The organism is Pseudomonas sp. P8_229 (assembly GCF_034008635.1).
GTDB lineage: Bacteria > Pseudomonadota > Gammaproteobacteria > Pseudomonadales > Pseudomonadaceae > Aquipseudomonas.
Genome location: NZ_CP125378.1, coordinates 3,212,844 through 3,270,514, shown reverse-complemented (window position 1 = coordinate 3,270,514; position 57,671 = coordinate 3,212,844). Strand labels below are relative to the sequence as shown.

51 protein-coding genes (2 of these 51 cut by a window edge) are annotated in these 57,671 nt (G+C 60.3%); 28 read left to right on the top strand and 23 right to left on the bottom strand.

Annotation, left to right across the window (positions count from 1 at the left end):
* Window positions 1-1,603 carry the 5' portion of an ATP-dependent DNA helicase RecQ gene (locus QMK55_RS14805; RefSeq protein WP_102354668.1) on the bottom strand. The gene continues 332 nt to the left of window position 1, outside the view, so the window shows 1,603 of its 1,935 coding nt (coding positions 1-1,603); it begins with the start codon at window positions 1,601-1,603; its stop codon lies beyond the left edge, outside the window.
* A 247-nt stretch (window positions 1,604-1,850) separates the two neighbouring features.
* Here QMK55_RS14805 and QMK55_RS14800 point away from each other — a divergent pair, with 247 nt between their 5' ends.
* Window positions 1,851-1,982 (top strand): hypothetical protein, encoded by a 132-nt coding sequence (locus QMK55_RS14800; protein ID WP_256588093.1) that lies wholly within the window; start codon window positions 1,851-1,853, stop codon window positions 1,980-1,982.
* 6 nt (window positions 1,983-1,988) lie between these two features.
* On the opposite strand, the gene QMK55_RS14795 is transcribed toward QMK55_RS14800, so the two are convergent.
* Complete coding sequence (locus QMK55_RS14795; protein WP_102354669.1) at window positions 1,989-2,492, bottom strand: polysaccharide deacetylase; 504 nt, start codon at window positions 2,490-2,492, stop codon at window positions 1,989-1,991.
* A 302-nt stretch (window positions 2,493-2,794) separates the two neighbouring features.
* Between QMK55_RS14795 and QMK55_RS14790 the strand changes: the two genes are divergently transcribed.
* Together QMK55_RS14790 and QMK55_RS14785 are read left to right on the top strand one after the other, a co-directional pair.
* Window positions 2,795-3,055, top strand: a complete 261-nt coding sequence (locus QMK55_RS14790; protein ID WP_102354670.1) for a hypothetical protein — start codon at window positions 2,795-2,797, stop codon at window positions 3,053-3,055.
* 104 nt (window positions 3,056-3,159) lie between these two features.
* Window positions 3,160-4,302, top strand: coding sequence for a hypothetical protein (locus QMK55_RS14785; RefSeq protein ID WP_102354671.1), 1,143 nt, complete (start codon window positions 3,160-3,162; stop codon window positions 4,300-4,302).
* A 573-nt stretch (window positions 4,303-4,875) separates the two neighbouring features.
* On the opposite strand, the gene QMK55_RS14780 is transcribed toward QMK55_RS14785, so the two are convergent.
* Entirely contained in the window at window positions 4,876-6,417 is a 1,542-nt protein-coding gene (locus QMK55_RS14780; protein WP_320329444.1) for a phosphoenolpyruvate carboxykinase, read from the bottom strand.
* Between the two features lie 181 nt (window positions 6,418-6,598).
* On the bottom strand, window positions 6,599-7,501 hold the full coding sequence (gene hslO, locus QMK55_RS14775; RefSeq protein ID WP_102354673.1) for an Hsp33 family molecular chaperone HslO: 903 nt from the start codon (window positions 7,499-7,501) through the stop codon (window positions 6,599-6,601).
* A 104-nt stretch (window positions 7,502-7,605) separates the two neighbouring features.
* Between hslO and QMK55_RS14770 the strand changes: the two genes are divergently transcribed.
* Window positions 7,606-8,406, top strand: a complete 801-nt coding sequence (locus tag QMK55_RS14770) for a phosphatase PAP2 family protein (RefSeq protein WP_320329443.1) — start codon at window positions 7,606-7,608, stop codon at window positions 8,404-8,406.
* Between the two features lie 151 nt (window positions 8,407-8,557).
* Here QMK55_RS14770 and QMK55_RS14765 read toward each other — a convergent pair whose 3' ends face one another.
* Window positions 8,558-8,965: an RNA-binding S4 domain-containing protein gene (locus QMK55_RS14765; protein WP_102354675.1), complete on the bottom strand. Its 408-nt coding sequence runs from the start codon at window positions 8,963-8,965 to the stop codon at window positions 8,558-8,560.
* 235 nt (window positions 8,966-9,200) lie between these two features.
* On the opposite strand from QMK55_RS14765, the gene QMK55_RS14760 reads away from it, so the two are divergent.
* Window positions 9,201-9,662: an ATP-dependent zinc protease gene (locus QMK55_RS14760; protein ID WP_178082088.1), complete on the top strand. Its 462-nt coding sequence runs from the start codon at window positions 9,201-9,203 to the stop codon at window positions 9,660-9,662.
* Window positions 9,659-10,564 carry a 30S ribosomal protein S6--L-glutamate ligase gene (gene rimK, locus QMK55_RS14755; RefSeq protein ID WP_007949201.1) on the top strand — a complete coding sequence of 302 codons (906 nt, stop codon included), beginning with the start codon at window positions 9,659-9,661 and terminating at the stop codon, window positions 10,562-10,564. Before QMK55_RS14760 ends, rimK begins: the two co-directional genes overlap by 4 nt.
* A gap of 129 nt (window positions 10,565-10,693) precedes the next feature.
* On the opposite strand, the gene QMK55_RS14750 is transcribed toward rimK, so the two are convergent.
* The gene (locus tag QMK55_RS14750) at window positions 10,694-12,007 is read right to left on the bottom strand and encodes an ATP-binding protein (RefSeq protein ID WP_003220639.1); all 1,314 of its coding nucleotides are present in this window, start codon (window positions 12,005-12,007) and stop codon (window positions 10,694-10,696) included.
* A gap of 111 nt (window positions 12,008-12,118) precedes the next feature.
* Window positions 12,119-12,859, bottom strand: coding sequence for a two-component system response regulator OmpR (ompR, locus tag QMK55_RS14745; RefSeq protein ID WP_102354677.1), 741 nt, complete (start codon window positions 12,857-12,859; stop codon window positions 12,119-12,121).
* Between the two features lie 358 nt (window positions 12,860-13,217).
* On the opposite strand from ompR, the gene QMK55_RS14740 reads away from it, so the two are divergent.
* From QMK55_RS14740 to tauD, 7 genes are all read left to right on the top strand, one after another.
* Entirely contained in the window at window positions 13,218-15,542 is a 2,325-nt protein-coding gene (locus QMK55_RS14740; RefSeq protein ID WP_320329442.1) for a Tex family protein, read from the top strand.
* Window positions 15,542-15,925 carry a PaaI family thioesterase gene (locus QMK55_RS14735; protein WP_007917925.1) on the top strand — a complete coding sequence of 128 codons (384 nt, stop codon included), beginning with the start codon at window positions 15,542-15,544 and terminating at the stop codon, window positions 15,923-15,925. Before QMK55_RS14740 ends, QMK55_RS14735 begins: the two co-directional genes overlap by 1 nt.
* A 318-nt stretch (window positions 15,926-16,243) precedes the next feature.
* Window positions 16,244-17,827 (top strand): glutamate--cysteine ligase, encoded by a 1,584-nt coding sequence (gene gshA / locus QMK55_RS14730; protein ID WP_102354680.1) that lies wholly within the window; start codon window positions 16,244-16,246, stop codon window positions 17,825-17,827.
* A 330-nt stretch (window positions 17,828-18,157) separates the two neighbouring features.
* Window positions 18,158-19,135, top strand: coding sequence for a taurine ABC transporter substrate-binding protein (tauA, locus tag QMK55_RS14725; RefSeq protein ID WP_320329441.1), 978 nt, complete (start codon window positions 18,158-18,160; stop codon window positions 19,133-19,135).
* A gap of 16 nt (window positions 19,136-19,151) precedes the next feature.
* Complete coding sequence (tauB, locus tag QMK55_RS14720) at window positions 19,152-19,946, top strand: taurine ABC transporter ATP-binding subunit (RefSeq protein ID WP_102354682.1); 795 nt, start codon at window positions 19,152-19,154, stop codon at window positions 19,944-19,946.
* Window positions 19,943-20,776 carry a taurine ABC transporter permease TauC gene (tauC, locus tag QMK55_RS14715; RefSeq protein ID WP_320329440.1) on the top strand — a complete coding sequence of 278 codons (834 nt, stop codon included), beginning with the start codon at window positions 19,943-19,945 and terminating at the stop codon, window positions 20,774-20,776. Before tauB ends, tauC begins: the two co-directional genes overlap by 4 nt.
* 142 nt (window positions 20,777-20,918) lie before the next feature.
* On the top strand, window positions 20,919-21,758 hold the full coding sequence (tauD, locus tag QMK55_RS14710; RefSeq protein WP_320329439.1) for a taurine dioxygenase: 840 nt from the start codon (window positions 20,919-20,921) through the stop codon (window positions 21,756-21,758).
* A 139-nt stretch (window positions 21,759-21,897) separates the two neighbouring features.
* On the opposite strand, the gene mgrA is transcribed toward tauD, so the two are convergent.
* The 3 genes from mgrA to QMK55_RS14695 all read right to left on the bottom strand — a co-directional run bounded on the left by mgrA (window position 21,898) and on the right by QMK55_RS14695 (window position 26,677).
* The gene (gene mgrA, locus QMK55_RS14705) at window positions 21,898-22,935 is read right to left on the bottom strand and encodes an L-glyceraldehyde 3-phosphate reductase (protein WP_115988448.1); all 1,038 of its coding nucleotides are present in this window, start codon (window positions 22,933-22,935) and stop codon (window positions 21,898-21,900) included.
* A 195-nt stretch (window positions 22,936-23,130) separates the two neighbouring features.
* On the bottom strand, window positions 23,131-24,450 hold the full coding sequence (locus QMK55_RS14700; RefSeq protein ID WP_320329438.1) for an LLM class flavin-dependent oxidoreductase: 1,320 nt from the start codon (window positions 24,448-24,450) through the stop codon (window positions 23,131-23,133).
* 1 nt (window position 24,451) lies between these two features.
* Entirely contained in the window at window positions 24,452-26,677 is a 2,226-nt protein-coding gene (locus QMK55_RS14695; protein WP_320330258.1) for a TonB-dependent receptor, read from the bottom strand.
* 206 nt (window positions 26,678-26,883) lie between these two features.
* Between QMK55_RS14695 and QMK55_RS14690 the strand changes: the two genes are divergently transcribed.
* A complete protein-coding gene (locus QMK55_RS14690; RefSeq protein ID WP_320329437.1) occupies window positions 26,884-27,924 on the top strand; it encodes a LacI family DNA-binding transcriptional regulator in 1,041 nt (346 codons plus the stop codon).
* 99 nt (window positions 27,925-28,023) lie between these two features.
* On the opposite strand, the gene QMK55_RS14685 is transcribed toward QMK55_RS14690, so the two are convergent.
* On the bottom strand, window positions 28,024-28,425 hold the full coding sequence (locus QMK55_RS14685; RefSeq protein WP_102354691.1) for a type II toxin-antitoxin system HicB family antitoxin: 402 nt from the start codon (window positions 28,423-28,425) through the stop codon (window positions 28,024-28,026).
* Between the two features lie 250 nt (window positions 28,426-28,675).
* On the opposite strand from QMK55_RS14685, the gene QMK55_RS14680 reads away from it, so the two are divergent.
* Window positions 28,676-28,936: a hypothetical protein gene (locus QMK55_RS14680; protein ID WP_025110994.1), complete on the top strand. Its 261-nt coding sequence runs from the start codon at window positions 28,676-28,678 to the stop codon at window positions 28,934-28,936.
* 24 nt (window positions 28,937-28,960) lie between these two features.
* Here QMK55_RS14680 and betT read toward each other — a convergent pair whose 3' ends face one another.
* Both betT and epsC read right to left on the bottom strand, forming a co-directional pair.
* On the bottom strand, window positions 28,961-30,922 hold the full coding sequence (gene betT / locus QMK55_RS14675) for a choline transporter BetT (protein WP_178082089.1): 1,962 nt from the start codon (window positions 30,920-30,922) through the stop codon (window positions 28,961-28,963).
* Window positions 30,923-31,331: 409 nt separating this feature from the next.
* Window positions 31,332-32,258, bottom strand: a complete 927-nt coding sequence (epsC, locus tag QMK55_RS14670) for a serine O-acetyltransferase EpsC (RefSeq protein WP_102354693.1) — start codon at window positions 32,256-32,258, stop codon at window positions 31,332-31,334.
* Window positions 32,259-32,448: 190 nt separating this feature from the next.
* Here epsC and QMK55_RS14665 point away from each other — a divergent pair, with 190 nt between their 5' ends.
* From QMK55_RS14665 to QMK55_RS14610, 12 genes are all read left to right on the top strand, one after another.
* On the top strand, window positions 32,449-33,447 hold the full coding sequence (locus QMK55_RS14665) for a D-cysteine desulfhydrase (RefSeq protein ID WP_320329436.1): 999 nt from the start codon (window positions 32,449-32,451) through the stop codon (window positions 33,445-33,447).
* A gap of 316 nt (window positions 33,448-33,763) precedes the next feature.
* The gene (gene tcyJ, locus QMK55_RS14660; RefSeq protein WP_320329435.1) at window positions 33,764-34,564 is read left to right on the top strand and encodes a cystine ABC transporter substrate-binding protein; all 801 of its coding nucleotides are present in this window, start codon (window positions 33,764-33,766) and stop codon (window positions 34,562-34,564) included.
* Entirely contained in the window at window positions 34,564-35,229 is a 666-nt protein-coding gene (gene tcyL, locus QMK55_RS14655; protein ID WP_320329434.1) for a cystine ABC transporter permease, read from the top strand. The genes tcyJ and tcyL overlap by 1 nt, the downstream gene beginning before the upstream one ends.
* Window positions 35,230-35,233: 4 nt before the next feature.
* Window positions 35,234-35,983 (top strand): L-cystine ABC transporter ATP-binding protein TcyN, encoded by a 750-nt coding sequence (tcyN, locus tag QMK55_RS14650; protein WP_102354696.1) that lies wholly within the window; start codon window positions 35,234-35,236, stop codon window positions 35,981-35,983.
* A 471-nt stretch (window positions 35,984-36,454) separates the two neighbouring features.
* Window positions 36,455-37,234: a hypothetical protein gene (locus QMK55_RS14645; RefSeq protein ID WP_102354697.1), complete on the top strand. Its 780-nt coding sequence runs from the start codon at window positions 36,455-36,457 to the stop codon at window positions 37,232-37,234.
* A 218-nt stretch (window positions 37,235-37,452) separates the two neighbouring features.
* On the top strand, window positions 37,453-38,694 hold the full coding sequence (locus QMK55_RS14640; protein ID WP_320329433.1) for an SfnB family sulfur acquisition oxidoreductase: 1,242 nt from the start codon (window positions 37,453-37,455) through the stop codon (window positions 38,692-38,694).
* A gap of 36 nt (window positions 38,695-38,730) precedes the next feature.
* Complete coding sequence (locus QMK55_RS14635) at window positions 38,731-39,924, top strand: SfnB family sulfur acquisition oxidoreductase (protein ID WP_320329432.1); 1,194 nt, start codon at window positions 38,731-38,733, stop codon at window positions 39,922-39,924.
* A complete protein-coding gene (locus QMK55_RS14630) occupies window positions 39,924-41,276 on the top strand; it encodes an LLM class flavin-dependent oxidoreductase (RefSeq protein WP_102354700.1) in 1,353 nt (450 codons plus the stop codon). The genes QMK55_RS14635 and QMK55_RS14630 overlap by 1 nt, the downstream gene beginning before the upstream one ends.
* Before the next feature lie 119 nt (window positions 41,277-41,395).
* Window positions 41,396-42,205: a MetQ/NlpA family ABC transporter substrate-binding protein gene (locus QMK55_RS14625; RefSeq protein WP_102354701.1), complete on the top strand. Its 810-nt coding sequence runs from the start codon at window positions 41,396-41,398 to the stop codon at window positions 42,203-42,205.
* A 2-nt stretch (window positions 42,206-42,207) separates the two neighbouring features.
* A complete protein-coding gene (locus tag QMK55_RS14620) occupies window positions 42,208-43,329 on the top strand; it encodes a methionine ABC transporter ATP-binding protein (protein WP_102354702.1) in 1,122 nt (373 codons plus the stop codon).
* Window positions 43,319-43,963, top strand: a complete 645-nt coding sequence (locus QMK55_RS14615; RefSeq protein WP_320329431.1) for a methionine ABC transporter permease — start codon at window positions 43,319-43,321, stop codon at window positions 43,961-43,963. The genes QMK55_RS14620 and QMK55_RS14615 overlap by 11 nt, the downstream gene beginning before the upstream one ends.
* A 166-nt stretch (window positions 43,964-44,129) precedes the next feature.
* Window positions 44,130-44,759: a class I SAM-dependent methyltransferase gene (locus QMK55_RS14610; RefSeq protein WP_102354769.1), complete on the top strand. Its 630-nt coding sequence runs from the start codon at window positions 44,130-44,132 to the stop codon at window positions 44,757-44,759.
* A 100-nt stretch (window positions 44,760-44,859) separates the two neighbouring features.
* Here the strand turns inward: QMK55_RS14610 and QMK55_RS14605 are convergent, their stop codons facing one another.
* The 3 genes from QMK55_RS14605 to QMK55_RS14595 are packed head-to-tail and all read right to left on the bottom strand — an operon-like array spanning window position 44,860 to window position 50,074.
* Window positions 44,860-47,913 (bottom strand): efflux RND transporter permease subunit, encoded by a 3,054-nt coding sequence (locus tag QMK55_RS14605; RefSeq protein ID WP_320329430.1) that lies wholly within the window; start codon window positions 47,911-47,913, stop codon window positions 44,860-44,862.
* Window positions 47,910-48,974 (bottom strand): efflux RND transporter periplasmic adaptor subunit, encoded by a 1,065-nt coding sequence (locus QMK55_RS14600; protein WP_102354705.1) that lies wholly within the window; start codon window positions 48,972-48,974, stop codon window positions 47,910-47,912. Before QMK55_RS14600 ends, QMK55_RS14605 begins: the two co-directional genes overlap by 4 nt.
* Entirely contained in the window at window positions 48,971-50,074 is a 1,104-nt protein-coding gene (locus QMK55_RS14595; RefSeq protein ID WP_102354706.1) for an efflux RND transporter periplasmic adaptor subunit, read from the bottom strand. Before QMK55_RS14595 ends, QMK55_RS14600 begins: the two co-directional genes overlap by 4 nt.
* 157 nt (window positions 50,075-50,231) lie before the next feature.
* Between QMK55_RS14595 and QMK55_RS14590 the strand changes: the two genes are divergently transcribed.
* Entirely contained in the window at window positions 50,232-51,428 is a 1,197-nt protein-coding gene (locus tag QMK55_RS14590; protein ID WP_102354707.1) for an AAA family ATPase, read from the top strand.
* A 132-nt stretch (window positions 51,429-51,560) separates the two neighbouring features.
* On the opposite strand, the gene QMK55_RS14585 is transcribed toward QMK55_RS14590, so the two are convergent.
* From QMK55_RS14585 to QMK55_RS14555, 7 genes are all read right to left on the bottom strand, one after another.
* Entirely contained in the window at window positions 51,561-52,442 is an 882-nt protein-coding gene (locus QMK55_RS14585; protein WP_320329429.1) for a transporter substrate-binding domain-containing protein, read from the bottom strand.
* Entirely contained in the window at window positions 52,439-53,221 is a 783-nt protein-coding gene (locus QMK55_RS14580; protein WP_102354709.1) for an amino acid ABC transporter ATP-binding protein, read from the bottom strand. The genes QMK55_RS14585 and QMK55_RS14580 overlap by 4 nt, the downstream gene beginning before the upstream one ends.
* A complete protein-coding gene (locus QMK55_RS14575) occupies window positions 53,218-53,877 on the bottom strand; it encodes an amino acid ABC transporter permease (RefSeq protein ID WP_047290785.1) in 660 nt (219 codons plus the stop codon). The genes QMK55_RS14580 and QMK55_RS14575 overlap by 4 nt, the downstream gene beginning before the upstream one ends.
* A complete protein-coding gene (locus QMK55_RS14570; protein ID WP_320329428.1) occupies window positions 53,858-54,523 on the bottom strand; it encodes an amino acid ABC transporter permease in 666 nt (221 codons plus the stop codon). Before QMK55_RS14570 ends, QMK55_RS14575 begins: the two co-directional genes overlap by 20 nt.
* Window positions 54,524-55,208: 685 nt before the next feature.
* On the bottom strand, window positions 55,209-56,006 hold the full coding sequence (locus QMK55_RS14565; protein WP_102354711.1) for a MetQ/NlpA family ABC transporter substrate-binding protein: 798 nt from the start codon (window positions 56,004-56,006) through the stop codon (window positions 55,209-55,211).
* 167 nt (window positions 56,007-56,173) lie between these two features.
* On the bottom strand, window positions 56,174-57,106 hold the full coding sequence (locus QMK55_RS14560; protein WP_102354712.1) for a sigma 54-interacting transcriptional regulator: 933 nt from the start codon (window positions 57,104-57,106) through the stop codon (window positions 56,174-56,176).
* 59 nt (window positions 57,107-57,165) lie between these two features.
* Window positions 57,166-57,671, bottom strand: partial view of an alpha/beta hydrolase gene (locus QMK55_RS14555; protein ID WP_320329427.1) — the 3' portion only. Its footprint extends 76 nt past the window's final position; only the last 506 of its 582 coding nucleotides appear in the window; its start codon lies off the right edge, out of view; it ends in the stop codon at window positions 57,166-57,168.

The following is a 57,671-nucleotide window of genomic DNA, read 5'->3' as shown; positions in this document are numbered from 1 at the left end:
GATAACCCAGGCAGCGCTCGGTGGCAAACAGCTCGAGCATCGCGTGAATCCGGGCGATTTCAGTCTGCTCATGCCCCGTGAAATACTCGTGTAACTCAGCGCTCAACACCGCGCTGTCGAAGTCACTGTGCAGCACGTTGTAGACCTCGGTCATCTGCTTGCTCTCAAGCTCGACCCAGCCTTTCTCCTGAAAGTAATCCAGCGCCGTCACCACCCGATTGCGCTCAGCCGAATACTGCGTGTACATCGCTTCGAAATTCACCGTGGCCCAGGTGCGTGCGCGGCTGGAGGTCTGGATGATCGCCGCGACAAAATTCCTGCGCTCACCTTCGAAACGCTCAAGCAACGCATCCGGTTCCAGCAGGTATTTGAAACGGTACTCGGCGTAATACGCATAGCGCGGCGCGATCAGGCCTCGCAGCTCCAGTTGCACCAGCAGTGTCTTGAGCGGCAACGAGCGAATGTTGCTTTGATCGGCCAGCGGCCCAAGCAGAAACTCCCACTGTCCTTCTGGCGCAGCAGCCTGCATTTCCTCCAGCACACCACGAATCCCTTCGCGCTCCGGGGTGTCGCCGTAAACGAAGTTTTCCAGCACGTTGAGGCTGTCACGATTGGCCAGTACCAGACAGTCCGAGGGCTGTCCGTCACGGCCGGCACGACCGATTTCCTGACTGTAGTTTTCGATGGATTTGGGCAGGTCGAAATGCACCACGTTGCGGATGTCGCTCTTGTCGATGCCCATGCCGAAAGCAATGGTTGCGACGATGCAATTGGATTGCCCGGCCATGAAGCGCTTCTGTATGCCCTCGCGTTGATCGTGCGGTAATCCGGCGTGATACGCCTCGGCTTGAATGCCGTTGCGCCCAAGATGCTCGGCGATGTGCTCGGCGGTTTTTTGCAAGGTGACGTAGACGATGCTCGGCTGCCCCGCGCGCTCACTCATCCATTGCACCAGGCGTCGGCGCTTGTCCTGACCGCGCACCGGTTCCACCAGCAGATTGAGGTTGGGCCGGTAGAAACCGGTGGTCACCACATCGGCTTCAGCGATGGCAAATTTGGCCTGCATGTCGGCAATCACTTTCGGCGTCGCCGTGGCCGTCAGCAGCAGGGTTTGCGGGATATTGAACTGGCGCTGGTAGTCCGGCAGTTTCAGATAGTCGGGGCGGAAGTTGTGGCCCCACTCCGAGATGCAATGCGCCTCGTCGACCACCAGCAGCGAGATCGGCACCTGCTGCAAAAAGTTGCGGAAGCGCTCGTTCTTCAGGCGCTCCACCGAGATCATCAGAATCTTCAATTCACCCGAACGGGCGCGAGCCATCACATCATTGGCGTCATCCCGGCTTTGTGCCGAATCGATGCTGCCGGCACTGATACCGTGACGTTTGAGGAACGTCAGTTGGTCCTGCATCAGCGCCAGTAACGGCGAGACCACCAGGGTCAGATGCGGCAGCAACAGCGCCGGCACCTGATAGCAAAGCGACTTGCCGGAACCGGTGGGAAAAATCGCCGCTGCCGAGCGCCCGGCCAGCACAGCGCTGATCGCCGCCTCCTGCCCAGGTCGAAACTGTGGATAACCGAAAACCTGTTCCAGGGTGTTGTGCATGCGCTGTCACTCCGTTGACCGCTGTGATGCCAACAGCCTAGCGGGCGATCGCAGCGAGTCGAGAAAAGGCCGGGGTCAATTCAATACGGGATGATACAGCCCGATCGCTCTGCAATCAGAGCAAACAACCGACACGATTTGTTTATCGCCGAGTACGCCGGCAGGACGCTAACGTGCCTCCTTTCCCTGCGTTAACCGCATCACGCCAGGACGGCTGGTGCGCGCGGGATCTCACCAAGGAATCAACATGCCGCACACATTGAAGTTAACCGTAGCCCTTCTTATCAGCGCCCTGGTGCTGGGCGGCTGCATGCAGATTCCCGATGACCTGCCACTGCTCGCGACCCTCGCGCCAGCGCATCCAGGCCCGAGTGCATAGCCCCACTCAGGGCACCAACACCGCCACTCGCAATTGCTCGTCAAGTTCCCGCGCATGCACGCTCTGACTCCTGGCCGCCCACAGTGCATGGGCAGGGCTGACGTCACCGGTGAACGCCGCTGCCAACTGACGCAACTCGACAACACTGCGAACCCGTGGACAAAACATTTGCTCATCGCAACTCACACTGGCCTGCCGATAGGTGTTGAGAAGACGATCCCACAAGCCATTGCGCACTTGTCTGATCGACTTGAGCTGCAATTGTGCAACGCCAAGCCGTTGCTTCAGCTTCGATTCGTCCAGGGCCTCACTGGCCAGAAGAACCTTGCCGAACATCAGTACTTCAGCACGAGACGCGGTGTCGATACTCGCCTGGCTGGTAAGGGCATCGGGCCAACCGGTTCGGTCCAGATCGGCACGTACCAGCGCATTTACACCCTCGGAGGCGATAACCAACCGACAACCACTGACCCACAGCAACAAAATCAAGGCCATTCGTAGCCACTGCATACTCAATTCCCTTTAAGCGCGTATCGGACGTTTGGAAACGCCCTACAGATTCTGGCGCGCACCATACAGAGGTTTACTGCGAAGCGCCTGACAAACCCGTAGGAAATTTTTCACCTAGGGGTTTTGCCTGAAAAAACCCATGAATACGCGTAGGGCAAATGCCCGTACCACGGAAAACCCCCTACGAATTCTATCCACTTCGGCGGTCTTGTTCGGCTGCGTAACGCCCTTCTATAGTGGCCGGCGCGGCTGAAATACCCTATCGGCCCGAACGAGCGTCTTTGCAAAGGACCCGCCTCACCATGATCATCCGCTATCGCCCGCTCAAGACTTGCTACAGCGAAAACCCTGTATTGGTCATCGACACTCACGCCAGCCACAGCGACCTGCTCGATGCTGCCGACCAGCGTCTGCGCGCCGCCAGCGATTTGCTGGAAACGCTCTATTGTTTGTGTTTCAAACAATCTGACGTAAAAGATATACCGAACATCGTCAACGCACTTTATTTATTGATTAAGGATGGCTGCGACCTGCTTGAAGTTGCCAAGCAAACGCCTTCCTGAGCAAAACCAACTTCAACACTACAAACCCGGAAACAACACATCGCTTTATTTATTCATCTTATCAACACTAAGTTGTTGCTCTTACATCAACCAAGGGCAACACCATGACAGTTTTAACCATCTTTTTTTGTGGCACTGGCTCCAACAAATTTGATACTAACCATGCAAACTTCTGGGACGGTGAAATCGTTTCGACCTTGGCCTCGCATCATACCGGCCGCGAGTTCGCGGAGTGGATCGTGGTCGACGGCCCCGGCAGTGGCAACCTGCAAGCCGATGACCTGTTTACCGAAACCAAGGAATACGATTTGAGCGGCACCTTGTTTGGCAAGGGTTGGGAAGAAAACGTCCAGCACGCCATGAACATCATCAAAGGCAAATGCGACTGGCAGCGCCAGCAACTGACCGAAGCGGAATACAACCGCCTGAAGGCTGCCGGTATTCCTATTGAAGATGTAAAGGTCGAAGGCTCCTGGTTCTGGCGTAAATACAACTACGGCGATCGTAGTGTTACCCAGCAAAAATTACAGGAACAAATCATAAAGACCTTTCGTAAAGACAACGTCATCCCGACCAAAGTTAATCTGGTCGGCTGGAGCCGCGGCGGTATTAGTTGCCATATGTTGGCCAATGCAATGTTCAAGGACAGCGCACTGAAAAATATCCCGGTGAACATTTTTGCAATTGATCCAGTCCCCGGAATCAGCAATTTTCAAGATGAGCGGGTCAAACTGGCCACCAACGTCAAGGAATACGTCGCTTTCTACGCCCGCGACGAGCGCTCCAAAGGCTTCAGCTGCGTGATCCCGCAAACCGCCACGGGGACCAAAACCTCTGTCTATCCGATGGCCGGCCGCCACGCCACCCTGGCCGGCAACGCCACCGCCGGTGGCGGCGTGCCGACCAACAGCAGCGATTTGAAGGCGCTCGTCGATCCTGGCCGTATCGTCCGGCATTTCGCCGAAACATGTCTCAAGCGTTGGGGCGTATCTCTGACGAAAACGCTTAACCTCAGCGACGCCGACCTGAAAACGCTCACCGCCAACGTCGTTCGCGACGAAGCGAAATACAAACTGATGCACAACCTTTCCTACACCTACTTCACCGAACTGGACAAGGGTGAGCGCTACGTTTCGCTGGGCAGCAAAGGCGTTCCGTTCTCGACCGTCAAAGGCGCGATTTACACGCCAGCAACCGGGCTGGCGACCAGTGTGCTGGATATTTCGGCGTATGCGCATTTACGTTGAAAAGTGTTGATCGAACGATAGCGACGTCCGGCAAAATCTTCGTCCGGTTCCTACAGGATCAGAATCTTTGTCGCCTATCGAGGCTTGAGGGCGTGAACCTATAGTCGTGACTGTCGCTGCCAAATCAGCGGCTCGGGCTTGGTCACCCGATTAGATCGTGTATACGCATGCGCTGTATGCTGCGGGCACTCAATTGCCTGCAGTTTATGGTGACTGTGTTTGGGACACCTTCGGGTGTGCCGGGTATGTGCACGATCCTCACCGGTTGACCAACCCGGACACAGTCGCCTCCTGTCGCTTGGTCACGATGCGGTGGCTTCACTTAGAAGCAATTGAGGATCTATAAAATTGACAAAGATTTTGTAGAGATTTTGCGAGTGGTGCATACCAAACGGCAATGGCCATAAAGACGAAGTAGATTCTGGAAGCTTCTGGCTCTTAAGTGGCACTATTCTGGCCGTTTACCCCAAATTCTGCGGGAATAATGGCAGTTAAGCCGATAACGACAGCTAAACCAGCCCCCACAAAAAAGCCGCCCCAAGAGGCGGCTTTTTCATGCGCTACAAACCGATCTTACAACTTCGGACCCGCAGCCTTGATCGCGTCGCTCACTTCGAACTTCTTGAAGTTCTCGATGAACAGACCGGCCAGTGCTTTCGCGGCCTCGTCGTACGCAGCCTTGTCAGCCCAGGTGTTGCGTGGGTTGAGCAGGTTGGTTTCAACGCCCGGTACGGCCAGGGGCACGTCGAGGTTGATGGTGTCGAGGTGTTCGGTGGCTGCGCCGATCAGTGCGCCGCTCTGGATCGCTGCGATCACTGCGCGGGTGGTCGGGATGTTGAAGCGTTTGCCGACGCCGTAGCCGCCGCCGGTCCAGCCGGTGTTGACCAGGTAAACCTTGGAACCGAAACCGCGGATGCGCTTGATCAGCAGCTCTGCGTATTCGCCAGCCGGGCGCGGGAAGAACGGTGCGCCGAAGCAGGTGGAGAAGGTCGACTTGATGCCGCTGCCCGAACCCATTTCAGTCGAGCCCACCAGTGCGGTGTAGCCGGACAGGAAGTGGTAGGCCGCTTGTTCTTCGTTGAGGATCGACACTGGCGGCAGTACGCCGGTCAGGTCGCAGGTCAGGAAGATCACCGCGTTTGGCTCGCCACCGAGGTTGTGCTCGGAACGCTTGGCAACGTGCTCCAGCGGATACGCGGCGCGGCTGTTCTGGGTCAGGCTGACATCGGCGTAGTCGGCGTGCTTGGCGTCATCGATGACGACGTTTTCCAGTACTGCGCCGTGCTTGATGGCTTTCCAGATGACCGGCTCGTTCTTCTCGGACAGGTCGATGCACTTGGCATAGCAACCGCCTTCGATGTTGAACACCACGCCTTCGCCCCAGCCGTGTTCGTCGTCACCGATCAGGTAACGGCTTTCATCGGCCGACAGGGTGGTTTTACCGGTGCCCGACAGACCGAAGAACAGGGTCACGTCGCCTTCTTCGCCGATGTTGGCAGCGCAGTGCATAGGCAGCACGTCAGCGGCCGGCAGCAGGAAGTTCTGCACGGAGAACATGGCTTTCTTCATTTCACCGGCGTAACGCATGCCGGCGATCAGCACTTTCTTCTGGGCGAAGTTGAGGATCACGCAACCGTCGGAGTTGGTGCCGTCACGCTCAGGCACGCACTCGAAGTTGGCAACGTTGAGTACTTGCCACTCTTCACGGCCAGCCGGGTTGTACTGGGCCGGGTTGATAAACAGGCAACGACCGAACAGGTTCTGCCAGGCAGTCTGGGTGGTCATTTTCACGGCCAGGTAGTGATCTTCAGCCGCACCTACATGCACGTGGGAAACAAAGTGCTCTTGCGCGTTGTTGAACGCCTCGACACGAGCCCACAGCGCGTCGAACTTTTCGGCCGGGAACTTGCGGTTGATCGGGCCCCAGGCGATAGCGGCCTGGGTGGAAGGCTCTTCAACGATGAAACGGTCAACAGGCGAACGACCGGTGCGGTGACCAGTGCGAACAACCAGAGCGCCGGTATCGGCAAGCTCGCCCTCACCGCGGTTCAGGGCTTCTTTTACCAGATCATCAACACTCAGATCGGTGTACACGGCGTTATTGGCTTGCGTCATGAGGTTCCCCGTCGGCCAGTGGCCGAGTGTGCTCCAAACGTTTTGTAGTAGAAAGTCGTGCACTACTACCGCGAAAAAAGTGGGCCGGATTATGCCAGAAAAGCCCAAAAAGAGTAGGGTCCTCCCGTCGTAACGGCGAAATTCCGTCGTTACGCAGTGAATTTACCTGCGCTGAACCGTTTTAGTGCCGGGTATCTGACGGCGTGTCGACGCCCGCGCCAGCGAACAATTGAGCAATATCGGCTGCATCGAACAGGTATCGCTGGTTGCAGAACTGGCAATCGATCTCGACTTCGCCACCGCGTTCGACCACCAGCGCCTGTGCATCTTCCAGACCCAGACTGACCAGCGCATTGCCCGAGCGTTCCCGCGAACAGCTGCAACGGAAGCGCAGGTTCTGCACATCAAACAGGCGCACTTGCTCTTCATGGTAGAGGCGATGCAGGACGGTTTCGTTGTCCAGGCTCAACAGTTCATCAGCGGTCAGGGTGCTGGCCAGCGCGGTAATGTGCTGCCAGCTGTCGGCGCGCTCTTCTTCGTCTTTCAGACGGTCGGCCGGCAGTTGTTGCAGCAGCATTCCACGAGCACGACGACCGTCGGCGAACAGTTTGAAGCGCGTGCCGACCTGTTGCGACATGACGAAATAATTGGTGAAGCATTCCGACAAGGTTTCGCCATCAAGGTCGACGATGCCCTGATAACGCTGGCCGATCGTCGGGTCGACAGTCAGGGTCAGATCACCGCCCGGCATCAGGTCGGCAAGGGTGGCATCTGCGGCGATCTGCTCGGCGTTATAACGCGCCAGACCACGGATCTCGCGCTCACTGGAGCACTCGATCATCAACAGCGGAATCGGCCCTTCGGAGCGCGCCTGCAAAATCAGCAAGCCGTCGAATTTCAGGGTGCCCACCAGCAACGAGGCGGCCGCCATCAGTTCGCCCAGCAATTGCGCGACCGGCTCCGGGTACGGGTGCTTGGCGAGGACTTCGGCGTAGCTGCGTTCCAGCGCAACCAGTTCGCCGCGAGTGTCGCTGTCATCGAAGATGAAGCGTTGGGTGTAGTCGGTATCCGGGAGATCGGTCATAGGTCTGGGTATCTGAATTGATGACAAAATGGTTACGAAAGATGAAAATCCCGCGCTTCTTCGCACCCATTTGGTGCGAAATGTTCAGCCACGGGAGGCATTTTATGAACAATCCGGGTTTGTTCCAATCAAGGTGGAACCTCGGCCGGCTGGTTCTGTGTAACGTAGTGCCATTGGCGCTACTGGCTTTCTGGTTATGGCCTACGGGTCAGATGCTGTGTGTGATTTTCGACGAGTGGCTGTTCCGCTCACTCAATGCACCACTGGCCAGCAACCCCATATGGCTCCACATCTGGGCAATTGCAAGTCTGCGTCCGTTCGACATCGTCGTCGGGCTGATCCTGCTGACGCTGCTGATCAAGGGCGACTGGGTGTTCAAGGCAATTGACGTACGCCGCGCGTTCTTCGGTTTTTTCTCGATTCTGCTGCTGATGGTGATCATCCGCGCACTGTTTTCCAAATTCGCCGACCACATGGACTGGCAGCACAGCAGCCCGTCGATGGTACTTGAAGGCGCAGTGCACCTCAGTGACTACTTTCCACAGCTGGAACAAGCCTGGGAGCTGAAGGATCGCTCGAGCCAGAGCTTCCCCGGTGACCATGCTTCGGTGCTACTGATCTGGGCGCTGTTCATGGGTGTGTTCAGCCGCACAGTCGGCCAGTTCCTCACTGTCTGGGGCCTGGCGCTGTTGTTCATGCTACCGCGTCTGGTGGCCGGCGCGCATTGGGGTCAGGACGATTACATCGGCGGCATGCTGCTGGGGGTGTGGGCGTTGGGCTGGGGTTACTACACGCCGTTTGCCTGTCACGCCGCCAATTTCTGGCTGAAGGTGACGGCACCGATCTTTGCGCTGCTGGACAAGCTGCCGGTGGTTTCGCGGATGAGTGTGGTGCGTAGCGCCTGACACCACGTTGCCCCCGATGAGTCCTGCGCACTCGATTCGCGAGCAAGCCCGCTCCCGCCATTGACCGTTTTCCTGCTGAAGGAACCGGATCTACTGTGGGAGCGGGCTTGCTCGCGAAGAGGCCAGCATAGACAGCGCAGAAACAACAGCCTTACTCGCTGTTGCTGTTCCCACGAAATTTAAACAGATCCCGCCGCTGCTTCTTGCTCGGCTTGCCGTCGGTGCTAACACCCAACGCCCCGGCCTTGCGCATCGCCGCAGCCGCTTCACGCTTGGCAACACTGGCCTCGGTCTCGGTATACAGCGTCTGCGCCTCGGGTGCGCCGCGACGCACGATCGACAAGGCTTCAACCTTCACCGTGCGCACTTCAAACCCGGTGCGAATCTCGAATTCGTCGCCGATGCGTGGCTCTTTGCCAGGCTTGCAGCGCTCCCCTCGGCAATGCACCTTGCCACTCTCGATCGCGGTTTTGGCCAAGGCCCGGGTTTTATAAAAACGCGCCGCCCACAACCACTTGTCGAGACGGACCTTGTCGTCCTCTTCGCTTTTTTGTGCCATGGAATTTCCTCATTCTGAAATATTGATGAACTGTACTACCGTTTCTGTCGTGCCATGAATTGCACCATCCCGGATTACAATGCGCACCACCCGACACCTGCTTGAGGCGTCGGCGATCCGGGCCGTAGATATCTGTCGCCTTTTAACCATTATTCTGCGTGAATACCGCGAATCCGGCCCCGTGCGGGCTGAGCGGTTGTCACGGTTGAGCACTTTTTTGAAGACATTTGACCATTTGACCGTTGTCGGTCTGCGCGAATGGGTGGCGCTCCCGGATCTGGGAGTCGCCGGCCTGCGGGCAAAAATCGACACCGGCGCCAGCACCTCCAGCCTGCACGCCACCGACATCGAGCCGTTCGAACGCAACGGCGAGAAGTGGGTGCGCTTCACCGCGCACCTGGGCACGGTGGTGCAGTTGCGTCACCGGCGCTGCGAAGCACCGCTGGTCACGCGCAAGACCATTAAAAGCTCCAACGGCCAGGCTCAGGTGCGCTACGTGATCAGCACCACCCTGGCCCTCGGTGATCGGGTGTGGGCGGTCGAGTTCACCCTCGCCTGCCGCAAGTCCATGCGCTATCGCCTGTTGCTCGGTTCCAAAGCCCTGATCGATGGCCAACTGGTCGTCAATCCGGGCATCAAATATGTACAAGACAAGCCGGTGTTCCCGGTATCTACCTCCTCCACAGGTGTTGCATGAAGATCGCTGTGCTGTCGCGGAATCCGCGTCTGTATTCCACCCGTCGTCTGGTCGAAGCCGGCACCGAACGCGGGCATGAAATGGTAGTGATCGACACCTTGCGCGCCTACATGAACATCGCCAGCCACAAGCCGCAGATCCACTACCGCGGCAAGCCACTGGAAGGCTTCGATGCGGTGATCCCGCGGATCGGCGCGTCGGTGACGTTCTACGGTTGCGCCGTGTTGCGCCAGTTCGAAATGATGGGGGTGTTTCCGCTCAACGAATCGGTGGCCATCGCCCGTTCGCGAGACAAGCTGCGTTCGCTGCAACTGCTGTCGCGTCGCGGCATCGGCCTGCCGGTGACGGGATTTGCGCACTCGCCGGACGACATTCCCGACCTGATCGACATGGTCAACGGCGCGCCGCTGGTGATCAAGGTGCTCGAAGGCACTCAGGGCATCGGTGTGGTGCTGTGCGAAACCGCGACGGCGGCGGAGTCGGTGATCGAGGCCTTCATGGGCCTGAAGCAGAACATCATGGTCCAGGAATACATCAAGGAGGCCGGCGGTGCGGACATCCGCTGCTTCGTGGTCGGCGACAAAGTGATCGCGGCAATGAAGCGTCAGGCCAAACCCGGTGAGTTCCGCTCCAACCTGCATCGCGGCGGCAGCGCCAGCCTGATCAAGATCACCCCGGAAGAACGCATGACGGCTTTGCGTGCGGCCAAGGTCATGGGCCTGGCGGTGGCAGGTGTGGATATCCTGCGTTCCAACCACGGGCCGCTGGTAATGGAAGTGAACTCGTCGCCGGGCCTGGAAGGGATCGAGACCACCACCGGCAAGAACGTGGCGGGGATCATCATCGAGCACCTTGAGAAGAATGGCGGGCCGAATATGACCCGGACCAAGGGTAAGGGTTAATCCGTTAGAGATGTGGCGGCAGGGAGGCCGCCTTCGCGAGCAAGCCCGCTCCCACAGGGCAATGCATTCCAACTGTGGGAGCGGGCTTGCTCGCGAAGGGGCCATCAGCCTCAGCGAAAATTTCAGCTGTTAAACCGCATCTCGCGGAAGCATCAACCCAAGCGGCAACCTTACCCGCGCTTCCAATCCGCCGCCGGAGCGGTTGCGCAGTTCAACATTGCCGCCATGCATAGAAGCAATCCGCTTCACGATCGCCAACCCTAAACCTGTGCCCTTGCCGCCCCGCGCACGATCGCCACGGGTGAACGGGTTGAAGATCGCCTCAAGCTCCGACGGATCGATCCCCGCGCCACGGTCCATCACACTCAGCACCACATACGGCGCGCTGGTGTCACCCGACACATAGGCCGCAACCTCAACACCACTACCGGCATGATTCAAGGCGTTGCCGATCAGGTTATTGAGCAAACGCTTCATCGATACTCGACGCAGCGGAAACGGCTGAATCGGCTCCAGACGCAGGCGCACTTTCTCTTCATTCTGGTTGTAAGGCGCTGCCACCTCACGCACCAGATCGCTCAGGTCCACCTCTTCCACCGACTCGTCGCGACCGTCACGAATGAACGCGAGGAACTGGTCGAGAATCGCGTCCATGTCTTCGATGTCGCGCACCATGTCGTCGGTCAGGTCATTGCGATCACCCATCAACTCCAGCGACAGACGCAAGCGGGTCAGTGGCGTGCGCAAGTCATGGGACACGCCCGCCAGCATCAGCTCGCGCTCGCGACCGGCCTGTTCGACGTCTTCGGCCATCTGGTTGAAGGCGCGATACACCTCGGTCATCTCGCTCGGCGTGTCGCTGATCGGCAGACGCACGCTGCGGCCCTGACCGAGTTGTCGGGCGGCGTACACCAGACGCTTCAACGGCTGGTTGAGCTGACTGACGAAAATCCATGCCGAGGCGGTCGACAGCAAGCCGATGGCGAGGAACCAGCCGAGCACGTTCCAGATTTTCTGCCCGCGCAACGGATGCGGGTACAGCGGCACTTTCAGCCAGCCATCGCCAAGGCTCGGCGCACGCACCCACAACGCCGGTGGCGAGTGCATGCGCAAGCGCACTTCAGTGTCGGCGCCTAGCTCCGCCTGCATCTGCCGCTGATAGATTTCACTGTACGGCCAGTGCTGCTCGCCTTCCGGCACACCGGCGCCGACCACCCTGATCAGGGTGGCGGCATCGGCAATCTTCGCGCGGTTTTCTTCATCGGCGGCCCAATAAGCGCGCAGCGTCAGGGCGACGCCGTGGCTGTATTGGCGATCCACCAGCACGTCCTCGTTCATCAACAGATAAACCAGGGTCAGCGCCTTGGAAAACAGCACGACGATGAGCACCAGCCAAAGGGTGCGGGAGAAAAAACTTTGGGGGAACCAGACGGGGGTTTTCATCGATAACCGTTACACACTTGCAGGAGCGAGCAATGCTCGCATATTGCGGATTGCGAGTCTGTGGGCATGGCCATTGAACCACCCTGCAGACCCGCTCCTACAAATCACCGATCACTTGGTGGCGGTGCCATCCGGTACAAACACGTAGCCAACGCCCCAGACAGTCTGGATGTAGCGCGGTTTGGACGGATCGGGTTCGATCATCCGGCGCAGACGGGAAATCTGCACGTCGATGGAACGCTCCAGGGCATCCCACTCGCGGCCACGGGCCAGGTTCATCAGCTTGTCGCGGGTCAGCGGCTGACGCGCGTTCATCACCAGAGCCTTGAGTACCGCAAACTCACCGGTGGTGAGCATGTGCACTTCGTCGCCACGTTTCAGTTCGCGGGTCGCCAGCGACAACACGTAATCACCGAAGGTGACGTTTTCGTCTTCGCTGCCCGGCGCACCCGGCACCGGTGCGGCTTGACGACGCAGTACTGCCTTGACCCGGGCCATCAACTCGTCCGGGTTGAACGGCTTGGCCAGATAGTCATCGGCGCCCAGTTCCAGGCCCTTGATGCGGCTCATCTCGTCGCCCTTGGCGGTGAGCATGATGATCGGAATCTGATTGTTCGCGGCCCGCAGGCGACGGCATGCGGTCAGGCCGTCTTCGCCCGGCAGCATCAGGTCGAGAACGACCAGGTTGAACACTTCACGCGACAGCAGACGGTCCATTTGTTCGGTGTTCGGTACGGCACGGGCGCGGTAGCCCTTGCTGACGAAGAAGCGCTCCAGCAGGCTGCTCAGCCCCGGATCGTCGTCAACAATAAGAATTTTTTCGCCTTCAGCATTGTTTGCAGTGCTGCTCATTGGATGCTCCTTTTAGCTCGGCGCGCATTATGGCGTAGCTGCCGTTATACGCACCGTGTGCATTGTTAGCAGATTTTTCCTTCACTGCCAGAAAACCGGGGTTTATGCCTACAGACTGCATCGCCCCCGAATGACAGAACGCTGGTTATAATGCGCGGCGTTTTGTGCCAGGCAACGTCTGAATCGTTACCGCAAGTGGCCGCGATTTTTTCCAGGCCTGCGCAGTAATTGTTCGATTTCACGGGTCAATGGGGTGCCTTTTGACCCAGGCAGCGGCAATTTTCTAGCCGCTCAACCAGACTCCGGGCCTTTATTTCCGTGCCTGCGAGCCTGCTTTCACAATATGTCAGGTGGTTTTATGGACAGCATCAACAGCCGCATCGCCGAGGAACTCGGCGTACGCCCGCAACAGGTCGAAGCGGCCGTCGCGCTACTCGATGAAGGCTCTACCGTTCCCTTCATCGCCCGTTACCGGAAAGAAGTCACCGGCAGCCTCGATGACACCCAGTTGCGTCATCTGGAAGAGCGTCTGCGCTACCTGCGAGAACTCGACGAACGGCGCATCAGCATCCTCGCCAGCATCGAAGAGCAAGGCAAACTCACCCCTGCCCTCGAGCGCGACATCAAACTCGCCGACACCAAGACCCGCCTCGAAGACTTGTACTTGCCGTACAAGCAGAAGCGCCGCACCAAGGGCCAGATCGCCCTGGAAGCCGGGCTCGGCGACCTCGCGGATGGTCTGTTCAACGACCCGAACCTGACCCCGGAAACCGAAGCCGCACGCTTCGTTGATGCCGAAAAAGGCGTGGCCGATGTGAAGGCCGCGCTGGAAGGCGCCAAATACATCCTCATGGAACGTTTCGCCGAAGACGCCAGCCTGCTGGAAAAACTGCGTAACTACCTGAAACAGGAAGCCACCCTCAGTGCCCGCGTCATCGCTGGCAAGGAAGAGGAAGGCGCCAAGTTCCGCGACTACTTCGAACACGACGAACCGCTGAAAAGCATGCCGTCGCACCGCGCGCTCGCCATTTTCCGTGGCCGCAACGAAGGCATCCTCAGCTCCGCACTGAAAGTCGGCGATGAGCTGCCGGGCACCATGCACCCGTGCGAGGGCATGATCGGCCAGCAATTCAACATCCAGAATCAGAACCGTCCGGCCGACAAATGGCTCGGTGAAGTGGTGCGCTGGACCTGGAAGGTCAAGCTCTACACGCACCTGGAAACCGACTTGCTCGGCGAGCTGCGCGACGGCGCCGAAACTGAAGCGATCAACGTGTTCGCCCACAACCTGCACGACCTGCTGCTGGCCGCTCCGGCCGGCCCGCGCGCAACCCTGGGCCTCGACCCGGGCCTGCGTACCGGTTGCAAGGTCGCGGTGGTCGATTCCACCGGCAAGCTGCTCGATCACGCCACGGTTTACCCGCACGTGCCGCACAACAAGTGGGATCAGACCATCGCCATTCTGGCCGCCCTGTGCGCCAAGCATTCGGTTGACCTGATCGCCATCGGCAACGGCACCGCCAGCCGCGAGACCGACAAACTGGCGATCGAGCTGATCAAAAAATATCCAGCGATGAAGATGACCAAAGTCATGGTTTCCGAGGCCGGCGCATCGGTGTACTCGGCGTCGGAACTGGCGGCCAAGGAATTCCCGGACCTGGACGTGTCGATCCGTGGCGCGGTGTCCATCGCTCGTCGCCTGCAGGATCCTCTGGCAGAACTGGTGAAGATCGATCCGAAATCCATCGGTGTCGGTCAGTACCAGCACGACGTCTCGCAGCTGAAACTGGCGCGCGGTCTGGATGCTGTGGTTGAAGACTGCGTGAACGCCGTCGGCGTCGATGTGAACACCGCGTCGGTGGCGCTGTTGGCACGCATCTCTGGCCTCAACGCAACCCTGGCGCAAAACATCGTCGCCCACCGTGACGAACACGGTGCGTTCAAGACCCGTGCAGCGCTGAAGAAAGTCGCGCGCCTGGGCGAGAAAACCTTCGAACAGGCTGCAGGCTTCCTGCGCGTGATGAACGGCGATAACCCGCTGGACTCCTCGGCGGTGCACCCGGAAGCCTATCCGCTGGTGCAGCGCATCGCCGCTGAAACTGACCGCGACATTCGCTCGCTGATCGGCGATGCCGGGTTCCTCAAGCGTCTGGACCCGAAGAAATTCACCGACGAAACCTTCGGTCTGCCAACCGTCACCGACATCCTCCAGGAACTGGAAAAACCGGGCCGCGACCCGCGTCCGGAGTTCAAGACCGCCGAGTTCCAGGAAGGCGTCGAAGACCTCAAAGACCTGCAACTGGGGATGATCCTTGAAGGCGTGGTGACCAACGTGACCGCGTTCGGCGCATTCGTCGACATCGGCGTGCACCAGGATGGTCTGGTGCACATCTCGGCGCTGTCGGAAAAGTTCATCAAGGATCCGCGTGAGGCGGTGAAGGCCGGTGACGTGGTGAAAGTGAAGGTCATGGAAGTCGACATCCCGCGCAAACGCGTCGGCCTGTCGATGCGTATGGGAGACACCCCGGGCGAGAAGATCGACGGTGCCCGTGGCTCGCGTCCGGGCTCGGCCCAGCGCCAGCCATCGAACAACGCGCCACGCAAGGAAACCGCAACCGCCGCGCCGGTGAACAATGCGATGGCCTCGCTGTTCGCCAACGCCAAGCAGTTGAAGAAACGCTGATGGAGATTCCGGCCGGGCTCGTCGAGAGCGCGTTTTTCAAGCTGTTGGGCTGCCGTCTGCACAGCCTGGAAACCGGGGTGGCGCAAGTCGCCCTGGTGCTGGAACCGGAACTGCGCAACCGTGGCGGCAAGTTGCACGGTGGCGCGCTGTTCAGTCTGGTCGATATCGCCATGGGGCTGGCCTGTTCCAGCACCCACGGCTTCGATCAGCAGAGCGCGACCATCGAATGCAAGATCAACTACATCCGCGCCGTCTCCGACGGCGAGGTGCTGTGCACGGCCCGGGTGATCCACCCGGGCCGCCGCACGCTGGTAGTCGAGGCCGACGTGATGCAGGGCGACAAACTGGTCGCAAAAGCGCAAGGCACGTTCGCTGTCCTGTAGCTTGTCGTCATCAATTTGAGTTAATTTCGGCGCTGTGATCATAGCGTCGAGCTTTTCTGTGGGAGCGGGCTTGCTGGCGAAGGCGGTGTATCAGGCGACTTGAGGTTGACTGATATGCCCTCTTCGCGAGCAAGCCCGCTCCCACAGGGACCGCATAATCTTCGCGTGCATCTGCCAGATTCAGGGATTGAAGTCGGCGGTTCGAAAGGGGCTTCGTGAGCCCAAAAAACCAGGCGAAAACGCCAGTTTCAACTTCACCCTTGTAGACCGTCCTGCCCACCCCCATATTGGGGCGACTGACGCGTGAAGGAATCCAAATTGAGCGAACTTCTCAACCGCCGCCTGGCTCTGCTCGGCGAGCGCGCCAACCTCTCTCTGCTCGAACAGTGCCTCCACGGTATCGAACGTGAATGCCTGCGCGTGACCAGCGAAGGTCGTCTGGCGCAAACGCCGCACCCCGAAGCCTTGGGTTCCGCGCTGACCAACGAACAGATCACCACTGACTATTCCGAGTCGCTGCTGGAGTTCATCACGCCCGCCCTGCCCGACCCGGCTGACACCCTGGCGAGCCTGGACAAGATTCATCGCTTTGCCTACAGCAAGCTCGGTGACGAGTACCTGTGGAGCCCATCGATGCCGTGCCCGTTGCCGGCCGAGGAAGACATCCCGATCGCCTATTACGGCACCTCCAACATCGGTCAGCTCAAGTACGTCTATCGCAAGGGCCTGGCCCTGCGGTACGGCAAGACCATGCAGTGCATCGCCGGAATCCACTACAACTTTTCCCTGCCGGAAAAGCTCTGGCCGCTGCTGCGCGAAGCCGAGGGTTTCGTCGGCACCGACCGCGATTTCCAGTCGTCGTCCTACATTGCGCTGATCCGCAACTTCCGCCGCTACAGCTGGCTGCTGATGTACCTGTTCGGTGCCTCGCCGGCGCTGGACGCAGGGTTCCTGCGCGGCCGTTCGCACCAGTTGGAACAGCTGGATCCGGACACCCTGTACCTGCCGTACGCCACCAGCCTGCGCATGAGCGACCTCGGTTACCAGAGCAACGCCCAGGCCGGCCTGACGCCGTGCTACAACGATCTGTCGAGCTACACCGACAGCCTGCGCAAAGCCGTGGCCACACCATACGCGCCGTATGTTGAAGTCGGCACGCACAAGGATGGCGAGTGGGTGCAGCTCAACACCAACATCCTGCAGATCGAAAACGAGTACTACTCCAACATCCGCCCGAAACGCGTGACCTACACCGGCGAGCGACCTATTCAGGCGCTGATGGCCCGTGGCATCCAGTACGTCGAAGTGCGTTGCCTGGACATCAACCCGTTCCTGCCGATGGGCATCGACCTCACCGAGTCGCGCTTCCTCGACGCGTTCCTGCTGTACTGCGCGCTGAACGACAGTCCGCTGCTGACCAATACTTCGTGTGGCAACGCGACCTCGAACTTCCTCAGCGTGGTCAAGGAAGGTCGCCGTCCGGGCCTGCAATTGCAGCGCGACGGTCAGCCGGTCGATCTCAAAGAGTGGGCAGGCGAGCTGCTGGAAAAAATCGCTCCGCTGGCGGCCCTGCTCGATCAGAGCCATGGCGGCGACGCGCACAGCAAGGCGCTGGATGCGCAACTGGCCAAGGTCAGCGACCCGTCCCTGACCCCTTCGGCGCAGGTGCTCGCGGCGATGGCCGAACACAAGGAAAGCTTCGCGCAATTCTCCCTGCGTCAGAGCCAGGCGCATGCCGAGTTCTTCCGCAGCGAGCCGTTGGCAGCGGATGAGCAGGCGAAGTTTGAGGAACTGGCGCACTCGTCGCTGGCGGCGCAGGCTGAGCTTGAGCAGAACGAGGTGGGGGATTTCGACGTGTTTGTCGGGTCGTATCAGGCGAGTATTCTGGCGATCAGCAACTAGGAGCCCCTCACCCTAACCCTCTCCCAGAGGGAGAGGGGACTGAACGCGGTGTTGATGCGAAGTACGCCGACCTGAAATACCGCGTCGAACTCAGGCCTTGAAAAGCACAAAGATTGGCTCCCTTTCCCCTCGCCCCCCTGGGGGAGAGGGCTGGGGTGAGGGGGCAAAGATCTAATGACGAACGATTAAGTCCGAAACGCCCACCATCTCCCCCCGCTCTTAGATTTTTCCGCTCATAAGCTAAGTCTAAAAAGTTATTTATTTTTAGTTTCTTAGATCATTTAGTCTCCTATCACGCCGATCGTCGGTCGCCTGATATGGAGCTGTTCAATGAAACTGAATTTCCCGCTTCGCCTGCTGGCCGTGGCCTCTCTGGCTGCTGCGAGCTTTCTGGCGCAGGCCGCCGACCTCACCGTTGCTTACCAGACCACCGTTGACCCGGCGAAAGTCGCCCAGGCCGACGGCGCTTACGAAAAAGCCACCAAAGCCAATATCGCCTGGCGCAAGTTCGACAACGGCGCCGACATCATCGCCGCCATCGCCTCCGGTGACGTGCAGATCGGTTACCTCGGTTCCAGCCCGCTGACCGCTGCAATCACCCGCAAGGTGCCGGTGGAAACCTTCCTCATCGCCACCCAGATCGGCGCCGCCGAAGCGCTGGTCGCTCGCGACGGTTCCGGGATCAAGACTGCGCAGGATCTGGTCGGCAAGAAAATCGCCGTGCCGTTCGTGTCCACCGGTCACTACAGCCTGCTCGCGGCGTTGAAGCACTGGAACATCGACCCGTCGAAAGTCACCGTCCTCAACCTCGCCCCGCCAGCAATCATTGCCGCTTGGAAACGCGGTGACATCGACGCCACTTACGTGTGGGATCCGGCGCTGGGCGTGGCCAAGGAGAACGGCAAGGTGCTGATCACCTCCGGCGAGCTGGCCAAGTTCGGTGCACCGACTTTCGATGCGTGGATCGTGCGCAAGGACTTCGCCGAGAAGCACCCGGACATCGTCACCGCGTTCGCCAAGGTCACCCTCGACGCCTACGCCGACTACCGCAAGGATCCGAAAACCTGGCTCGCCGATCAGTCCCACGTCGACAAACTGGTGAAACTCTCCGGCGCCAAGGCCAGCGACATTCCGCTGCTGCTGCAAGGCAACGTCTACCCGCTGGCGGCTGATCAGGTGATCACCCTCGGTGCGCCGACCACCAAGGCCATTACCGACACCGCCGCGTTCCTCAAGGAGCAAGGCAAAGTCGAAGCCGTGCTGCCGGATTACGCGCCGTACGTCAGCGCCAAATACATCACCAACTGATCGGGAGTTAACTGCGATGGCCTTGCTACAGCTGGAGCGCATCAGCGCACAGTATCCCGGCAGCCCTGCACCGGTGCTGGCGGACATTTCCCTGACCCTCGGGCCTCAGCAATTGCTGGTCGCCCTCGGCCCGTCCGGCAGTGGCAAGACTTCGCTGTTGAACCTGATTGCCGGTTTCGTAGAACCCAGCGTCGGGCGCATCACCCTCGACGGCGTGCCAGTCAAAGGCCCGAGCGCCGAACGTGGCGTGGTGTTCCAGGACGATGCTTTGTTGCCATGGCAGGACGTGTTGGCCAACGTGGCGTTTGGTCTGGAACTGGCCGGTGTCGCCAAGGAGAAACGCGAAAGGATCGCCCGCGAAATGCTTGCGCTGGTCGATCTTTCCGGTTTCGAAAGCCGCCGCATCTGGCAGCTTTCCGGTGGCCAGAAACAACGCGTCGGCCTCGCCCGCGCCCTCGCTGCCGACCCGCGCGTGCTGCTGATGGACGAACCCTTCGGGGCCCTCGACGCATTCACCCGCGAACAGATGCAGGAGCTGTTGCTGCAAGTCTGGCAGCGCACCGCCAAGCCGGTTTTCCTGATTACCCATGACATTGAAGAAGCGGTGTTCCTCGCCACTGACCTGATTCTGCTCGCGCCGAATCCTGGGCAGATCGTTGAGCGTCTGCACCTGGATTTCGGTCAGCGTTACGCCGCCGGCGAGTCCGCCCGCGCGATCAAATCCGATCCGCGTTTTATCGAAACCCGCGAGCACGTGCTGAGCAAAGTGTTCTCGCAACGCAGCGCCGTTCAGCGGCAGGAGCGCGCATGAGCAGTTGCGACGTTTCCGCTGCGGCGGTGAAAACCCCTTCGGTGGTGATTCCCGTGCGCCGTAGCCTCAGCACGCGCTGGATCAGCCTACTGACCTTGTTCGCCTTGCTGGTGATCTGGTGGGCGGTGACCGCCACTGGATTGATCGAGCCACTGTTCCTGCCGCCACCGTCCGCCGTGCTGCAAAAAGGCTGGTTGCTGGCGACTACCGGCTACATGGATTCGACCCTGTGGCAGCACTTGGGCGCGAGCCTGAGCCGGATTGGCCTGGGCCTTGGTTTCGCGATTTTGACCGCCGTGCCGGTGGGCATCGCCATCGGCGCCAACCGCGTCGCCCGTGGCGTGCTTGATCCGCTGATCGAGTTCTACCGCCCGATCCCGCCACTGGCTTATCTGCCGTTGATCGTGATCTGGTGCGGCATCGGCGAGTTGTCGAAAGTGCTGCTGATCTACCTGGCGATTTTCGCGCCGATTGCCATCGCCACCGCAACCGGCGTGCGCACCGTAGACCCGGCAAAACTGCGCGCCGCGCAGTCGCTGGGCGCCACCCGCGCGCAACTGATCCGCCATGTGATCTTGCCCAGCGCCCTGCCGGACATTCTCACTGGGGTGCGCATTGGTCTGGGTGTCGGCTGGTCGACACTGGTTGCCGCCGAACTGATTGCCGCCACCAGCGGTTTGGGCTTCATGGTGCAGTCGGCCGCGCAGTTCCTGGTCACCGATGTGGTGGTGCTGGGGATTCTGGTGATCGCCCTGATCGCCTTCGCCATGGAAATGGGCCTGCGCGCCCTGCAGCGCAAGCTAGTGCCGTGGCACGGCCAGGCCCACTGACAACGTTCATGTGAATCCCCTGCAGGAGTGAGCCTGCTCGCGATTGCGGTGTGTCATTCACCACAGCATTGACTGCCAGTCTGCAATCGCGAGCAGGCTCACTCCTACGAAAGCTTGAACCCCGAATTCGAAGAGAAAGACCATGAGCAGCCTGACCATCACCCCCTTAAGTTCGGCCCTCGGCGCACAGATCAGCGGCGTCGATGTCAGTCAGCCGTTGAACCTGGAACAGCGCGACGCCATCGAGCAGGCGCTGCTCAAACATCAAGTGCTGTTCTTCCGCAACCAGCCGATTGAGCCGCCGCAACAGGCGCGTTTCGCTGCATATTTTGGCGACCTGCACATTCACCCGATCTACCCGAATGTGCCGGAGCAGCCCGAAGTGCTGATCCTCGACACCGCCGTCACCGATGTGCGCGACAACGCGATCTGGCACACCGACGTGACCTTCCTGCCGACCCCGGCGATGGGCGCGGTACTCAGCGCCAAGCTGCTGCCGGAGTTTGGTGGCGACACCTTGTGGGCCAGCGGGATTGCCGCGTATGAGGCACTGTCGGCGCCGATGAAAACCTTGCTCGAAGGGCTGACCGCGACTCACGATTTCACCCGCTCATTCCCACTGGAGCGCTATGGCAATACGCCCGAAGCCCTGGCGCAGTGGGAAGAAGCACGGCGCAAGAATCCGCCGCTGTCGCACCCGGTGATCCGCACCCATCCGGTGAGCGGGCGCCGTTCTTTGTTCGTCAACGAAGGCTTCACCTCGAAGATCAACGAGCTGTCGGAAACCGAGAGCGAGGCGATTCTGAAACATCTGTTCGCCCACGCAACACGGCCGGAATTCACCATTCGCTGGCGCTGGCAGAAGGACGACATTGCATTCTGGGACAACCGCGTGACGCAGCATTACGCGGTGGATGACTACCGCCCGGCGCGGCGGGTGATGCAGCGGGCGACAGTGTTGGGGGATGTGCCGTTTTTTTAATAAAGCCTGATTTATAGGTTGTTTTTATAGGCCCCTTCGCGAGCAAGCTCGCCCCCACAGGGGAGTGTGTTCCAAAGGTGAGAGCGGGCTTGCTCGCGAAGGCGTCAGTACAGGCGCCGGGTAATCCGGCGCGCAACGCTTATTCCGCCGTCGAAGGTTTCTCCCAAAGATTGATCCCGCCCTCCTGGGCAAACCGGTCGATTTCCGCCAATTCCTCGGCACTGAAACTCAGATTCTTCAACGCCCCGACGTTCTCGATAATCTGCTCCGGTCGGCTCGCGCCGATCAGCGCCGAGGTCACCCGTGGATCACGCAAGGTCCAGGCCAATGCCAGTTGCGCCAGGCTCTGGCCGCGACGCTTGGCAATTTCATTCAACGCGCGCACGTGCGCAATGTTGGCCTCCGACAAGTGCGAAGCCTGCAGCGAACCACCGCCCGGACGATTGACCCGCGCATCCGCCGGCACACCGTTGAGGTATTTGTCGGTCAGCAGACCTTGGGCCAGCGGAGTGAAGGCGATCACGCCAGTGCCGAGCTCTTCGGTGGTGTCGAGCAGGTCTTTTTCCACCCAGCGATTGAGCAGGTTGTACGCCGGCTGATGAATCAGCAGCGGTACTTTCCACTCTTTGAGCAGCGCAGCGATCTCGCGGGTTTTCACCCCGGAGTACGACGAAATGCCGATGTACAACGCCTTGCCTTGTTGCACGGCGGTGGCGAGGGCGCTGGCGGTTTCTTCCAGCGGGGTGTCCGGGTCGAAGCGGTGCGAATAGAAGATATCCACATAGTCCAGACCCAGGCGTTGCAGGCTCTGGTCGAGGCTGGCCAGCACGTATTTACGCGAACCGCCACCCTGGCCATAGGGGCCGGGCCACATGTCCCAACCGGCCTTGCTCGAGATGATCAGCTCATCGCGGTACTGCTTGAAGTCTTCACGCAGCAGGCGACCGAAATTGATCTCGGCACTGCCGTACGGAGGGCCGTAGTTGTTGGCCAGATCGAAGTGGTTGATGCCCAGGTCGAACGCCGTGCGCAGCAGGGCGCGCTGGGTGTCGATCGGCGTGCTGTCGCCAAAGTTGTGCCACAGGCCCAGCGACAGCGCGGGTAACACCAGACCACTGCGGCCGACGCGGCGGTAAGGGATGGAGTCGTAGCGGTTTTCGGCAGCGGTGTAAGTCATCGAATCCTCTCTTGTCTGTCTTTTCGTCATCTGAAGTCGAACACTCTTCTGTGGCGAGGGGATTTATCCCCGAGGAGTGGCGAAGCCGCCCCAAAACCTGAAACTTCGGTGAATCAGGTGTACCGAGTTCGCTGGTTTTACGACTGCTTCGCAGCCGGTCGGGGATAAATCCCCTCACCACAAAAGCTCTACCAATCATGCGAAGCGATTTACAGGCCGGGCGAGGCCCAGGTTCTCGCGCAAAGTCCGGCCTTCATACTCGGTTCTGAACAGCCCACGCCGCTGCAGTTCCGGGACAACGCCATTGGCGAAGTCTTCGAGCCCGCCCGGCAGGTGCGGCACCAACACGTTGAAGCCATCCGCCGCGCCCTGCTCGAACCACTCCTGCAAGCGGTCGGCAATCTGCGCAGGCGTGCCCACTACGCTGTAATGCCCGCGGCCGCCGGCGATCTTGCGGCCCAACCCTGCAAGCGTCAGGTTCTCCTGCCCCGCCAGTTCGGTCAGCAATTTCTGCCGACTTTGCTGGCCACTGTCGGTCAACGGCAACTCCGGTAGCGGCCCGTCCAATGGGTACTTCGACAAATCGAAGTTGCCCAGCATACGCCCAAGCAACGCGACACCAACTCCGGGTTCGACTAATTGCTGAAACGTTTCATATTTGTCCTGTGCTTCTTCCTCTGTCCGCCCGACGACGACAAAAACACCGGGCATGATTTTCAGCGACTCAGCGCTGCGTCCGTATTTGGGCAAGCGTTCCTTGAGGTCAGCGTAAAACGCCTGCGCACCTGCCAATGAGGTCTGCGCAGTGAACACCACTTCCGCGGTCTGCGCTGCCAGTTCACGACCGGTCTCGGACGAGCCGGCCTGCACGACCACCGGCTGACCTTGCGGCGACCTCGCAATGTTCAACGGCCCCTTTACCCGAAAATGTTCACCGACATGATTCAGAACGTGAAGCTTCGAAGGGTCGTAATACGCGCCGCTGGCCTTGTCGCGCAGGAAAGCATCGTCGCCCCAACTGTCCCAGAGCCCGGTCACTACCTGATGAAACTCGCGAGCTCGGCTGTAACGTTCGGCGTGGCCGATGTGTTCATCACGACCGAAATTCAGCGCTTCGGCGGCGTTATCCGAAGTCACCAGATTCCAACCGGCACGGCCGCCGGACAGGTGATCGAGAGAGGCGAATTTTCGGGCGACGTGATAGGGCTCGTTGTAACTGGTGGTTGCCGTGGCGATCAGGCCGATGTGCTCGGTGACCGCGCTTAGCGCCGAGAGCAACGTCAGCGGTTCAAAGTGATCGGAGCGCGCCATACGACTGGCGATGTCCTGGGTCGGCGCGGCCACGCTGTCGGCGACGAACAGCGCATCGAACTTCGCCGCTTCGGCAATCTGCGCCAGCCGTTTGTAGTGGGCGAAATCCAGCCCGGCATTGGCCGGCACATCAGGATGACGCCACGCCGCAACATGGTGCCCGGTGGCCATTAGGAACGCGCCGAGTTTCAACTGTCTGCTCATCTCAGAAATCCTTGCGCAGTTGCACGCCGAAGTAACGCTCGTCATCCCGTGGCACGGCGCGATAGATGTAGTTGCCGCCGCTCGCGAGCAGGGGTGAGTAAGACTTGTCGGCGAGATTCTTGCCGAGCAATGCGACGCGCCAGCCGTTGCTGTAATCGGCGAGCGCCACGCTGGCATTCCAGATCCCGTAGGCGCCCTGCTTGGTGTCGGCGTTCTGGCTGATGTCGTACTGCACTTCGCTTTGCCAGCTGTAGTCGGTGCCAAGTTCGATATCCAGGCCGTTATCCAGCGGGATCGTATAGTCGGCACGCACGTAGCTTTTCCAGTCCGGACTGAACGGCAGCGGTTTGCCGTTGACGTTGCACGACGCCGCCGCGCCCGCCGGGCAAGCGAACTCATCGATGCGTGCGCGGGTGTAGGCCAGCGCTCCGGAGAACTTCAATTGCTGGGTGGCCTGCAAGGCATAGTCGAGTTCGACGCCTTCAGTGCTGACGCTGCCGGCGTTGATCAGACGCGTCACCACCTGCCCGGCGACAGTGTCGAAGAAGTTGGCCTGATAGTTGTCGTAGTCGCTGTGGAAAATCGCCAGGTTGGTGGTCAGGCGATTATTCCAGTTCGTCGCTTTGATACCGGCCTCCCAAGTGTTTGACGTCTCGGGTTTCAGCGCCTCGGTGTCGCGCGGCTGCATATTGAAAAACACGTTGTAGGCCGGGCCTTTGTAGCCGCGTGAGTAGGTCAGATAAGTGGTGACCGCATCGCTCAGGTCGTATTGCACACCGAGGCGGCCGGACCAGCCATCCTCGTCCACTGAACCGGAACTGCTGGTAGCCGGCTGAATGCCGCTGACCGTGGTCGCCGAAGTGGAGACGCGGCGGTGATCGTATTCCAGATCATCGTGGGTGTAGCGCAGGCCGGCGATGCCGCGAAAGTTCGAAGTGAAGTTCAGCGTGCTCTCGCCAAACGCTGCGTAGCTGTCGCTGGTGGTGCTGTAATCAGCGATACCGCGGTCGGTGCGCGCGGTGGTCGTCAGCGTGCGCTGATAAGTCTCGTCGTCCTTGCCATGCATGTAGAACAGGCCGCCGACGTATTCGAGGAACTCGCCTTTCGGTGAGGCCAGACGCAGCTCTTGCGAGTATTGATCGAAGGCCAGATCGCCCTTGTCCGCCGTGCCGGGAAACGCCGCTGTTACTGTGCCGAGACGGTCGCCGTCCTGGTATTGGGTGTTGTCCCAGCCGCGCCATGCGGTAATCGAAGTCAGGGTGTAATCGCCGAGTTGCCAGTCGAGCTGGCCGGACAAGCCCTTGTTGGTGTCTTCGACGTGGGTGCGAGTATCGGTGTTGATATCGCGATTGTGGCTGGTCGCATTGACTGGGCTCAGCGCGTTGGCGAAGGCCGGGGTCAGGGATTTACTGACCACGCCGTTGGGGGCGTCGTCGTGGGACTGCATGTAGTCGGCGATCAGGGTGAAGGTGACGTCGTCGTTCGGCGTGAATTCCAGTTTGCCGCGCACGCCGCGATGGTTGTAACCGTTGACCTCTTGGCCATTGTGTTGGTTATCGACGTTACCGTCGTAGCTGCCGAACAGCGTGCTGATCGAGCCCTTCAAGGTGTCCGGAATCAGACTGCCGCCAATGCCGAAACGGGTGCGGCTTTCGTTGCCGCTGTAGTACGACTGATCGATGTAGCCGTGGGTCTCGGCAGTCGGCGCCTTGCTGGTGATATTTAGCACGCCGGCCGAGGCGTTCTTGCCGAACAACGTGCCCTGCGGGCCGCGCAAGACTTCGACGCGCTCCAGATCGAGCAGATCAAGCGTGGACTGGCCGGGCCGCGCATACACCACGCCGTCGATCACCGTGGCCACGGTCGGTTCGACGCCGGGCGAGGTGGAAATAGTACCGACGCCACGCACGAATAACGAGGTGTCCTTGTTCGATGCCCCGGTACGAAAGTTCAGCGACGGTACCTGCTGGACGATGCTCGCCACGCCGTTGCGATTATCTCTTTCCAGCTGTTCGCCATCGATCACCGAGACCGCCACCGGGACCTTTTGCAGCGACTCTTCGCGGCGGGTGGCGGTCACCGTGACGGATTTGAGGGTCGGCTCTTGATCCGTGCTGTCAGCCGCAAAAGCATCGGCCAGCGGCAACGCTGCCAGCCCGGTAAACAGCCAGCCCGCAGCGCGAATCGATTGCGCCAGTTTGTGTGTCGCCCCAGGAATGTTGTGCATGGTGTGCCCGCTCGAAAATGCCCCTGAACCGCTGCCGTTCTGCGACGACAGCGCCTGTATCGGTGTCTTGGGCATTCGCTCGAGCGAGTAGCAGACAGCGCGCTTTGTTAGCGCTACCATCGACAGTATTGGCAAGCTCTGCATAGAGCGTCCAATACTGAAAAATTACTTTTATATGCGATTTGGTTTTTACAAAGGATTGAGCCTTGAACGATCAAAAGCCGCGCAAACGCCGTGGAGCCGGACGCGTGACGCTGAATGCGGTGGCGCGCCAAGCCGGTGTGTCAGCGATCACTGTCTCGCGTTATTTCAATCAGCCGGAACAGGTTTCACCTGAACGGCGCGAGCGAATTGCTGCCGTGGTGGCCGAGTTGGGTTACGTGCCGAATCTGGTGGCCGGCGGCCTGGCTTCGGCGCGTGGGAAAATCGTCGGCATGGTGATCCCGAACATCTCCGGGCCGATCTTTGCCAACACCATTCAAGGCTTCAGTGACACCCTCAGCCGTCACGGTTATCAGCTGTTGCTGGCATCGAGTTACTTCAGCACCGAACAGGAAGAAAACGCCGTGCGGGCGTTTCTCGGCTGGTCGCCGGCAGCGCTGGTGCTGACCAGTCACTTCCACAGCGCGGGAACCGAAAAGATGATCGCCGAGGCGGACATTCCGGTGATCGAGACCTGGGATTACCAGCCGGAACGCGAGCCGATGCAGATCGGTTTTTCCCACGTCGAAGTCGGCGTCAGCGCTGCGCGGTATCTGCACGGCAAAGGTTATCGACACATCGCGTTCGTGCAGAACAGCGCGCCGGGCGACTTCAGTGCGCTGGAGCGGCGCGATGGTTATGCCGCGGCGATGCTTGAGTCGGGATTGACGCCTTGGGTGTTTGCCCCGGATGCCGACCGTGCGCCGTTCGAGGCGGGTAAACAGGCCATGGAGGCGTTGATGAATGCCTCACCACGCCCCGACGCGATCATCTTCGCCAACGACAACCTCGCCGCCGGGGGCCTGCTCGCGGGGCAGCGTGCCGGCCTGAAAATCCCCGAAGACTGCGCCGTCCTCGGCTTCGGCGATTACCCTTTCGCCGAGATGCTTCTGCCGAGCCTGAGCACGATCAAACCACCGGCGCTGGAGATTGGCGTACTGGCGGCAACGCGAGTGCTGGAAAGCCTCGGGGTGTTGCCCGTCGAAGATGATGTGCAACGCCTGAATCTGTTGCAATGCACAGTCATCGAACGTGAAAGCACCTGATCCACAAATCTCTGTAGGAGCTGTCGCAGGCTGCGAGCTTTTGATCTGGTTTCTGAAAAACAAAGCCAAAATTCGCAGCCTGCTTCTACACAAGCTTCTTTATGCTGACAATTCACGCAACGCAGCAGCCGCCAGAAACCCGGAGCGGGAACGGTAGCGCTGATCACGTCGGACAGTCTGATCAATACGCTCCAGCAGTTGCTCTGGCAGTGTGGCATTGAAGCGCACCGACTTGCCGAAATAGGGAGTGATATCAAAGTCCACCACACCCCAGATTCCGCCCGCGTAATCCGGGTTGTCGAGATGGGCATCGATGTCCTGAACTCGAGGCAACGGTGCGCCATCTGCAACCAGCCCTTCATAGTGCAAGGCCAGCGCTTCCTGAGTGTTTTCAAAAGCTTCGGCTACCGTTGCGCCTGCGGAGAAGCAGCCCGGTACATCCGGGACGATCACTCCGTAGTCTGAGTCGGCATCCTTGTGCAGAACGACCGGGAATTTCATGTAAGTGAATCCTTCCTCTGACATGTCCATTAAAGGACTTTCGTTTCCAATATCGGGCTTAAGCATGCATCGTGATACACACCATACACACTTGGATAAATATTAGTCGATCAAAGAAAACACGCCTGCGCTGAGGACCAACGGCGGGATGAATTGACTATGCTCAAGGAGACACCGAGGTGGCCCCATCGCGGGCTTGCCCGCGAAGGCGTCAGACCCGTCGACAGATATCCAGCAGGCAGAATCCGCCATGCACACCGCAATCATCATCTTCTTCGGCCTGGTCCTGCTCGCCCTGATGCTCTACATCGGCGAGCGAATCGGCTTCAGTCGGCAGACTTTGGCCTACAGCTTCGCCGCGCTGTGGCTGGCGTTGACGGTGATCAATGGCGCGGTGGGCGTGGTGCATGCCGGGCAGCCGCTGGGGTCGGAAATTGCGGTGGGCAGTGCGGTGTTCGGGGTGCCGATGGCGGCGATGGTGTTGTTCATGGTACTGAGCGCCGAGTCGTAGAACGTCCCGACGCTCAGTTCACGATCAACGCACCAGATGCAGAAACTGCATGTGGCGTTCGTACTGGTCGAGGATGTCGTTGATGATCTGTTCCTTGGTGTAACCCACCAGATCGTAGTCCTGACTGCCCTCGCTCAAGTGCACTTCGGCACGGTAGTAGCGGCGGTTGTTGAGTTGCTTGGAACCCATGCCACCGCGCGCAAACGACGGCGTGAAGTAGCCGCGCATCTGCACCTGATAGATGAACGGATGCAACTCGCCATGGCCGATTTCCAGACTGACGCTGTCATGCGCCGGGTCTGGCTGGGTGACCACGTTCAGGCCCTTTTCGACGAATACCGCCGTCACTTCTTCGATCGCCGGACGCACCGTGGTGTCCATGAAGCGGTACACCTCGTCGCGTGACGGGAAGTGCACGGCCTGGCTCAGGCGCTGACGCCAGCCACCCTTGCCACGACGTGAACCGGACACCGGGGCCAGCGAATGCAGTTGCGCGATCTGTTTCTGCGACTCCAGATAGAACGCCTTGTGCAGGCCCCACATCATCAGCAACAGGATCATCGAGAACGGCAACGAGGTCAGCACCACCGCCGACTTCAGCGCATCGATACTGCCGGAGAACAGCAACGCGCTGGTCACCAGCGCAGTCATCGCACCCCAGAACACCCGCAGCCATTTCGGCCCGTCTTCGTCCGGATTGCCGCCCTTGGCTGAGAGGGTCGAGAGCACCACGGTGCCGGAGTCGGCCGAGGTGACGAAGAACACGAAGCTGATGAACACCGTCACGGCGATGACGGTCTTGCTCCATGGGTAGGTTTCCAGCAGCAGGTAAAGGCTCATCGACGGATTGTCGAGGGCCGACATGCCCAGCGCCGACATGCCGTGGTTGAGCACCTGATCGATGGCGCTGTTACCGAAGATCGACATCCACGCCAGGGTGAAACCGAGCGGAATCAGCAACACGCCGAAGACGAATTCACGGATGGTGCGGCCACGGGAAATCCGCGCGATGAACAGACCCACGAACGGCGACCATGCGATCCACCAGGCCCAGTAGAACACCGTCCAACCGCCGAGCCAGTCGCTTGGCTTATCATAGGCGTAGAGGTCGAAACTCTTCATCGGCAAGGCGCCGAGGTAGTCGCCGAGGTTCTGGATCAAGGTGTTGAGCAGGTGCTGGGTGGGGCCGGCGAACAACACGAACAGCAGCAGCGCACAGGCCAGCAGCATGTTGATGTCGGACATCACCCGCACGCCTTTGTCGACGCCGGAGACGGCGACAATAATCGCCGCGCCCATCATCAGCGTGATCAGACCGACCTGAATCCACTGGGTGTGGGCGATGCCGAACAGGTAATCCAGGCCGGAGTTGAGGTGCAGCACACCGAAACCCATGTCGGCGCCCAGACCGAACACCGTGGCGATGATGCCGAAGCCATCCACCGCATAGCCGATGGGGCCGTTGATGCGTTTGCCGATCAGCGGATACAGCGCCGAACGCAGGGCCAGCGGCAGGTTATGCCGGTAGGCGAAGTACGCCAGGGCCATGCCGACGAAGGCGAACACGCCCCAGCCGTGCAGGCCCCAGTGCAGAAACAGGATCTGCATCGCCTGGCGCGCCGCATCGGCGGTACCGGCTTCGCCCTGTGGCGGTTGGGCCAGATGCGTCAGCGGCTCGGACACGCAGAAGAAAAACAGGGTGATGCTGATCCCGGCGGCGAACAGCATGCCGGCCCAGGACAGGTAACTGAATTCGGGTTCGTCGTGGTCGGCACCGAGTTTTATCTTGCCGTAGCCCGATAACGCGGTGACCACCACGAAGACCAGATACAGCGTCATCGCGAGCATGTAGTACCAGCCGACCGTGTTGGCCGCCCAGTTTTGCGCAGCCAGCAACCAGGCTCCAGCCTGCTCCGGCATGGCGATGACAACGAGACCAAACAGCAGAATGACCGTCGCGGCGAAATAGAACACCGGCGGATTCATGCGTACCAGACCGCTGGCGGGGGTGGACGATGCACTCATGAACGGTGCACCTCGAGGGGTTGAAACGTGGCTGAAATGATCGGACTCAGCAAAGGCAAGCCTCCTGTTGTGAGCGGGCAGCGAACCACCGGTTTAACTTGAATGAACGTTCAAGTTAAACATGGATAGGGTGGTAAGGACTAATCGCAGGGCTAGGCGGTAGTTTTCCTACAGTAGCCCAAGGAGGGGTATGACGCGGATCAGAGGCGATTCGTTCACTGGAGAATTGGCTGAATGCCATTATCTCGATTCGACCTGAAACCATTCGCGAGCAGGCTCGCTCCCACAGGGGGTTGGTGTCGATCACACATCCCGTGTGGGAGCGAGCCTGCTCGCGAAGAGGCCAGAAAGAGTTGCGCAAATGCAGAGCTTACTTCTGCGTCCCGTCATCATGCTGCAGATTGGCCTGGGTCAGGTTGCTCCCCGCCGGCACGCTGCGCGTCAGCCACACGTTGCCGCCGATGGTCGAACCCTGGCCAATGGTGATCCGCCCGAGAATCGTCGCTCCGGCATAGATCACCACGTCGTCCTCGACGATCGGATGGCGTGGATGGCCCTTCTGCAACTGCCCGTCCTCGTCTGCCGGGAAGCGCTTGGCGCCCAGGGTCACGGTCTGATAGATCCGCACGCGCTCGCCGATGATCGTGGTCTCGCCGATCACCACACCAGTGCCGTGGTCGATGAAGAAACTGCGGCCGATCTGCGCGCCCGGGTGAATATCGATACCCGTCGCCGAATGCGCGATTTCCGCGCTGATCCGCGCCAGCAACGGCAGCCCGGCGCGATACAGATGGTGCGCCAGACGATGGTGAATCACCGCCAGAATCCCCGGATAGCACAGCAGCACTTCATCGACGCTGCGTGCCGCCGGGTCGCCGTGATAGGCGGCCAGCACGTCGGTGTCGAGCAGGCTGCGCAGGCCGGGCAATGCCAGCGCGAAGTCCTGGATGATGCGGATCGCTTGCTTCTCGACGTCGCTATCGTCCTGGGCGCTATGGCGGGCGACGTAGCGCAGTTCAAGTCGGGCCTGGGCCAGCAAGGCATTCAGCGCCGTATCAAGGGTGTGACCGACATAGAAGTCTTCACTCTCCTCACGCAGATCCACCGGCCCCAGACGCATCGGGAACAACGCGCCACACAAGGCCTCGAGAATCTCCGCCATCGCCGCGCGGGACGGCAACTCGCGGCCACCCTGCTCGCCGGTGGCCCGGCCATTCTGGGCACGCCACTGATCCCGCGCACTGCGCAGTTGGCTGACGATGGTCTGCAGTTGCCAATGGCTGGAACGCTCGCTCACGGTAAAGACTCCTCACGGGCGGCCGGACGGTCTGGCCGCGTTAACGGCGACTACTTTACGGCATGCCCGCGAAGGCGAATTAAGAACCGATAGTGCTGGCCTAAGCACATTTGGCTATAAGCGATTGACGGTTGCTCCGGTAAAACCGCGTGCCTATAGTCCTTTCATCTTTCTCCGCCAGTACGGACTCATGATCAAACAACAGCTGGAACGCTTTAACCGTCTCGACCTGCTCGGACAACCCACGCCTCTGGAAAAACTCGAACGCCTGTCCGCCTGGCTCGGTCGTGAGGTGTACATCAAGCGTGATGACCTGACGCCGCTGGCCATGGGCGGCAACAAGCTGCGCAAACTCGAATACCTCGCCGCCGATGCCCTCGCTCAAGGCGCCGACACCCTGATCACCGCTGGCGCCTTGCAATCGAACCACGTACGCCAGACCGCCGCGCTGGCGGCCAAACTGGGTCTGGGTTGTGTCGCCCTGCTGGAAAATCCGCTCGGTACCGACGACAACAATTACACCGGCAACGGTAATCGCCTGCTGCTGGATCTGTTCGACACCAAGGTCGAACTGGTCGACAACCTCGATAACGCCGACGAACAACTCGCCGCTCTCGCCGTGCGCCTGCGCAGCAACGGCAAGAAACCGTATCTGGTGCCGATCGGTGGCTCCAATGCCCTCGGGGCGTTGGGCTACGTGCGTGCCGGCCTGGAATTGGCCGAGCAGATCAAGGACACCGGTCTCGATTTCGCCGCCGTTGTATTGGCTTCCGGTAGCGCCGGGACCCACAGCGGGCTGGCGCTGGCATTGAGCGAAGCCTTGCCGCAACTGTCGGTGATCGGCGTGACCGTTTCGCGCAGCGAAGAAGATCAGCGACCGAAAGTACAGGGTCTCGCCGAGCGTACGGCAGACTTGCTGGGCGTGAAATTGCCGGAGCACTTCAAGGTCGAGTTGTGGGACGAATATTTCGGTCCACGTTATGGCGAGCCGAATGCCGGGACCCTGGCGGCGATGAAGCTGTTGGCGAGTCAGGATGCGGTGCTGCTTGATCCGGTGTACACCGGCAAGGCCATGGCCGGATTGCTCGACGGCATCGGCCGCCAGCGCTTCAACGATGGCCCGATCATTTTCCTGCACACCGGTGGGGCGCCGGCGCTGTTTGCCTATAAAGACTCACTGTCGCGCTGAGTCGAGGCGAAGAAGCTCTGTGATGAGGGGATTTATCCCCGATGGGCCACGAAGCGCCCCCCAGAAGAGGGACTGCTGCGCAGTCCATCGGAGATAAATCCCCTCACCACAAAGGATCACCCTCATATTCTATTTTAGAATATAAAATTTTATATTAAGTATTTTCAAGTCTAACGCAGACATCTTATAGTCTCGCCGCAGGCGAATTTCGCGCAAGACGCATAAGCTGCTTTAGGGCACGATAACGCAGTCGTTCAAATCCCGAATTCGCCAACTTTCCTTAAGCGTCTTCCATAAGAAAACACAGGGGCTTGTCATGAATTTTTCCGCACTACGTCGCAATCTGCTGGTAGGTTCGCTGGGCCTGGCACTGAGCGCCGGCCTGATCAGCCAGGCGACTGCCGGTGAGCAGTTGCAGCAGATCAAGGACAAAGGCGTTATCAACGTCGGCCTGGAAGGCACTTACCCACCGTTCAGCTTCGTCGACGAGAACGGCAAACTGTCCGGTTTCGAAGTAGAACTCTCCGAAGCACTGGCGCAGAAGCTGGGCGTCAAAGCCAAGATTCAGCCAACCAAGTGGGACGGCATTCTTGCCGCGCTGGAATCCAAGCGCCTGGACGTCGTGGTCAACCAGGTGACAATCTCCGACGAGCGCAAGAAGAAGTACGACTTCTCCGAGCCGTACACCGTTTCCGGGATTCAGGCGCTGGTGCTGAAGAGCAAAGAAGCCGCGTTGAACATCAAGACTGCCGCTGACCTGTCCGGCAAGAAAGTCGGTGTGGGTCTGGGCACCAACTACGAACAATGGGTCCGCGCCAACGTGCCGGGCGCTGACGTGCGCACCTACGACGATGATCCGACCAAGTTCGCCGACCTGAACAATGGCCGCACCGACGCCATCCTGATCGACCGTCTGGCCGCACTTGAGTACGCCAAGAAAGCCCCGAAAACCGTCGCTGCCGGCGAGGCCTTCTCGCGTCAGGAATCCGGTATTGCCCTGCGCAAAGGTGAGCCGGAACTGCTGGCAGCCCTGAACAAAGCCATCGACGAGCTGCGTGCCGACGGCACCCTCGAGAAGCTGTCCAAGAAATACTTCAACGCTGACGTCACCCAATAATGGAAGAAGCTTTCCAACTCGCACTGGACTCCGCGCCCTTCCTGCTCAAGGGCGCGTACTACACGGTCATCCTCAGCCTCGGCGGCATGTTTTTCGGCTTGCTGCTGGGCTTTGGCCTGGCGCTGATGCGCCTGTCGCGGTTCAAATCGGTCAGCTGGCTGGCCCGCATTTACGTGTCGTTCTTTCGCGGCACACCGTTACTGGTACAGCTGTTCGTGATCTATTACGGCTTGCCGCAATTGGGTCTGGAACTCGATCCGCTGCCAGCCGCCCTGATCGGTTTCTCGCTGAACATGGCTGCCTATGCCTGTGAAATCCTGCGTGCCGCAATCGGCTCAATCGAGCGCGGCCAATGGGAAGCCGCTGCGAGCATCGGCATGACCCGCGCGCAGACCTTGCGCCGGGCCATCCTGCCGCAAGCCATGCGCACGGCGTTGCCGCCGCTGGGCAACAGTTTCATTTCACTGGTCAAGGACACGGCACTGGCCGCCACCATTCAGGTGCCGGAACTGTTCCGTCAGGCGCAGCTGATTACCGCCCGGACTTTCGAAGTCTTCACCATGTATCTTGCCGCCGCGCTGATCTACTGGATTCTGGCCACAGTGCTTTCGCACCTCCAGAACAAGTTGGAAGAGCGGGTCAATCGGCACGACCAGGAGTCCTGACCCCATGATTGTCGTGGAAAAACTGACAAAGCAGTTCAAGGGGCAAGAGGTGCTCAAGGGCATCGATCTTGAGGTGAAAGAAGGTGAGGTCGTGGCCATCATCGGCCCCAGCGGCTCGGGCAAGACCACGTTCCTGCGCTGTCTGAATTTCCTTGAACAACCCACCAGCGGCCGGATCAAGGTTGGCGATATCGAAATCGATACCAGTCGCCCGCTGAGCCAGCAGCAAGGCCTGGTGCGCAACCTGCGCCAGCACGTGGGTTTCGTGTTCCAGAACTTCAACCTGTTCCCCCACCGCACCGCACTGGAAAACGTCATCGAAGGGCCGATCGTGGTCAAGAAGATGCCGCGCGAGCAAGCCACTGCCTTGGGCATGAAGCTGTTGGCCAAGGTCGGGCTGGCGGGCAAGGAGGACGCCTATCCGCGTCGTCTGTCCGGCGGTCAGCAGCAGCGTGTGGCGATTGCCCGGGCGCTGGCGATGGAGCCGGAAGTGATCCTGTTCGACGAGCCGACCTCGGCCCTCGACCCGGAACTGGTCGGCGAAGTACTGGCGACCATTCGCGGCCTTGCTGAAGAGAAACGCACCATGGTCATCGTTACCCACGAAATGGGCTTTGCCCGCGACGTGGCCAACCGTGTGGTGTTTTTCGACAAGGGCGTGATCGTCGAGCAAGGCGAAGCCAAGGCGTTGTTTGCCAACCCCAAAGAAGAACGCACCAAACAGTTCCTCAGCAAGTTCCTGAATCACGCCTGAGCAACTTGATGAAAAACCAGTAACTTCCATGGATGGAAGTTATATCCCTCTTCTGCAAAAAAACATCAAACCCCGTCCAAGCCCAACCCTGCAAAAAAACAATATATATACGTTCTGCAACAGATAAGAACTAGCTGAAGTGCACCTGTTTCCGTGCGAAGCCGCCTAAACGGGTTTATCCAAAAACAGCTAAAAGTCCGGAAAAACCGTAGTTCCATTCGTCAATTCAGTGAGGCAGCCTGCCTCGCCAGCGTAGGAAACTTCTGATTAATTCGTAATTCACGGATTAACTAAGCCCGACCATTGACACTCTTTACCGCACGCTCTTATCTAGTCGCCAACCGGCACTACTTAGTTGAATCAACCCGTACTCAGCCCGAACAAAAGTTCGCGGTTGTATTACCGATTCATCACGCCTTTTGTTTTTTCAAGAAACGGAATTCGCCGCAAGACTTCAAGGAGAGAACCCCGATGCCCCGTACTTCGCCTACCCCCGAACTGACAGCGCCGAGCCTTGCCTGCGCGCAAAAAAACGCCGTTAACCTGGCCGCCGCCGCGCATCTGCTGATCGATATCCTGCCCTACCCCGGCATGGACGCCGGTGATCTGATCGAACTGTTCTGGAACAACTGCTACGTCGCCTCACGGGTATTGACCAGCGAAGATCTTGGCGCCTCGGTCAGACTGCGGGTCCCGGAGAGCTTCATCGCCAGTGGCACCGCACGCATCCACTATCGGGTCATGCAGGTCGGTCAGGGGCCGGCGCTGTCGGCGGCAACCCGGGTGCAGGTCAAACTCGACTGCCCCGGCGGCCAGCCTTCGACGATGTGCGGTGACGAAAATCAGCAACTGGCGCCGGTCACGCTGCCCGACACCATCCGCCGCCAGGGGGTGAACCCGAATCAGATCAAACGCGGCGTTCCACTGACCATCGAGCCCTACCTGAACATGGCCGAAGACGACGAAATCACCTTGCGCTGGGGCGACGTGCGCATGGACCTGCCAAGAATCACCGCTGCGGATGTTGGACGACCGGTCCAGGTCTGGGTGCCACCAGCGATCATCGTCGAGGGCGGTGAAGACCTGCGTCTGGACGTGACGTACTGCGTCCTCGACTGGGTCGGCAACAACTCTCGCTGGGCACCGCCACGGACGTTGAAGATTGGCTGTGTGAATCCTTATCTGAAAGTGCCACTGCGGCCAGACTTGAAGGTGGCTGAATCAACAAAGGAATCACCAGAGGACTGTTAACCAAACGGGCCACATACCCTTCTATGCATATTCCTAAAAGTTAGTTTATTTAATATTTATACACGCTTAGGGTATATGAACCGGACCACCGGACATTCTTTCGTTCGCCGCACTTTTGCGGCGTTTTTCATGAGATGTGAGGTAGGTAGTATGGTCCGGAACACAATCACCCCAGTGCAGATCGCCAGGGCATTGCGTGCAGCCAAGGAGCGGCACTGATGTCCAGTCTGGCAGACGCAAACGTCCAGTCGGATCTGGACATCGCCCCGTTGTTGTTGCCCGCGCAGGTCTTGCGCAACGACGCCCAAGCCATCAAGGCCGCCCATGAGCTGGCGCAAGTCGCCCGCGTGCAGGCCGCCAGGCGTGACCGCCAGCGCAAACTGCCGTGGTCGGAAATTGAACAGTTCACGCGCAGCGGCCTGGGCAGCATTGCCATCCCGCGTGAGTACGGTGGCCCACAGGTTTCGTTCGTCACCCTGGCCGAGGTGTTCGCGATCATTTCCGCGGCCGACCCGGCGCTGGGGCAGATCCCGCAGAACCAGTTCGGCATCATCAATCTGGTGCTTGGCAGTGCCACGCAAGCGCAGAAGCAGCAGCTGTTCCAGAGCGTTCTGGAAGGCTGGCGCATCGGCAATGCGGGCCCTGAGCGCGGCACCAAAAACACCCTGGAATTGAAAGCGCGAATCACCGCCGACGGTGATGACTACGTGATCAACGGCCAGAAGTTCTACTCCACCGGCGCGCTGTTTGCGCACTGGGTCGCCGTCAAAGCACTCAACGACGACGGCAAGCAAGTGTTGGCCTTCGTTCGCCGTGGCACGCCGGGATTGCGCATCGTTGATGACTGGTCGGGCTTCGGTCAGCGCACCACCGCCAGCGGCACGATTTTGCTGAACAACGTGCGGGTCGAGTCGACCCTGGTGGTCGATAACTGGAAGATCAACGAAACCCCGAATACCCAAGGTGCGGTGTCGCAGCTGATTCAGGCCGCCATCGACGCCGGCATCGCCCGTGGCGCGATCGACGATGCCATCGAGTTCGTCAAAACCCGCGCCCGGCCATGGATCGACGCCAAGGTCGAACGCGCCAGCGATGACCTGTACGTGATCGCCGACATCGGCAAACTGAAAATCGAACTGCACGCTGCCGAAGCGCTGCTGCGCAAGGCCGGGCAAGTGCTGGATCAGGTGCACGCCGCACCGCTCACCGCCGAGTCCGCGGCCCGTGCTTCGATTGCCGTCGCCGAAGCCAAAGTGCTGACCACCGAGATTTCCTTACTCGCCAGCGAGAAGCTTTTCGAACTGGCCGGCAGCCGCGCCACCCTTGCCGAATTCAACCTCGACCGTCACTGGCGCAACGCCCGGGTGCACACCCTGCACGACCCGGTGCGCTGGAAATATCACGCGGTTGGCGCTTATCGCCTTAACGGCACGTTGCCGGCCCGCCACTCCTGGATCTGACGACCGCACACTTTCTCAAGAGCCTGGAGAAAACCTATGACCTTTTCCCATCCCGTCGCAGTCATCACCAGCGATGAGCAAGCCCTGATCGTCGCCAGCGACCTGGCCGAAGATTTCAAACGCGATAGCGCGGTGCGCGACCGTGAGCGACGCCTGCCGCTGCCCGAGCTCGACGTGTTTTCCCGCTCCGGCCTGTGGGGCATCAGCGTGCCCAGGGAATATGGTGGCGCCGGTGTGTCCAACGTGACCCTGGCCAAAGTCATCGCTCTGATCGCTCAGGCAGACGGCTCCCTCGGGCAGATTCCGCAGAACCATTTCTACGCCCTCGAAGTGCTGCGAGTGAACGGCAGTCACGAGCAGAAACAACGCCTGTACGCCGAGGTGCTGGCCGGCCAGCGCTTCGGCAACGCCCTGGCGGAACTGGGTACCAAAACCGCCCACGACCGCGTCACCAGCCTCAAGCGTGACGGCGACGGCTTTCGCATCAACGGTCGCAAGTTTTATGCAACCGGGGCGATCTACGCCCAGCGCATCCCGACCTCGGTGGTCGATGAAAACGGCGTGCAGCAACTGGCATTCGTCCCGCGTGACAGCCAAGGCCTGACGGTGATCGACGACTGGAGCGGCTTCGGCCAGCGCACCACCGGCAGCGGTTCGGTGGTGTTCGAAGACGTGTACGTCGCCGCCGCAGACGTGATCCCGTTCCAGAGCGCGTTCGAGCGCCCGACCACGGTCGGCCCGCTGGCGCAGATCCTTCACGCCGCCATCGACACCGGCATCGCCCGCGCCGCGTATGAGGACGCGCTGCATTTCGTGCGCAGCAAGACCCGCCCGTGGATCGACTCCGGCAACGACAAAGCCACCGAAGACCCGCTGACATTGAAGAGCTTCGGCCACCTGAGCATTCGCCTGCACGCCACCGAAGCCCTGCTCGAACGCGCCGGTGAATTCGTCGACGCCGCGCAAGCCGAGCTGAATGCCGAGACCGTCGCCGCCGCCTCGATTGCCGTTGCCGAAGCACGCGCCATCAGTACCGAAATCTCTCTGGCCGCCGGCAGCACGCTGTTCGAACTGGCCGGCAGCCAGGCGACGCTGATCGAACACGGCCTCGACCGCCACTGGCGCAACGCCCGGGTGCACACCCTGCACGACCCGGTGCGCTGGAAGTATCACGCGGTGGGCAACTACTACCTCAACGATGAAAAACCGCCACTGCGGGGCACCCTCTGATGAGCAAGAAAAAAATCCTGCTCAACGCGTTCAACATGAACTGCATCGGCCACATCAACCACGGTTTGTGGACACACCCGCGCGATACCTCTACGCGCTACAACACCATTGAATACTGGACTGAACTGGCGCAGTTGCTGGAGCGCGGGCTGTTCGACGGTTTGTTCATCGCTGACATCGTCGGTGTGTACGACGTCTACCAGAACTCGGTGGACGTCACGCTGAAAGAGTCAATCCAGCTACCGGTCAACGATCCGCTGCTGCTGGTCTCGGCGATGGCAGCAGTGACGAAAAACCTCGGTTTCGGCCTGACCGCCAACCTCACCTACGAACCGCCGTATCTGTTCGCCCGGCGCATGTCGACGCTCGACCATTTGAGCCGTGGCCGCGTGGGCTGGAACATCGTCACCGGTTACCTCGACAGCGCCGCCAAAGCCATGGGCCTCAGCGAGCAGGTCGAACATGACCGTCGCTACGATCAGGCCGACGAGTACCTGGAGGTGCTCTACAAACTCTGGGAAGGCAGTTGGGAAAACGGCGCAGTGCTCAACGACCGTGAGCAGCGGATCTATGCGCAACCGGAGAAAGTGCACAAGGTCGAGCACAAGGGTGAGTTCTATCAGGTCGAGGGTTATCACCTCTGTGAGCCGTCACCGCAGCGCACGCCGGTGCTGTTTCAGGCCGGCAGTTCTGATCGCGGTTTGCTGTTCGCCGGGCGTCACGCCGAGTGCGTGTTCATCAGCGGCCAGAATAAATCGTCGACCAGGGTTCAGGTGGACAAAGTGCGCGCCAGCGCCGTCGAGGCCGGGCGCAACCCAGAAGACATCAAGGTGTTCATGGGCCTCAACGTGATCGTTGGTGCCACCGAAGAAGCGGCATGGGCCAAGCACGCCGAGTACCTGAGCTATGCCAGCGCCGAGGCCGGCGTGGCGCACTTTTCGGCGTCCACCGGCATCGACTTTTCCCAGTACGACATCGACGAGCCGATCCAGTACGTCAAGAGCAACGCCATCCAGTCCGCCACCAAGAACCTGCAGAACAACGACTGGACCCGGCGCAAATTGCTCGACCAGCACGCCCTCGGTGGTCGCTACATCACCGTGGTCGGCTCACCCGAGCAAGTGGCGGATGAACTGGAATCGTGGATCGCCGAAACCGGCCTCGATGGTTTCAACCTCACGCGCCTCGTCACCCCGCAAAGCTATGTCGATTTCATCGAGCTGGTGATTCCGGAGCTGCAGCGGCGCGGGTCGTACAAGACCGCGTATGACAGCGGCAGCCTGCGCGAGAAGCTGTTTCACGCTGAGGCGCAGTTGCCCGAGCAACATACGGGCGCCATGTTTCGCCGTTAAAAGCATCGCGAGCAGGCTCACTCCTACAGGGGAAACGCATTCCAGATGTAGGAGTGAGCCTGCTCGCGATGAGGCCCGACCAGACACCACAAAATTCAAGCACTGACTGGAAAACCATCATGACCCAGAAATTCCTGACCCACCCAGTCAAAGCACTGGCCCTGGCCTTCGGCCTGTTCAGCTCGGCGGTGTTCGCCGCCGACGCTCCATTGAAAATCGGTACCACCGCTGCCTTCGCCATTCCGCTGGAAGCCGCCGTCGAAGAGGCTTCCAAACAAGGCCTGAAAGTCGAGTTGGTGGAGTTCACCGACTGGATCGCACCGAACGTCAGCCTCGCTGCCGGTGACATCGACGTGAACTACTTCCAGCACATCCCGTTCCTCGAAAACGCCAAGGCCGCCGCCGGTTTTGATCTGGTGCCGTTCGCCCCGGGGATCATCAACAACGTTGGCCTCTACTCGAAAAAATACAAAAGCTTCGACGAGTTGCCCGAGGGCGCCAGCGTCGCCATCGCCAACGACCCGATCAACAGTGGTCGCGGCCTGCAACTGCTGGCCAAGGCCGGGCTGATCACACTGAAACCGGGCGTCGGCTACAAGGCCACCGAAGACGACATCGTCGCCAACCCGAAGAAAATCAAAATCCTCCAGGTCGAAGCCGTGCAGCTGGTGCGCGCCTATGACGACGCCGATCTGGTGCAGGGCTACCCGGCCTACATCCGTCTGGCGAAGACCTTCGATGCCGGTTCCGCACTGCTGTTCGATGGCCTCGACCACAAGGAATACGTGATCCAGTTCGTCATCCAGCCGAAGAGCAAAAATGATCCGCGCCTGATCAAGTTCGTCGACATTTACCAGCACTCACCGGCCGTGCGCGCCGCGCTGGACAAGGCCCACGGCAAGCTGTACCAGGCCGGTTGGGAAAGCTGAGCATGACGGCCGCGATCCAACGGCGACTGGAGATTCCAGAGCCAGAAAATGCTGAAAAAACCGAACTTCACCCCGAGCTGAATCGCGCCCACGTACGCTTCATCGGTCTGGGTAAAACCTACGACGGCCGGCAAGGTCCGGTCGCAGCCCTGCAGCGCATCGATCTGGCGATCCAGCGCGGCGAGGTATTCGGCATCATCGGCCGCAGCGGCGCGGGCAAGTCGTCGCTGATCCGCACGATCAATCGCCTGGAGCAACCGACGTCGGGGCGGGTGTTGATCGATCAGGTCGACATCGGCGAGTTCGATGAAGACCGCCTGGTGGCCCTGCGCCGACGGATCGGCATGATCTTCCAGCACTTCAACCTGATGTCGGCCAAGACCGTTTGGCAGAACGTCGAGCTGCCGCTGAAGGTCGCTGGCGTGCCGAAGGAACAACGCGAACGCAAAGTCCGCGAACTGCTGGAACTGGTCGGCCTGCAAGCCAAGCACAAGGCTTATCCGGCGCAACTCTCCGGCGGGCAGAAACAGCGCGTCGGCATCGCCCGCGCGCTGGTGCATGACCCGGACATTCTGCTGTGTGACGAGGCGACCTCGGCGCTGGATCCGGAGACCACCCAGTCGATCCTTGGCCTGCTGCGCGAGATCAACCAGCGTCTGGGCCTGACCATCGTGCTGATCACCCACGAGATGGCAGTGATCCGCGAAATCTGCGACCGCGTGGTGGTGCTGGAACACGGGCGGATCGTCGAGCAAGGTCCGGTCTGGGAAGTGTTTGGCAATCCACAGCACGAGGTCAGCCAGACCTTGCTCGCGCCGCTGCAACACGCCTTGCCAGAGGAACTTCAAAGCCGTCTGCATGCCTCACCGCCCTCCTCCGAAGCAACGGTGGTGCTGCGCTTGCAGTTCACCGGCAGTGCCAGTGACGAGCCGGATCTGGCGGCGTTGTTCGCCGCTCTCGGTGGGCGGGTGAAACTGCTGCAGGGCGGTGTGGAGCGGATTCAGGGCCATGCGCTCGGGCAACTGCTGCTGGCCGTAAGCGGCTCGGCGGCAAGTGCCGAACAATTGCGTGAGCGCGCCGGGCAATGGGCGCAACGGGCGGAGGTGTTGGGTTATGTGGTTTGATCGTTTGCTGCAGGGTTTCATCGATACCTTTCTGATGGTCGGCGTGTCGTCGCTGATCGCCTTGCTGGCGGGGATCCCGATGGCGGTGATTCTGGTCACCAGCGACAAGGGCGGGATCTACGAAGCGCCAGTGCTCAACAAAGCGTTGGGCGCGTTCGTGAACCTGTTTCGCTCGATCCCGTTTCTGATTCTGATGGTCGCGCTGATTCCGTTCACCCGACTGATTGTCGGCACCACGTACGGTGTGTGGGCGGCCGTGGTGCCGCTGACGATTGCCGCGACGCCGTTCTTTGCGCGGATTGCCGAGGTGAGCCTGCGTGAGGTTGACCACGGTTTGATCGAAGCGGCGCAAGCCATGGGTTGCCGGCGCTGGCACATCGTCTGGCATGTGCTGCTGCCTGAAGCGTTGCCGGGGATTGTCGGCGGGTTCACGATTACGCTGGTGACGATGATCAACTCGTCGGCCATGGCCGGGGCTATTGGTGCCGGTGGCTTGGGCGACATTGCTTACCGCTATGGTTATCAGCGTTTTGACAGCCAGATCATGCTGACGGTGATTGTGTTGCTGGTGGCGTTGGTGGCGGTGATTCAGCTCGGCGGGGATCGCTTGGCGCGGGGATTGAACAAGCGTTGAGCCTGGCCGGGATTATCCGGCGCCTTTGAAATCGCTATCGCGAGCAGGCTCACTCCGGGGGGGCGCATTTCAAATGTAGGAATGAGCCTGCTCGCGATGGGCAGCGCAGCGACCCCGCATGTTGGCGTATATTCGGCACACACCAACTGCCGCGCAGCCCTCAACCATGAAGCAAACCCCCACCGATCTGGAGCAGATCACCGCCACCACCCTAGGTCACTACAACTCGGTGGCTGAAGACTTTCGCGAAGGCACCCGCGATCACGATGTCAGCCAGAACATCGACGCGCTGCTGCGGCACATCCACGGCACGGCGCCGTTCACGGTTCTCGATTTCGGCTGCGGCCCCGGCCGCGACCTGCAAACGTTCACGCGCATGGGCCACGTCGCGATCGGCCTCGATGGCGCAGAAAAATTTGCGCAGATGGCACGGGCAGACAGTGGCTGCGAAGTGTGGTGCCAGGACTTTCTGAAGCTCGATCTGCCGGCCGGGCGCTTCGACGGAATCTTCGCTAACGCGGTGCTGTTTCATGTGCCGTTGCAGGAGTTGCCGCGAGTGCTCAAGCAACTGCACGGCACGCTGAAACCGGGTGGGGTGTTGTTCAGTTCCAATCCGCGCGGGGATAACCGTGAGGGCTGGAACGGGCCACGGTATGGCTCGTATCACGATCTTGAGGCATGGCGCGGGCTGCTGACGGCGGCGGGGTTTGAAGAGCTTGAGCATTACTACCGGCCGGCGGGGCTGCCACGTGAGCAGCAGCCTTGGTTGGCCAGTGTTTGGCGTAAAACGGTGTAAACCGTTCTGACGCCATCGCGAGCAGGCTCACTCCTACAGTTGGAATGCGCTCCAATGTAGGAGTGAGCCTGCTCGCGATGAGCGCGAAGCGCTCGCTTTGTTATTGAGCGTCTTTCTTCGGTTCGCGGATCTTGTACCAGGCCACATACAGCGCCGGCAGAAACAGCAGTGTCAGCAGCGTCGCCACCACGATCCCGCCAATCATCGCGTAAGCCATCGGCCCCCAGAACACTTCCCGGGCAATCGGGATCATGCCCATGCTCGCCGCAGCGGCCGTCAGCAGGATCGGCCGGCGCCGGTGCTCGGTCGCCTCCACCACCGCATCCCACGGCGCGTAACCCTTGCGCTCGAATTCATCGATCTGCGTCACCAGAATCACCGAGTTGCGGATGATGATACCGATCAGCGCCAGAATCCCGAGGATCGCCACAAAGCCCATCGGCGTTCCGGTCGGCACCAGCGCCAGCACCACGCCGATCAGCCCCAGCGGCGCAACACTCGCCACCAGGAACATCTTCTGCACGCTGTGCAACTGGATCATCAGGAAGGTCGCCATCAGGAACAACATCAACGGCAGTACCTTGGCAATCGGCCCCTGGGCCTTGCCGCTTTCTTCGACCGTACCGCCGGTGGCGACCTTGTAGCCGACCGGCAGTTTGTCGGCGAAGGCGTCAATCGACGGCTTGAGGATTTTCACCAAGTCAGTCGGCTGGATCTCGTCGCGCACCGAGGCCTTGATGGTAATCGTCGGCAAGCGGTCGCGACGCCACACCAGCGGCTGCTCCAGCTCATAACGCACGGTGGCGAACGCCAGCAGCGGGATCGACGTGCCATTGGGCGTGACGATCTGCAGGTTCTGCAGGGTTTCCGGCGTTCCGCGCTCGGCGTTCACCGCCCGGCCGACCACGTTGATCAGGTAGATATCGTCGTTGACCTGGGTCAGCGGCGCACCACTGACAATGCTGTTCATCAGGTTCGCCACGTCTTCGGACGACAGCCCGAGCTGACGCGCCTTGTCCTGGGCGATGTCGATGCGCAGGACTTTGCCCGGCTCGTTCCAGTCGTAGATGATCTCGCCAATGTGCTCGTTCTTGTCCAGTTCAGTCGCCAGGTCGATGGCGTGCATGCGCACCTGATCGATGTCCTTGCCGCTGACCCGGTACTGGATCGGACGCCCCACCGGCGGCCCCATTTCCAGTGCCTGAACGTAACTGCCGATGCCGACGAATTCCTTGTGCAAGCGTTCGCGCAGGCGCTGACTGAGCGCCTCACGGGATTCGAAACCCTTGCTGACGATCACCAGTTGCGCGTAGTACGGGTTCTGCAGTTGCTGGTCGAGAGGCAGGTAAAAACGGATCGCGCCCTGCCCGATGTAGGTGCTCCAGCGCACGATGTCCGGATCGCCCTTGAGCGTTTCTTCGAGCTTGTCGACGGCCTTGCGGGTTTCGTCGATGGAGGCGTTTTGCGGCAGGTTCAGGTCGACCAGGATTTCCGGGCGATCCGACGACGGGAAAAACTGGTTCTGCACAAAACGCATGCAAAACACCGCCAGCACAAAGCACAGCACCGTGATGCCGATGGCCCACCAGCGGTTGCGCATGGCCCACAACAGACCGCCGTTGAATGCGCGGCCGATGCGCCCCGGTTCCGCTTCATGCGGTTTCACGTTGGCGCTGAGAATGTGCACGCCGATCACCGGCGCAAAGAACACTGCCACCACCCACGACACCAGCATCGCCACGGCAATCACCGCAAACAGCGTGTAGGTGTACTCGCCGGCCGAACTGGCGTTGAGGCCGATGGGCACGAAACCGGCGACGGTCACCAGCGTACCGGTGAGCATCGGGAACGCCGTGGAGGTGTAGGCGAACGTCGCCGCCTGCTCTTTGCTTTCGCCCATTTCCAGGCGTGTGACCATCATCTCCACGGTGATCATCGCGTCGTCCACCAGCAGGCCGAGAGCAATGATCAGCGCGCCGAGGGAAATCCGCTGCATGGTGATTCCGCTGTACTCCATGTACACAAACACCATGGCCAGCACCAACGGGATCGAGCACGCCACCACCAGACCGGCGCGCACGCCGAGACTGATGAAACTCACCACCAACACGATTACCACCGCTTCGAACAGCGCGCTGGTGAAGCCGCCAACGGCCTCCTCAACCACCACAGCCTGATCGGAAACGGTGTGCACACCGACCCCGACCGGCAAGTCTGCCGTCAGCTGGTCGATACGCGCGTGCAGGGCCTTGCCGAAAGCCTGCACGTTGCCGCCCTTCTGCATGGCGATCGCCAGACCGATCGCCGGTTTGCTGTCGAAACGGAACTCCGGCGTGGCCGGGTCGACGTAACCCCGGCTGATGTCGGCGATGTCGGCCAGACGGTAGAAACGGTCATTGAGCTTGAGATTGACCTCGGCCAGATCCTTTTCCGAAGCGAACTGCCCCGAGGTGCGCACCGAAATACGCTCCGGACCGGCCTCGATCACCCCCGCCGGGGTCACGGCGTTCTGCGATTGCAGGCTCTGCACCACCTGACGCTGATCGATACCCAGGGCGGCAAGTTTGCGGGTGGAGAAGTTCAGGTAGATCACTTCGTCCTGCTGGCCGATCATCTCGATCTTGCCCAGCCCCGGCACGTTACGGATCTCGGCGCGGGCCTGTTCCACGTAGTCGCGCAACTGGCGCATGGTCAGGCCGTCGGCGGTAAACGCGTAGACAGAACCGTACACGTCGCCGAACTCGTCGTTGAACCCCGGGCCTTGAATGCCCTGGGGAAACTGGCCGCGAATGTCGTTGATCTTCTTGCGCACCTGGTACCAGATTTCCGGGATGTCCTTGGCGCTGGTGGTGTCGCGCAGGTACACGTACACCGTCGACTCACCGGGGCGCGTGTAACTTTTCACGTAATCGAGGGAATCGAGTTCTTCGAGTTTTTTCTCGATGCGGTCGGTGACCTGCTTGAGGGTTTCCTCCTGCGTCGCGCCCGGCCATTTGGTCTGGATCACCATGGTCTTGATGGTGAACGAGGGGTCTTCTTCGCGCCCCAGATTGAAGTACGAAAACACCCCCATCAACAACGCGACGAACATCAGATACCAGACGAACGACTGATGCTTGAGGGCCCATTCGGAGAGGTTGAAAGAGCCTTTCATTGACTGTCCTCGTCGAGTTTCACGGCTTGTCCGGGTTTGAGACTGTTGACGCCTGCACTGACCACCCGCTCACCGGACTTGACCCCGCCGGCCAGCACCACGGTGCCGTTGGTGCGGCTGATCACGCTGACGTCGCGGGGCGCGACGGTTTTGCTTTGAGTATCGATCACCCAGATGCGAGTCTTGCCGTCGGCTTCCTGCAGGGCCGTGGAGGGTAATTCGATCCGCGGTTTGATCGCCGAGCTGAGGGTCACACTGATTGCCGTGCCGAGGCGGAAGCCATCGGGGGTATTGGCCAGCGTCAGCCGTGCGCGGCGGGTGCGCGTGGCGCTTTGGGCCTGCGGTTCGATTTCGCGAATGGTCGCCGTGGTATTGATGCTCGGGTCGAGTTGCCCGGCCACCAGAAACACCACATCGGAAGGGATCTGATCGACCAGCGTGTCCGGCAGATCGATCACCGCTTCCTTGATGTCCGGTTGCGCCAGGGTCACCACCTGCTGACCGGCCGTCACCACTTGCCCGGCCTCGGCATTCCACGCGGTGACCACCGCTTTGTGGTCGGAGCGCAACTCGGTGTAGCCCAGTTGATCCTGGCTCTGGTTGACCGCCGCCCGTGCCTGGTCCAGTGACGCCTGGGTGGTTTTCAGGTCCGTGTTGGCGATGTCCAGTTGCGCCTGCGCACCCACCCCGCGATCGAACAGTGCCTGCTGCCGCCGGGCGTTGGCCTGGGCGTTGATCAGCTGCGCCTGGACCTTGGCCAGATCGCCCTGGGCCGAGCGCAACTGGTTCTGCTGGTCGGACGGGTCGAGGGTGGCGAGCAGCGTGCCCTTCTGCACCTCGGCGCCGACATCGACGTTACGGCTGGCGATGCGCCCGCCGACGCGGAACCCGGTGTTGCTCTCGTAACGCGCCTGAATGCTGCCGGCAAAACGCCCGAGGGTTTCCTCGTTCAGCGCCTCTACCTTGATCGACAGCACCGGCCGCACGGGCTCCGGTGGCGGCTCGCTTTTCGAGCAGGCGGCCAGCAACACACCGACGGATAACAGCCCCAGACGCTTCATGGCTGTGCTCCTGATTGCAGACCTTTATAGGTGTTTTCAGCAATTTCGACTTTCATGCCCGGATGCAGCAGCTGCCCACCCGCGATTATGACTTTTTCCCCACCCTTGAGGCCGTCGCTGATGATGACCTTGCCGATCAGGTAGCGGCTGACCGTGACGTTGTGCAGCTGCGCTTCACCTTTATCGTCAACCATCCACACCGCCGGATCGCTGATGTTTTTAGTCAGCGCCGACCATGGCAACTCCACCGCCGACTTGCCGCTGCCCTTGGCCGTGGCACTCACCACCGAGCCCAGCTGCATGCCCTGCGGCAGGCTGTCGAGACTGACTTTGACTTGCACTGTGCCGGACTGCGCCGACACCGCCGGGGTGATTTCACGCACCGTGCCGGTGGTTTTGATGGCCGGGTTGTCGAGCAGGCTGACGACAATCGAGCGATCCGAAGGGCGCTCGGCCAGCAGCGATTCGTAAACGTTGAACACGGCGTCACGGTCGCCATCGCGGGCCAGCGAGAAGATCGGCGCGGTGGCCTGCACCACCTGGCCGACTTCGGCCTGACGCTCGGTGATCACCCCGGGAGCATCGGCGATCAGCGAGGTGTAGCTCAACTGGTCTTTGGCGTTGGCCAATTGCGCCTGCGCCGCACTCAGGGCGCTCTGGCTGCTGCGCAAAGCCGCTTGCGCGGAATCGTATTCGCTCTGGCTGGTGTAGCTCTTGGGCAGCAGTTTCTGCTGGCGCACGAACGCCGCCGCACTCTGCTTGACCCGTGCTTGCTCGGCGATAACCTGGGCTTGAGCAGAATCGACGTTGGTCTGCAGATCCTTGGGGTCGAGTTTGGCCAGCACTTGCTTGGCGCTGACCCGGTCACTGACATCGACCATGCGCTGGATGATCTTGCCACCGACCCGGAACGAAAGTTCGGTCTGCACCCGCGCCTGCACGTCACCGGTGAGGGTCACCGCAGCGGCGTAATTGGCCGGTTTGACCTCTTGCACAAAGACCCGTGGCAAGTATTCCTGAGGGGGCTTCTTGTCGCCGCAAGCGGTCAGCAAGGCAATGGCACTCAGCGCCGCCAGCACTTTCAATCCGGGACCCGCCATGCAGACTCCTTGGCATTATTTTTAGACGATCAGGACGATACGACTTCAGAGCTTAGAACAGGGTTCCCAGCTTGCACGTCCGGCTTATGAAGAAAAATCCGATGCGTCGTTAAGGGGTATCCTGTTGCTCATCAGCCACACCCGAAAAAGGCCTTGCATGCTCAACACCCTGGCGGTGGCCAATTACCGCTCGATCAACAAACTCGTGATCCCGCTGGGCCGGCTGAACCTGATCACCGGCCCCAACGGCAGCGGCAAGTCCAATCTCTACCGGGCCTTGCGGCTGCTGGCGGAAACCGCTCAGGGCGGCGTGGTCAACGCGCTTGCACGTGAGGGCGGGCTGGATTCGACGTTCTGGGCCGGGCCGGAAACCCTCAGTCGGCGCATGCGCAACGGCGAAGTAGCCATCGAGCCGACAGTGCGCCAGGGCGTGAAGCGCTTGCGCCTGGGGTTTGCCGGGGAGGATTTCAGCTATTCGATCAGCCTCGGGCTGCCCGATTCCAACGGGCACTTCATGCTGCCCGAACACTCGCGCCCGATTCCCTCGCGCTTCAGCCTCGATCCGCAGATCAAACGTGAATGCATTTGGGCAGGGCCGCATTACCGTCCCGCCAGCCTGCTGGTGGATCGCGACGGCCCGATGATCCGCGCCCGCGCCGAGCGTAAATGGGATGTGCTGGCGCAGCACACACCGAATTTCGACAGTCTGTTCGATCAGGTTGGCAGCCTGCGCAACTCGCCGGAAGTGTTTCAGATGCGCGAGTTCATTCGCCGCTGGCGCTTCTACGACCACTTTCGCAGTGACGCCGACGCGCCGGTGCGCCAACCGCAGCTGGGTACGCGCACACCGGTCCTGCATCACGATGGCCGCGATCTGGCGGCCGCGTTGCAGACCATCATCGAGATCGGTGACGGCGACGCCATGCGTGACGCAATCAGCGATGCCTTCCCCGGTGCGCGGCTGCACATCGAAGCCCAGGCTGGCGGACGCTTTGCCATCGAGTTCTATCAGGAAGGATTGTTGCGGCCGTTGTCAGCAGCGGAGCTGTCGGACGGGACGTTGCGTTATCTGCTGCTGGTCGCGGCGTTGCTGACGCCGAGGCCGCCGACATTGATGGTGCTGAACGAACCGGAAACCAGTCTGCATCCGGATCTGTTGCCGGCGCTGGCGCGGTTGATCATTCGTGCATCGGAGCAGTGTCAGGTGTGGGTGGTGTCGCACGCGCGCCGATTGATTTCAGCGTTGCAGGAGGATCCCGAATGTAATTGCATCGTGTTGGAGAAGACGCTCGGGCAGACCGGGATTGTCGGACAGCGGGTGCTGGATGAGCCGGCCTGGAACTGGCCGGATTGAGCGGTGCCTGAACCACCGCTTTCGCGAGCAAGCCCGCTCCCACAGTTGACCGAGTTGTCCCCACGGACGCGGTCCAATGTGGGAGCGAGCTTGCTCGCGAAGCGATTCAAGCGTCACCGCTGAATCAATGAATCACCCCTGCCACTTGCCACCTTCGACAATCACGCTCTCAGGCTTGGTGTCATCGCTCAGCTCTTTACGCACATATTGGTCGTACAGTTTGAGCAGATATTTCTCCTCACCCAACTTGGTCAGCTCGGTATTCACCCAGTCACGCAGCTCGATATTGCCCTTCTTCACCGCCGGCGCAATCGGTGCTTCAGCGCCGAGCTTTTCGTCCAGCACACGGTAGCCCGGGTTCTGCTTGGCCCAGCTGAACAGCACCAGATTGTCCTGCGCGTAGGCATCGCCACGGCCATTGGCCAAGGCTTGCAGCGACTCGGAGTTTTTCTCGAACTTCAGCAGTTTCCAGTCCGGGTGATTCTTGGTCAGCCAGATGTCGGCGGTCGTACCGGTGGTGACGATGGTGGTGCGGGTTGCCAGGTCATCGAGGTTTTTCACCGAGCTGCTCTGTGGCACCAGCGCCTGCACCGCGACCTTGAGGTTCGGGTTGGTGAACTCCACCGCTTCCTTGCGCTCCGGGGTCACGGTCATGTTGGCAAGGATCAGGTCGACCTTGTCGCTTTGCAGGAACGGAATGCGGCTCGCCGGTTCCACGGCAACGAACTCGACTTTGTTTTCATCGCCCAGCAGGTCCTTGGCGAAACGTCGACCGATGTCGGTGTCGAAGCCGACGTAGCGCCCGGCCTCATCGACGAAACCGAATGGCGGTTTGTCGGTGAACACGCCGACGATCAGTTTGTCACGAGCCTTGATCTTGTCCAGGTAACCGGCCGGTGCGGCGCTTTCGCTGGCGACTTTCGGCTTGGCCGGTTCTGCGGATTTGTTGCAGCCTGCAAGCAGCGCAAGGCCGAGCAGTGGCAGTAAAAACAGGGATGACTTGGCAGTTTTCATAGCGGTTCCAGTTCCTTTTTCGGATTCGTTTTGGGCAGTGTTGCAACGAAGGAGAACTTCTCCAGGAACTGCTGCGCGCGTGCGGTTTGCGGGTTCGTAAAGAAAATCTCGGGCGGGTTCTGTTCAAGGATGCGCCCGGCATCCATAAACACGATGCGATCGGCCACCGCGCGAGCGAAGGCCATTTCGTGGGTGACGATCAGCAGGGTCATGCCCTCGCGGGCCAGGCCCTGAATCACTTGCAGCACTTCCTTGACCATCTCCGGGTCGAGGGCGGCGGTGACTTCATCGAAGAGCATCACTCGCGGGTTCATGCACAGCGAACGGACGATGGCGATGCGTTGCTGCTGGCCGCCGGAGAGCTGGCGTGGATAGGCGTCGCGCTTGTCCGCCAGACCCACGCGTTCAAGCAAGGCTTCGGCTTGTTGCTGCGCTTCGCGGCGCTGACGCTTCTGCACTTTGAGCGGACCGAGCAGCAGGTTGTCGAGCACGCTCATGTGCGGGAACAGGTGATAACTCTGGAACACCATGCCGATCTGCTGGCGCACTTCACGCCAGTCAGTGGCCCTGTCCAACAGTTCACGACCGACAAATTTCAGGCTGCCGCTGTGCGCCTCTTCCAGGCCGTTGAGACAGCGCAGCAAGGTGCTTTTGCCGCAGCCGCTGGGGCCGAGAATGACGATCACTTCGCCGCTGTGCACGTGCAGGTCGATGCCCTTGAGCACCTGCTGCTCGCCGTAGAATTTGTTGAACCCCTGAAACTCGATCAATGCGCTCATGCTTGCGTCCAGCGCCGTTCCAGCACGCGCGAGGCGGCCGACAACGGGTAGCAGATAAAGAAGAAAAACAGGAACAGTGCGCCGTAGATCAGCACTGATTCGTAGGTGCGCTCGATGATCTGCTGGCCGACCTTGATCACGTCGACCACGCCGATCAGCACCGCGAGTGAACTGGTCTTGATGATCCGTGTGTAGACGTTGATGGTCGGCGGCGTCATGCGCTTCAGTGCTTGCGGCAACAGTACGTAGCCGTAGAGCTGCGCAGCGTTCAGGCCAATCGACAGCCCCGCTTCACGCTGCCCGCGCGGCAACGAATGCAGCGCACCGCGCGCCACCTCGCCAACCTCACTGGCGCCCCACAGCGACAGCACCAACACTGCGCACCAGAAGCTCGGCAGGCTCAGGCCGAAGAAAATCGGCAGGCCGAAAAACAACAGGTACAGCCAGACCAGCACCGGAATCGCCCGGAACAGCTCCAGATAGACCCGCAGGATCGCGTTCAGCCACGTCACGTTGAGCGTACGCAGCACGCCATAGAGCACGCCGCCAACGGTGCTGATGGCGATGCTCAGAAACGAGATCGACAGCGTTTGCCCGGCGCCTTTGGCCAGTTGCGGCAACGACACCCAGAGCAGTTCAAGACCCGAACTGGCCATGCTGGAGCCTCCTTTCCAGACGACTGAGCAGCAGCGACAGCGGCAAGAACAACAGCACGCAGATCAGCGTCAGCACGGCGAGCATTTCGTAGGTTTTGTAGTAGAGCGCGATGTAGCTCTTGGTGGTGTAGAGGATTTCCGGCACCGCCACCGCCGAGACCACAGTGGTTTCCTTGAGCAGGAAAATGAAATTGGCGAACAGCGACGGCAAGCTGAGAATCCCTGCGTGCGGCAGGATCACGTAGCGCAGCAACTGGCCGCGCGACAGGCCGATGGAACGCCCCGATTCCAGTTGCGCCTGCGGCACGGCATCGACGCCGGCACGCAGCACCTCGGTGAGGTAGGCGCCACCGAGAAACGTCATGGTGATGATCGCGGCGGTGAAACCGGAAACCTTGATGCCGATAGCCGGCAAGGCGAAGTAGACGAAGAACAGCTGGATCAGCAGCGGTGTGTTACGCGCCAGTTCCACATACAGGCCGACGGCGCGCTGCAGGTAAGGCGTGCGAAACACCAGGATCGTCGCGTTGAGCAGCGCCACCAGCAGCGACGTGCCGATGGCAATGAATCCGACCTGCAGCGTTACGCCTACGGCTTTGAGAAACGCCGGCAGCGTGCTGAGGATAAATGCGTAGTCGAAAGTCATGAAGCATCCTGGACGCCGCTCGGTAAGCGACGGTCATGCAGTCCATGGACAGCGGGTAACTGTCCGGCAGGTGCTGACTTTATAGGTATAAAAACAAGAATTTAAATACCGATAAAGCATATTGATATCACCCAAAAAACTATCTTGCGGGTTTGCCGGGAAGGAATAAGAAGGCTATTTTCCCCTGCGCTGTAGGAAGGATCTTTTTTGCATGAAAGCCCTCCAAGGACGAACAGCTTTTGGCCAGACTCCCCCGGCCAAACCATTACAAGGAAGACAACATGGACGCAAAAGTGCCGCAGCGACTGGATCCGCAGGAGATTGTGAAATTGTTGGTGGCGTTGCGCCGGGCGTTGAAAACCCAAGCGGCCTGAATAAAAGATCAAAAGATCGCAGCCTTCGGCAGCTCCTGCATGGACCTGCTGAAGGCTGCGATCTTTGCTTCTGGCTGCTGACTTTGTGGCGAGGGGATTTATCCCCGATGGGCTGCGAAGCGGCCCCAGATATCGGGTTATAGATGCACCGTGTTGACTGACTTCACGACTGCTATGCAGCCGATCGGGGATAAATCCCCTCGCCACAGGAACAATCACCGGCCGAAAACTGCGTTCACACAAAAACGCCGATGACCATTACGGGCCATCGGCGTTTTCGCACCTTGAAGAGGGTTCACTCAAGCGTCGGATCAGAACGCTGGCAGTACCGCGCCGTTGTACTTCTTCTCGATGAACGCTTTGACTTCCGGGCTGGTCAGGGCTTTGGCCAGTTTCTGGATCGCGTCGCTGTTCTTGTTGTCCTCACGGGCCACCAGGAAGTTCACGTAAGGCGAATCAGCGCCTTCGATCACCAGCGCATCCTTGGTCGGGTTCAGCTTGGCTTCCAGCGCGTAGTTGGTGTTGATCATGTCCAGGTCAACTTCGTTCAGCACGCGTGGCAGCAGCGCCGATTCCAGTTCCTTGAACTTGAAGTTGTGCGGGTTCTTGGCGATGTCTTTCGGGGTGGCCAGCGCGTTTTTCGGGTCTTTCAGCTCGATCAGACCAGCCTTCTGCAGCAGGATCAGGGCTCGGCCGCTGTTGCTGCCTTCGTTCGGGATGGCGATGGTGGCGCCGTCCGGCAGTTCAGCCAGGGTTTTGTACTTTTTCGAGTAGCCACCAAACGGTTCAACGTGCACGCCTTGCACGGTCACCAGGTACTTGGATTTGTCATCCTTGTATTTGCCCTGGTTGAAGCTGTTCAGGTACGGCAGGGTCTGGAAGTAGTTGGCATCCAGACGCTTCTCGCCCACTTGTACGTTTGGCTGTACGTAGTCGGTGAAGACTTTGATTTCCAGATCCACGCCTTCTTTGGCGAGGGTCGGTTTGATCAGTTCAAGAATTTCAGCGTGTGGCACCGGAGTCGCCGCGACCACCAGTTTCTCGCCGGCCTGAGCCAGCGAAGCAGTCAGAGCAGCCGCCAATGCGGTAAACAACAGAACCTTTTTCATGCAGTGTCCTTATCGAGAATCACGATCGCGGATGGCGACGGCTATTAATACGAGTGCCAGTGAAGTGCTATCTCTGGCGTGAAGCGGACAATACCGGGATTTTTTATTCCCGGACAATAACGTTTATTCACTTTGTTATTCCATTTTGCTCATACAGAACAAAACGGTCACAAGCGTTGACTCAAACCAATCAGCAAATCTTTCAAGGCCTTACGCTCATCAACGCTGCCGCCGATGTTGATCTGCGCCACCAGTCGTTCGATCTGCAGGTGCGGCCCAGACGCTTCGGGCAGGTTAAGGTGTTCCGGCAAAATTTCATCACCAGTGCTGACCAACAACGCAAAGTGAATGACGTTTTCCAGCTCACGGGTGTTGCCTGGCCAACTGTGGCGCTCCAGCAGGTGTTGCGCCGCTTCGCTGATCAACGGCACCGGCAGGTCGAGGCGCTGGCTGTAGATGCCGAGAAAATACTCGGCCAGCGACAGGATGTCGCCGATCCGTTCGCGCAGCGCCGGCAGCTCCAGTTGCCCTTCGCTGAGGTAGTGATAGAGCCGTTCGTGAAATTTCCCCGCGTCTACCGCTTGTGCCAGATCGATGCTGGTCGCTGCGACCAGGCGCACGTCCACCGGGCTCGGCTGATGAGCGCCGACGCGGGTCACTTCGTGGTTTTCCAGGGCAGCGAGCAATTTGATCTGGATCGGCAGCGGCAGGTCGCCAATCTCGTCCAGATACAGGGTGCCGCCGTTGGCCGAACCGAACCAGCCGGCGCGGCTGCTGGCCGAACCGGTGTAACTGCCGGCGGCATAGCCGAACAGTTCGGCATCAGCGTAGGTCGGGCTGATCGCGCCGCAATTGACCGAGACGAACAGGCCGCTGCGATCACTGGCACGGTGGATGTGGCGGGCGAGCAACTCTTTACCGGTGCCGGTCTCGCCACGGATCAATACCGAGATTGCCCGTGGTGCCAGGTGCTCCAGCTCTTCGCGCAATTGGCGCGAACGTGGATCGACGAAGACCAGCGCCTTGGCGCGGATGCTCAGGGGGCTTTTTTCCGCATCGGGAAAGGTCAGCAACGGCTGACCGAACGTTTCAAAACTCATGGCAGACTCCCGCCCACAACCGCCGGGAGACGGGGGCGATCAAAAAGAAAAAATACAACTCAAGCGCGGCGCCGGGCGTGGTGTTCCAGGCGGTTTTGCAGGCGATAGAGGTAGGCGAACCCTTGCTCCCAGCGCTGATGCCCGGACTTGACGTTGATGTGCCCGGCCCCGGCGAGAATCCCCGCCTCGGCGCCCCAGTGACGCGCCAACTCAAGAGCACGCGGGGCGCTGACGGCGGCGTCGTTGTCGGAGGCGACGACCTGGCAGGGGAACGGCAGCAGATCACTCGGAATCGGCGCGAAATTGCGCAGCGCCGGCGCGCAGGTCGGGCGCTCGACATCCGCGGGCGCGACCAGCAGCGCCCCCCGCACCTGCCGCAGATATTGCAGCGGCGCGGTAGCGGCCCAATGCGTAACGGTGACACAGCCGAGGCTGTGGGCGATCAGGATCACGGGCGTGCTGTCGGCGGCAATCGCTTCGGCCAGCGCGGCGACCCAGTCTTCACGGCGCGGCGTCAGCCAGTCGGCCTGCTCCACCCGGGCGCTGTTGGGCAGGCTGTTTTGCC

Bases quoted from the DNA above. Each gene is read 5' to 3' on its own strand.
- QMK55_RS14800 (WP_256588093.1), top strand. From the start codon at position 1,851: ATGCCGCACACATTGAAGTTAACCGTAGCCCTTCTTATCAGCGCCCTG.
- QMK55_RS14795 (WP_102354669.1), bottom strand. From the start codon at position 2,492: ATGCAGTGGCTACGAATGGCCTTGATTTTGTTGCTGTGGGTCAGTGGT.
- QMK55_RS14790 (WP_102354670.1), top strand. From the start codon at position 2,795: ATGATCATCCGCTATCGCCCGCTCAAGACTTGCTACAGCGAAAACCCT.
- QMK55_RS14785 (WP_102354671.1), top strand. From the start codon at position 3,160: ATGACAGTTTTAACCATCTTTTTTTGTGGCACTGGCTCCAACAAATTT.
- QMK55_RS14780 (WP_320329444.1), bottom strand. From the start codon at position 6,417: ATGACGCAAGCCAATAACGCCGTGTACACCGATCTGAGTGTTGATGAT.
- hslO (WP_102354673.1), bottom strand. From the start codon at position 7,501: ATGACCGATCTCCCGGATACCGACTACACCCAACGCTTCATCTTCGAT.
- QMK55_RS14770 (WP_320329443.1), top strand. From the start codon at position 7,606: ATGAACAATCCGGGTTTGTTCCAATCAAGGTGGAACCTCGGCCGGCTG.
- QMK55_RS14765 (WP_102354675.1), bottom strand. From the start codon at position 8,965: ATGGCACAAAAAAGCGAAGAGGACGACAAGGTCCGTCTCGACAAGTGG.
- rimK (WP_007949201.1), top strand. From the start codon at position 9,659: ATGAAGATCGCTGTGCTGTCGCGGAATCCGCGTCTGTATTCCACCCGT.
- QMK55_RS14750 (WP_003220639.1), bottom strand. From the start codon at position 12,007: ATGAAAACCCCCGTCTGGTTCCCCCAAAGTTTTTTCTCCCGCACCCTT.
- ompR (WP_102354677.1), bottom strand. From the start codon at position 12,859: ATGAGCAGCACTGCAAACAATGCTGAAGGCGAAAAAATTCTTATTGTT.
- QMK55_RS14740 (WP_320329442.1), top strand. From the start codon at position 13,218: ATGGACAGCATCAACAGCCGCATCGCCGAGGAACTCGGCGTACGCCCG.
- QMK55_RS14735 (WP_007917925.1), top strand. From the start codon at position 15,542: ATGGAGATTCCGGCCGGGCTCGTCGAGAGCGCGTTTTTCAAGCTGTTG.
- tauA (WP_320329441.1), top strand. From the start codon at position 18,158: ATGAAACTGAATTTCCCGCTTCGCCTGCTGGCCGTGGCCTCTCTGGCT.
- tauB (WP_102354682.1), top strand. From the start codon at position 19,152: ATGGCCTTGCTACAGCTGGAGCGCATCAGCGCACAGTATCCCGGCAGC.
- tauC (WP_320329440.1), top strand. From the start codon at position 19,943: ATGAGCAGTTGCGACGTTTCCGCTGCGGCGGTGAAAACCCCTTCGGTG.
- tauD (WP_320329439.1), top strand. From the start codon at position 20,919: ATGAGCAGCCTGACCATCACCCCCTTAAGTTCGGCCCTCGGCGCACAG.
- mgrA (WP_115988448.1), bottom strand. From the start codon at position 22,935: ATGACTTACACCGCTGCCGAAAACCGCTACGACTCCATCCCTTACCGC.
- QMK55_RS14700 (WP_320329438.1), bottom strand. From the start codon at position 24,450: ATGAGCAGACAGTTGAAACTCGGCGCGTTCCTAATGGCCACCGGGCAC.
- QMK55_RS14695 (WP_320330258.1), bottom strand. From the start codon at position 26,677: ATGCACAACATTCCTGGGGCGACACACAAACTGGCGCAATCGATTCGC.
- QMK55_RS14685 (WP_102354691.1), bottom strand. From the start codon at position 28,425: ATGAAATTCCCGGTCGTTCTGCACAAGGATGCCGACTCAGACTACGGA.
- QMK55_RS14680 (WP_025110994.1), top strand. From the start codon at position 28,676: ATGCACACCGCAATCATCATCTTCTTCGGCCTGGTCCTGCTCGCCCTG.
- betT (WP_178082089.1), bottom strand. From the start codon at position 30,922: ATGAATCCGCCGGTGTTCTATTTCGCCGCGACGGTCATTCTGCTGTTT.
- QMK55_RS14665 (WP_320329436.1), top strand. From the start codon at position 32,449: ATGATCAAACAACAGCTGGAACGCTTTAACCGTCTCGACCTGCTCGGA.
- tcyJ (WP_320329435.1), top strand. From the start codon at position 33,764: ATGAATTTTTCCGCACTACGTCGCAATCTGCTGGTAGGTTCGCTGGGC.
- tcyL (WP_320329434.1), top strand. From the start codon at position 34,564: ATGGAAGAAGCTTTCCAACTCGCACTGGACTCCGCGCCCTTCCTGCTC.
- tcyN (WP_102354696.1), top strand. From the start codon at position 35,234: ATGATTGTCGTGGAAAAACTGACAAAGCAGTTCAAGGGGCAAGAGGTG.
- QMK55_RS14645 (WP_102354697.1), top strand. From the start codon at position 36,455: ATGCCCCGTACTTCGCCTACCCCCGAACTGACAGCGCCGAGCCTTGCC.
- QMK55_RS14640 (WP_320329433.1), top strand. From the start codon at position 37,453: ATGTCCAGTCTGGCAGACGCAAACGTCCAGTCGGATCTGGACATCGCC.
- QMK55_RS14635 (WP_320329432.1), top strand. From the start codon at position 38,731: ATGACCTTTTCCCATCCCGTCGCAGTCATCACCAGCGATGAGCAAGCC.
- QMK55_RS14630 (WP_102354700.1), top strand. From the start codon at position 39,924: ATGAGCAAGAAAAAAATCCTGCTCAACGCGTTCAACATGAACTGCATC.
- QMK55_RS14625 (WP_102354701.1), top strand. From the start codon at position 41,396: ATGACCCAGAAATTCCTGACCCACCCAGTCAAAGCACTGGCCCTGGCC.
- QMK55_RS14620 (WP_102354702.1), top strand. From the start codon at position 42,208: ATGACGGCCGCGATCCAACGGCGACTGGAGATTCCAGAGCCAGAAAAT.
- QMK55_RS14615 (WP_320329431.1), top strand. From the start codon at position 43,319: ATGTGGTTTGATCGTTTGCTGCAGGGTTTCATCGATACCTTTCTGATG.
- QMK55_RS14610 (WP_102354769.1), top strand. From the start codon at position 44,130: ATGAAGCAAACCCCCACCGATCTGGAGCAGATCACCGCCACCACCCTA.
- QMK55_RS14605 (WP_320329430.1), bottom strand. From the start codon at position 47,913: ATGAAAGGCTCTTTCAACCTCTCCGAATGGGCCCTCAAGCATCAGTCG.
- QMK55_RS14600 (WP_102354705.1), bottom strand. From the start codon at position 48,974: ATGAAGCGTCTGGGGCTGTTATCCGTCGGTGTGTTGCTGGCCGCCTGC.
- QMK55_RS14595 (WP_102354706.1), bottom strand. From the start codon at position 50,074: ATGGCGGGTCCCGGATTGAAAGTGCTGGCGGCGCTGAGTGCCATTGCC.
- QMK55_RS14590 (WP_102354707.1), top strand. From the start codon at position 50,232: ATGCTCAACACCCTGGCGGTGGCCAATTACCGCTCGATCAACAAACTC.
- QMK55_RS14585 (WP_320329429.1), bottom strand. From the start codon at position 52,442: ATGAAAACTGCCAAGTCATCCCTGTTTTTACTGCCACTGCTCGGCCTT.
- QMK55_RS14580 (WP_102354709.1), bottom strand. From the start codon at position 53,221: ATGAGCGCATTGATCGAGTTTCAGGGGTTCAACAAATTCTACGGCGAG.
- QMK55_RS14575 (WP_047290785.1), bottom strand. From the start codon at position 53,877: ATGGCCAGTTCGGGTCTTGAACTGCTCTGGGTGTCGTTGCCGCAACTG.
- QMK55_RS14570 (WP_320329428.1), bottom strand. From the start codon at position 54,523: ATGACTTTCGACTACGCATTTATCCTCAGCACGCTGCCGGCGTTTCTC.
- QMK55_RS14565 (WP_102354711.1), bottom strand. From the start codon at position 56,006: ATGAAAAAGGTTCTGTTGTTTACCGCATTGGCGGCTGCTCTGACTGCT.
- QMK55_RS14560 (WP_102354712.1), bottom strand. From the start codon at position 57,106: ATGAGTTTTGAAACGTTCGGTCAGCCGTTGCTGACCTTTCCCGATGCG.